The sequence below is a fragment of the Pseudomonas sp. SBB6 genome, from assembly GCF_024213215.1.
Lineage (GTDB): Bacteria > Pseudomonadota > Gammaproteobacteria > Pseudomonadales > Pseudomonadaceae > Aquipseudomonas > Aquipseudomonas donghuensis.
The window spans coordinates 1-57,671 of sequence record NZ_JANAVH010000009.1; the positions used below are offsets into that span (position 1 = coordinate 1).

Genomic DNA, 57,671 nt, shown 5'->3' on the forward strand with positions numbered 1-57,671 from the left:
TGTCGATCTTTCGATCGAAGCCCTTCCGGATGACCCTGGAACCGCTAACTCTTTGAAACTCAAGGAGTTTTCAGTTCAGACTGCGCCGGAAGTGGGGCGAATTATAGAGAGATTAAATCGCGCGTCAAGGACTTATTTAAGCTTTTGTTGCAGGAGCTGCTTTACGCGTTACCAGCCGCGGGATTCGCCGCTCCAATGCGGGAATACGCAAGGCCAGCAGAAACACGCCAATAGCAGCGTACACCGACCACTCCTTAAGGTCGGCGCGCACTACCCAGAGAAAGTGCAAAAGGCCCAGGCCCAGGATCGCATAGACCAGCTTGTGCAACTTCTTCCAACGCGCGCCCAGGCGGCGCTGACTATACCGATTGGAGGTCACCGCGAGTGCCAGCAAGCCCACAAAGCCCAGCATGCCGACGATGATGTAAGGCCGCTTGCTCAGCTCGATCCCCAACTGCCCCCAATCCAGGCCAAGCACGAAGAACATGTAGGCACTCAGGTGCAGCACTATATAAGCAAAGCACCACAAGCCCAGCTGGCGCCGCGAGACGATCCAGCCCGCCCAACCGGTAAGGCGCTGCAAGGGGGTCATGCTCAAGGTGATCAACAAGAAGACCAACGCGCCCAGGCCCAGGCGATCGACCAGGATCTTGCCCGGATCCGGCCCAAGGGCTTGCATGGCCGCTTCATACAACCACCACAGCGGCCAGATACTGGCCAGGATGAAGATGCCGAGTCGAAACAGTGGATAACGCATCAGTAGTTCTTCCGCAGGTCGAGGCCGCTGTACAGCCCTGCCACTTCTTCGGCATAGCCATTGAACATCTGCGTTGGCCGCACGTTGGGGCTGAACAGGCCGCTGGGCAGGCGCCGCTCACGCGCCTGGGTCCAGCGCGGGTGATCGACCTCAGGGTTTACGTTGGCGTAGAAGCCATACTCTTCCGGGGCAATCGCCTGCCAGGTGGTGCGCGGCTGCGCTTCGACCAGGCTGATGCGCACGATCGACTTGATGCTCTTGAAGCCGTACTTCCACGGCACCACCAAACGCAACGGTGCACCGTTCTGGTTGGGCAATTCGCGCCCGTACATGCCGACAGCGAGGATCGCCAGCGGGTTCATTGCCTCATCCAGGCGCAAGCCTTCTATATAAGGCCAGTCGATCAGGGCAAAGCTTGAGCGCTGGCCGGGCATGCTCTTCGGGTCTTGCAAGGTTTCGAAGCGAATGAAGCGTGCCTTGGACGTTGGCTCGACCTGCTTGAGCAGCGCCGACAACGGAAAGCCCAGCCAGGGAATGACCATCGACCAGGCCTCCACGCAGCGCAGCCGGTAGATGCGCTCTTCCAGTTGGTAGGGCTTCATGAAGTCTTCCAGGGCATAGCGCCCGGGCTTGCCGACCTCACCATCCACCACCACTGTCCATGGCTCGGTTTTCAGGCTGCCGGCATTGGCTGCCGGATCGCCCTTGTCGGCGCCGAACTCGTAGAAGTTGTTGTAGTGGGTGGCATCCTTGAACGGCGTGATGGCTTCGCCCGGCGCCGTCACGGCTTGCCACTTGGTAGCGGCGAGCTTGTCGCTGAACCAGCCCGGCGCCCTGCCCGCCTCGACATCGGCATAGCGCGACGCGTCGGCAGCACCGGCCCACCGCGGCAACGCAGTAGCGGCCAGGGCGGCCAGCGACCCGCCGAGCATGGCGCGGCGCGAGACATAAAGGGATTCGGGGGTGATTTCCGACTCTTTGCAATCGGAGGCTTTGGACAGCTTGATGAGCATGATGGCTCCGTAGAACTGGAGGACTGATGCACCAGTAGACTACGGAGCCCTAGCGAAATTACATCACTCGATGTTTTTCCGCCGACGCATGCGCAACAGGTATTGCACAGGGCCGGAGGCCGCATAGCCGAGGAACACCAGCAGCAGGATGCGCGGTGGGTCACTGAAGACTACCGCGAACACCAGCACCACGGCGAGGATCGCTACGAACGGCACGCGCCCCTTGAGATCCAGCTCCTTGAAGCTGTTGTACTTGATGTTGCTGACCATCAGCATGCCGGCCGCAGCCACCAGCAGCGCCACCAGGAACGACAGCTTCGAACCCTGGATGCCATAGTCGCTGAAGGCCCAGACGGTACCGGCCACCACACCGGCCGCAGCCGGGCTGGCCAGGCCGATGAAGTAACGTTTGTCGGCCTTGCCGACCTGGGTGTTGAAGCGCGCCAGACGCAGCGCGGCACCGGCGACATAGATGAAGGCAACCATCCAGCCGACTTTACCCATGTCACCCAGGGCCCAGCCGAACGCGAGCAATGCCGGGGCGACACCGAAGGCGACCATGTCCGACAACGAGTCGTACTCGGCACCGAAGGCGCTCTGGGTATTGGTCATGCGTGCCACGCGGCCGTCCAGGCCATCGAGGACCATGGCGACGAAAATGGCGATGGCGGCGAAGGCGAAATACTTGCTCGCCTCGCGCGGATCACCCGCACTGAGGGCCGCCTGGGCGCTCATGGAGTTGATGATCGAATAGAAACCGGCGAACAGGTTCGCAGTGGTGAACAGGTTGGGCAGCAGATAGATGCCGCGATGCCGAACCTTGCGTCCTTCGGCGTCATGCCCTTCTTCAACATGCTCATCGATCGGTAGCAGGCTTTCGGCGTCAGAGGCCTTGTTCGGCTCTTCGGGACGTTCGCTCATGGACATTACCTTGCAACGGTGTGGAAAGTTTCGACAGACGTCTGCGACGAGGGTTCGCCGACAAACGATGAAGCTTTATACCAGAAGCTGACCGCCTAAACGAAAAAACGCGGCCGAAGCCGCGTTTTCATCGCATCAGGACAAGATCAGTTCTTGGCCTTGTCGACGATTTTGTTCGCCGCGATCCAAGGCATCATCGAGCGCAGTTGCTCGCCGATGACTTCGATGCCGTGGGCAGCGTTGTTACGACGCTTGGCGGTCATCGAAGGGTAGCCAGTGGCGCCTTCGCTGATGAACATCTTGGCGTATTCGCCGTCCTGGATGCGCTTCAGAGCGTTGCGCATGGCCTGGCGGGATTCGGCGTTGATGACTTCTGGGCCGGTCACGTACTCGCCGTATTCGGCGTTGTTGGAGATCGAGTAGTTCATGTTGGCGATACCGCCTTCGTACATGAGGTCAACGATCAGCTTCAGTTCGTGCAGGCACTCGAAGTAGGCCATTTCTGGCGCGTAGCCAGCTTCAACCAGGGTTTCGAAACCGGCTTTGACCAGCTCGACAGTACCGCCACACAGAACAGCCTGCTCGCCGAACAGGTCGGTTTCGGTCTCGTCCTTGAAGGTGGTTTCGATGATGCCGGTACGGCCGCCACCAACGCCAGCAGCGTAGGACAGGGCGACGTTCTTGGCATTGCCGGAAGCGTCCTGGTAGACCGCGATCAGGTCAGGGATGCCGCCGCCTTTGACGAACTCGGAACGTACGGTGTGACCTGGCGCTTTTGGCGCGATCATGATCACGTCCAGGTCGGCGCGTGGAACGACCTGGTTGTAGTGGATGGCGAAACCGTGGGAGAAGGCCAGGGTGGCGCCCTTCTTGATGTTCGGCTCGACTTCGTTCTTGTACAGTTGGGACTGGAACTCGTCCGGGGTCAGGATCATGACCAGGTCGGCAGCGGCAACAGCGGTCGCTACATCGGCAACTTTCAGGCCGTGAGCTTCGGCTTTGGCAACGGTGGCCGAACCTTTACGCAGACCGACAGTGACGTCCACACCGGAGTCTTTCAGGTTGCACGCCTGAGCGTGGCCCTGGGAGCCGTAACCGATGATGGCAACTTTCTTGCCCTGGATGATGGAAAGGTCACAGTCTTTGTCGTAATAAACTTTCATGAAAATACCCCTGTTATCTCGGCCCGTAAGGCCATCGCTAATTTTTTGAGTTAGATGCTGAGCACTTTGTCGCCACGGGCAATGCCGGTAACGCCGCTGCGCACTGTTTCGAGAATGGACGCGGTACCGATGGCCTGAATGAAGCTGTCAAGCTTGTCGCTGGCGCCAGTAAGCTGAACGGTATAGACGCTGCTGCTGACATCGACGATCTGCCCACGATAGATATCGGTGGTGCGCTTGATCTCGGCACGCTGGGCGCCCGTGGCCTTGATCTTGACCAGCATCAGTTCACGTTCGATGTGCGCGCTTTCCGAGAGGTCGACCAGCTTGACGACTTCAACCAGCTTGTTCAGGTTTTTGGTGATCTGCTCGATCACCTCATCATGACCGACCGTGGTCAACGTCAGACGCGACAGGGTCGGGTCTTCGGTTGGCGCCACCGTCAGGCTTTCGATGTTGTAGTTACGCTGCGAGAACAGACCGACCACGCGGGACAAGGCACCGGGTTCGTTTTCCAACAACAGGGAAATAATGTGCCGCATGATTAGGTACGCTCCGTCTTGCTCAGCCACATATCGCGCATCGAGCCGTCTTTGATCTGCATCGGGTAGACGTGCTCGCTGTTGTCGACCTGGATATCGATGAACACCAGGCGATCCTTCATGGCGAACGCCTCCTCGAGCTTGGGCTTGAGGTCTTTCAGGCTGGTGATGCGGATACCCACGTGACCATAGGCTTCGGCCAGCTTGACGAAGTCAGGCAGCGATTCCATGTAGGAGTGCGAGTGACGGCTGTTGTAGGCCATGTCCTGCCATTGGCGAACCATGCCCAATACGCCGTTGTTCAGGTTGACGATCTTCACCGGCAGGTCGTACTGCAGGCAGGTCGACAGCTCCTGGATGTTCATCTGGATACTGCCCTCGCCGGTCACGCAGGCAACGTCCTGGTCCGGGAAGTTCAGCTTGACGCCCATGGCCGCCGGGAAGCCGAAGCCCATGGTGCCCAGGCCACCGGAGTTGATCCAGCGGTTGGGTTTGTTAAAGCGGTAGTACTGCGCCGCGAACATCTGGTGCTGACCAACGTCGGAGGTCACAAAGGCATCGCCCTTGGTCACTTCGCAGAGGGTCTCGATCACGGTCTGCGGCTTGATCACGCTGCCGTCGCCCTTGTCGTAAGGGAACATGTCGCGACCGCCACGCCATTCTTCGATCTGCTTCCACCAGGCGTCCATGGCCGCCTTGTCCGGCTGCTCGCCGATTTCGCGCAAGGTCGCGACCATTTCGGTCAGTACGCTCTCGACCGGACCCACAATCGGCACGTCGGCCTTGATGGTCTTGGAGATCGACGCCGGGTCGATGTCGATGTGGATAACCTTGGCGTTCGGGCAGAACTTGGCCGGGCCGTTGACCACGCGGTCGTCGAAACGTGCACCGACGGCGAAGATCACGTCAGCGTGGTGCATGGCCAGGTTGGCGGTGTAGCTGCCGTGCATGCCGAGCATGCCGAGGAACTGGCGGTCGGTACCCGGATAGCCACCCAGGCCCATCAAGGTGTTGGTGACCGGCAGGTTGAGCATCTGCGCAACTTCGGTCAGCGCGGCAGAGCCGCCGCCGAGGATCACGCCGCCACCGGCATAGACCACTGGGCGCTTGGCGGCCAGGAGCATCTCGGCAGCCTTGCGGATCTGCCCCGAGTGACCACGAACAGCCGGGCTGTAGGAACGCATCTTGACCTTTTTGGGGTAGACGTATTCGAACTTTTCCGCCGGGTTGGTCATGTCTTTGGGGATATCGACCACGACCGGGCCCGGGCGACCGGACTGCGCCAGATAGAAGGCTTTTTTCAGGACTTCAGGGATTTCCGAGGCATGTTTGATCATGAAGCTGTGCTTCACGATCGGCCGGGAAATACCGATCATGTCGGTTTCCTGGAAGGCATCGGTACCGACCATGGTGCTGGGCACCTGACCGGAGAGGATGACCATCGGAATGGAGTCCATGTACGCGGTGGCAATACCGGTGATGGCATTGGTCGCGCCTGGACCAGAGGTCACCAGTACCACGCCGGCCTTGCCGGTGGCACGGGCGTAACCGTCCGCCATATGGGTCGCTGCCTGCTCGTGACGAACCAGGATGTGGCTTACTTCCGGTTCTTTGAACAGGGCATCGTAAACATGAAGGAGAGCACCACCAGGGTACCCGTAGATGTGCTTAACGCCTTCGTCACGCAAAAAGCGGACGACCATCTCAGCGCCAGATAAAAGCTCCACGTTGTTCACCTCTAAAACGCCAGAATACCGTCCACGCTGGACGGGTCTTAATAGGTTTACTGCCAAGCAGAGCATGAGCGACGGAATCGCCGACTACGTCAGCACTGACTGAGCAAGTATTGGGAGCGCCCCAAAGTGTTGCGGGGTTTTCCCACCCAGCGCGAGGTAACGCGTTGCGGGGTGTTACAGGTCGGCGCGGGTGTGCGCCTCATGATCTGCTTAGCGGGTCTGCTTCTGGCAGTCCCTCTACAGCGGAATCTGGATTCTTCTTTTTCGGCGCGCGCAAGTCAAGAAAAATTATTGCCAATTTCGCGCAAGGACGATCAACAGCCACCACTAATGCCAAAGACAGCAGCAGAAAAGCAAACAATACAAACAAAAAGAGCCACAATCTGTGGCTCCAAGGGTGAAAAGAGGGAAATTCAGGCAGAAGGACTGATCAATTGGTCAAACTCTGCTAGCAGCCTGCGTAGCTCGCGGCTTTGCTCCGGGCGGTCGACGTATACCGTTTCAGCCATGACCAGGATGCCGGAGGCATTTGGCAACGGCAGCCCTTTCTCGAGAATCACTTTCATCTTTGGCAGGAAAATCCACTGCAGCCACTGATCGAAGTCCATGCTGTCGACGGCAAAGGGCACGGTGCTGGCCAACGCCTGGGCGCTGGGTGACGTTTCACGCCACCAGCCCTGGACGCGCAGCTCATGCTCGATCAACAGCAGGTGATCGGCGATATCGAGAATGCGCTGGTCCATCACAAGTTGACCTGGGCTTTCTGCCGCGCCAGCGCTGCGCCAGCTGAATCACCCTGTTTCTCGCGGGCCTGGGCAATGATGTTCCACAGCCCGGCCTGCAGGTCGGGGCGGCCGTTGGCGTAGGTCAGTGCACGGCGCGCCAGTTGCTCGGACTGCGCGGCATCACCCTGGGCCAGGCGCACCTGGGCCAGACGGTAGAGCACCTGCGGCTCACGCGGGGCAATGCGCTGGGCACGCTCCAGGCTCGACGAAGCGCCGTTGTAGTCGCCGCCGCTCTGTTGTTGCTGGGCGGTGGTCAACAGCGCCAGCACCGGGCCGTCGAGTTGTTCGTCAGCCGACAGGCCGCCGCTGGCAGCACTGGCGCGCGGAATCCCGCTCGGCGCGCTCGGGGCGCTGCTGCTCGGCATGGTGTAGCTGCCGGCGTTGGTCGAGCTGCTGTCGAATGGCGCCGAGCTGCTCGGCCCCGGGGTAATGGGACCTGTGCTGATCGGTGCGGCGCCGGTGGATGCCGGGAACGTCTGAATCGGTGCGGCGCCGGCACCTTGCGGGACCATGACCATCACCCCGGAGTCCTGCGGCACGGCTTGCGCCTGGCGCGTACCGCTATAGATCTGCGCAGGCGCGCCACGGTTGGCCGTGACCCGCTCACTGTTGGACACCCGGGTACTGGAATCGACCACGGGAATGGAGCCGCGCGGATTGCTGGCGCAGCCATTGAGCAAAGCCAGCGCCGTCAAGGCTGGAAACCACCACTTGTTCACTTCACACCCTCTTTAGGCTAGTGCTTAATTCATCCAACCCTTGACCCAGTCCATGACGGACTCGGCAGGGTCCGGCTCACCGCCACAGGCAGCTCCGGCCGGCGGTTCACTCCCACGAATATACGGCATCTGCACGGCGCCCGGGCAACTGGCGTCCGAGCCCTGGCCACTGTGCGGATCGACCCAGGCCTGAACCACGTTGTCGGGCTGCGGCATGTCCAGCGGCAGCGGGTCGGCCTTGCGCATGAAGCTGGTCCAGACCTGCAAGGCACCCGTGGCGCCGGTGAACGGTGTTTTACCGTTATCGTCACGGCCCAGCCACACCACCGCCAGCAGGTCCTGGCTGAAGCCTGCGAACCAGCTGTCACGGGAATCGTTACTGGTACCGGTCTTGCCCGCCAGGTTCAACGAGCCTGGCAGCACACTGTAGACCGAACGCCCGGTACCTTCGCGCATCACCCGCTGCATAGCGTTCTGCACCAGATAAATGGCGCCCGGGTCGAAGGTTTGCTGGATCTGGAACGGATAACGCTTGAGCGGCTCGCCTTCGGCGGTGAGCACGCTGCGAATGCCGCGCATCGGCGTATTGAAGCCGCCATTGGCCAGGGTCTGGTACATGGTCGCAACCTGCATCGGCGACATCCCGCCGGCGCCCAACAGCATCGACGGGAAGGCCGGCCAGTCAACGTTCACGCCCAGCCGGCCGATGGTGTTGAGCACGTTCGGCACCCCCAACTCCAGGCCAAGCTTGGCCGTCGACAGGTTGTAGGAGTTGGCCAGGCCCTGATACAGATAGATGGTGCCGTGGGAACGCCGATCGTAGTTCTGCGGTTTCCACACCTGGCCATCGGCGCCTTTGACCGAAAACGGCTCGTCCTGCAGCCAACTGGTCAGGGTGTACTTGCTCGGTTTTTCCAGGGCGGTCAGGTACACCGCTGGCTTGACCAGCGAGCCGATTGGCCGCACCGCGTCGATGGCCCGGTTGAAGCCGGCAAATCCAGCCTGGCGGCTACCGATCAGGGCCTGGACTTCACCGGTTTCCGGGTTGGTCACCACCATTGCCGCTTCGACTTCATCAGCGCCCTTGCGCCCGGCCAGACGCTTGAAGGTCTCGCCCATGGCCGCTTCGGACTTCATCTGCAGGATCGGGTCGAAACTGGTGAAGATGCGCAGGCCTTCTTCGGTCAAGTCCTCGTCGCGATAGTCCTGGCGCAGCTGGCGTTTGACCAGGTCGAGGAAGCCCGGGTACGAGCTGTCGGCCAGGCTGCCGCGCTTGGTCACGCCCAATGGCATCTTCTTGGCCGCCTCCACCGCTTCCGGGGTCGCCACGCCCTGCTCGGCCAGCAGGTCGAGCACCAGGTTACGCCGTACCGTCGCCCGTTCCGGGTAACGCCGCGGGTTGTAATAGGAAGGCCCCTTGACCATACCGACCAGCAAGGCGACCTGATGCAGCTTGAGCTCCGACAGCGGCTGGCTGAAGAAGAACTGACTGGCCAGGCCAAAGCCGTGCACGGCGCGCTGGCCGTCCTGGCCGACAAACACCTCGTTGAGGTAGGCCTCAAGGATTTCCCGCTTGTCGTAATGCAGTTCGAGCAACAACGCCATCATCGCTTCATTGAGCTTGCGGCTGAGGCTGCGTTCGTTGGTCAGGTAGAAGTTCTTCACCAACTGCTGGGTCAGGGTACTGCCGCCCTGGCGCATGGCGCCGGATGACGTGTTGACCCACACCGCCCGGGCAATCGACTTGGGCGATACGCCGAAGTGGTGATAGAAGTCGCGGTCTTCCACCGCCACCAGGGTTTCCAGCAAGTAAGGCGGCACCTGGTCGATCTTGATCAGGATGCGGTCTTCGAGGTTTTTCGGGTACAGGCCGCCGATCAGCAGCGGCTCCAGACGCACCACGTCGAGCTTCGAGCCGTTGGCGCCACTCAGGCCGGCAACGTAGTCGCCGGAAAAACGCACGCGCACGCCTTGCGCCGGCTCCATGCCTTCATAGAACTGGAAGCCACGGGTGTTCAGATCGACGGTATTACCGTTGACCGCCGCCGCACCCGGGCCATTGGCGACGCTTTCGCGGCGATAGCCGAGGGCATCGAGCTCGATAAGGAAATCAGCCTTGCTCAGCTTCTGGCCGACGAACAGCTCCAGCGGCCGGGCGTAAACCTTGGCCGGAATCGTCCAGCGCTTGCCGGAGAATTTCTCCTGGACCACGGCGTCGAGGTAAATGGCATAGCCCGCCACCAGCACAAGGCCGACCAGGCTGAGCTTCAGGGCCCAGCCCAGCCAGGCACGCGAGCGGCCAGACGGACGTTTTTTAGCGGTACGGGGGGATCGGGATCGAGTCATGGCGGCGGATTATACGCACTTTATCAATCATCGACAGGCGCCCTCCGGCGGTTTGCACCAGCCCCGCTTGCGGCCATAATGGCCGATTCGAATCTCCTGACCCAGAAGGATCGCCCGTGAGCCAAGCCTTGATCACAGCACTGCAGAATCCCGCCCTGTTCCCTCACCCGGTGAAGGCATTTCAGGTCATCGAGACGCATATCTCCTGGGTGCTGCTCACCGGTGACTATGCCTACAAGATCAAGAAGCCGATGAACTTCGGTTTCCTCGACTTCACCCAGTTGTCCCAGCGCGCGCACTTCTGCGCCGAAGAGCTGCGCCTGAACCAACGCCTGACCGAAGGCCTGTACCTGGAAGTGCTGCCGATCACCGGCAGCGCCGAAGCACCGCAACTGGGCGGCGAAGGCGAGCCGATCGAATACGCGCTGAAAATGCGCCAGTTCCCTCAGAGCCAGATGCTCAGCACGCTGCAGGCCAATAGCGAACTGAGCGCCGCGCACATCGACCAGATGGCCGAACAGATCGCCCGCTTCCACCTGGCGGCGCCGAAGGTGGCCGTGGAGCATCCGCTGGGCACCCCGGACAGCGTCATGGCCCCGGTCGAGCAGAACTTCGAACAGATTCGCCCGTTCCTGTCCGACAAGGCCGACCTGCAACAACTGGATGCCCTGCAGGCCTGGGCCCAGGACAGCTTCAAGCGCCTGCACGGCCTGCTCGAGCAGCGTAAGGCCGAAGGTTTCATTCGCGAATGCCACGGTGACATCCACCTGGGCAACGCCACCCTGATCGACGGCAAGGTGGTGATTTTCGACTGCATCGAGTTCAACGAGCCGTTCCGCCTGACCGACGTCTACGCCGACGCCGCGTTCCTGGCCATGGACCTTGAAGACCGCGGCCTGAAATCGCTGTCGCGGCGCTTCATCAGCCAGTACCTGGAGCTGACCGGCGATTACGCCGGCCTGGAGTTGCTGAACTTCTACAAGGCCTACCGCGCGCTGGTGCGGGCCAAGGTCGCCCTGTTCAGCATGCCGGCCAACGCCGATGCCGTGCAGCGCGCCACCACCCTGCGTACCTACCGCAACTACGCCAACCTGGCGGAAAGCTACAGCGCCATTCCGTCGCGCTTTTTGGCCATCACCCACGGTGTTTCCGCCGTCGGCAAGAGCCACGTGGCCATGCGCCTGGTCGATGCCCTGGGCGCCATCCGCCTGCGTTCGGACGTCGAGCGCAAGCGCCTGTTCGGTGAACAAGCCAGCGCCAATGCCGGCCAGTTGCAAGCCGGCATTTATAGTGCAGACGCCAGCCAGGCCACCTACCAGCGCCTGCATCAACTGGCCGAAAGCATCCTGCGCGCCGGCTTCCCGGTGGTCATCGACGCCACTTACCTCAAGCACGACCAGCGTCAGGCCGCAGCCGGCGTTGCCAGCGAAACCGGTGTGCCGTTCCTGATCCTCGACTGCAATGCACCGGATGCGGTGATTGCCAGTTGGCTGGCCCAGCGTCAGGCCGATCAGAACGATCCGTCGGACGCCACCCTCGAGGTGGTCAAGGCTCAGCAGGCCAGCCGTGACCCGCTCAGCGCCGAAGAGCTGCTGCAGAGCAAGCGGGTGGAAACCAACGAAAGCGGCAGCCTCGACCTGCTGGTCAAACAGATCCGCCAGCGCCTGCCTGGGCTGTAATGCACCCCGAGACGTGAAGCAGTCGACACTTCACGCCTGATTCCGGGCACCTCCGCAATGGTGGCACTATAGTGCCACCATAAGCTCAAACAAGGAGGTGTCTCATGAGTCAGCCACGGCAACTGGACAGCGCGCTGTATGCATTGGTGCATGACGAACAGATCACCAGCTTCAACCGCGAGAAGCCCAGGGACGGCACCGTCGACTTTCGCGGCGGTGATTTCCGTGGGCTCGACCTGCGCGACCTGGACACCACCGGCATCGACTTCACCGATGCCTACTTCCGCGCCTCCGACCTGCGCGGCCTGGACCTGCGGCACAACGGCCTGGAAGGCGCCAGCCTTGCCCATGCGCAGATTTCCGGCACCTACTTTCCCAGCGAACTGAGCGCCGACGAGATCCTCATGTCGGTCAATTTCGGCACCCGCTTGCGCTACCGTACACGCTGATACCAACGAGCGAAACGCCCGCCGGCTGCGGCCTTGCGGGCGGTTTTCGGCTACCCGTCGGCACGCGGATGGCAAAACGCCGCGTATTTCCCAAGTGCCGCTACACTCCTCATTGACCTGCCGCGATTCCTCAATCAAGACCCGTTCAGCCGTCGCAAGGAGGCTTGATGAACGATGAACTCCAGCATCTGAAAAACCTTGGCAAGACTTCTGCGCAGTGGCTGCATGCGGTCGGCATCCACAGCGCTTCGGACCTACGCCGGCTGGGTGCGGTCAATGCCTACAAGGCCGTGCGCACCCGAGGCTTCCGGGCCTCGAAGGTGCTGCTCTATGCAATCGAAGGCGCCTTGCTCGATGTGCACTGGAATGACATTCCGGCCGAACGCAAGGAAGCCTTGAACCAGCAACTGGACGGTAAAGCGGGTGTACAGAAAAATAATCGAGAATATTAAGCCACGGTGCTTGACTCCGTAATGAGAATCGTTATGATTATCACAACTGGTCGCGAGACTGGTTGGGTAACCTGAAAGCCCCTGGTTCGGACTCTCAGATTATCTCCTCATCAGGCTAATCACGGTTATTGACCCGGCACTTTGCCGGGTCTTTTTTTGCCTGGTGTTTTTCCTCGCGTTGACGTCCGGGGCGCCCTAGCGGGCGATGATCAGCGGGTGCCCGCGCTCGGGATGGGGTTGCACCAATACGTCGATGCCGAACACAGCCTTGAGTGAGTCCGGGCGCAATACCTGCTGCGGGGTATCCAGGGCGTGGGCGCGGCCCTGCTCGAGCAGCAGGATGCGGTCACAGTAGCGCGCGGCAAGGTTCAGGTCATGCAGGATGACCAGCACTGCAGCGCCGCGATCGGCGAACGCGCGCACCGCTTGCAAGGTGGTGTGCTGGTGCAACGGATCGAGCATCGACGTCGGCTCGTCGAGCAACAGGATTCGGCCCTCCTCCCCTGGCCACAGCTGCGCCAGCACCCGGGCCAGGTGCACGCGTTGGCGTTCGCCCCCGGAGAGCGCCAGGTAACTGCGCCCGATCAGATGGCTGGCATCGGCGGCCTGCAAGGCCAGGTCGATGATCTGCTGGTCGCGTTCAAGGCCGCTGTTGTGTGGCAAGCGCCCCATACCCACCACCTCTTCGACCTTGAAGGCAAAACCCAGGCTGGACACCTGCGGCAATACTGCCAAACGCTGGGCGCGCTGCTGACCGGGCCAGTCACACAGACCTCGCTCATCCAGGGTCACTCGCCCTTCGCTGGCACTGAGCTCACCACACATCACCCCCAGCAGGCTGCTTTTACCCGCGCCGTTAGGGCCCAACACACCCAGCACCTGGCCGGCTTCCAGCACCAGGCTGATATCGCTCAGCACCAGGTTTGAGCCCCGGCGCAGCGACAGATTCTCGACTCGCAACATCAGGCACGTCCTCGCAGCAGCAGGTAGAGGAAGAACGGTGCGCCGATAAACGCGGTGACAATACCGATGGGCAGCTCCGCAGGCGCCAGCGCCAAGCGGGCGACCAGGTCGGCAAACAACAACAGCGAAGCGCCGGCCAACAGCGATGCCGGTAGCAGCACGCGGTGATCAGGCCCCGCCAGTAGACGTACCAGATGCGGCACCACCAGGCCAATAAAGCCGACCAGCCCCGCCGCCGCCACCGCCGCGCCCACCCCCAAAGCGGTGCAGAACACCAGTTCGCGCTTGAGCTTCTCGACCTCGATGCCCAGGTGCCGGGCTTCGGACTCGCCCAGCAACAGGGCATTCAAGGCCTGGGCCCGCCGCGGCAGCCACAGCGAAACGACGATGGCGACCAGCACCAGCGGCCACAGGCGCTGATAACTGGCGCCGTTGAGGCTGCCCAGGTTCCAGAACGTCAAGGTGCGCAAGGTGGCGTCATCGGCCAGATAAGTGAACAGCCCGACCGCCGCACCGGCCAAGGCGGTCAAGGCGATGCCGGCCAGCAACATGGTGGCGACATTGGTCTGGCCATCGCGCCGGCCGAGGCGATACACCAGCGCGGTCACCGCCAAGCCGCCAAGAAAGGCGCACAGCGATAACAGATAGGGGCCGAACACCTCAGGAATGCCACCGACCCACGCGCCGCCGACAATCGCCACCGCCGCACCAAGCGCGGCGCCAGCGGAGACCCCGACCAGGCCGGGGTCCGCCAGCGGATTGCGAAACAGCCCCTGCATCGCCACCCCGGTCAGCGCCAGCACCGCGCCCACGGCCACCCCCAGCAGGGTACGTGGCAGGCGAATCTGGCCGAGGATCAACTCGGCCTGCTCCAGCCCTTCTCCGGCCACCGGCAACCCGACCAGCCGCGCCCCGGCCCGCAGGGTATCGAGCAATGGCAGGCTGACCGGCCCCAGCGCCAGCGACAACCAGATCGCCAGCAGACACAACAGTGCCAGGGTAACGAACAGCGTGCGCGGTTTGACCAGCCGGTTCATCGGGCGGTCGGATAGAAGGCTGTGGACAGGTTCTGCAAGGTGGTCGGCAGACGCGGACCGAGCCCGCCGACCAGCAGGGTCGGGTCCAACTCGATCAGGCGATTGCTGCGTGCGGCGCGCGAGGCGTTCAGGGCCGGATTTTCCTTGAGCAATGCCTGCAAGGCCTGCTCGCCGCTGAGGCTACGGTCGGCAAACACCAGTACATCGGGATCGAGCGCCGCCAGTGCTTCAACCGAGAAGTTCTTGTAGCCTTCGTTATCGGCCAGGTTGCGCGCACCTGCCTGTTTGAGCAGCCAATCACCGGCGGTACCCTTGCCGGCGATCATGGGTTTGGCGCCGGCATGACCGACCAGCAGGATCACCCCAGGGACGGCCTGACGGGTTTGCAGTTGTTTGATCTTGCCCTGCAAGGCATCCAGTTGCTGGCGGTAGTCGGCGAACAACTGCCGGGCCTGGTTCTCGTTGCCGAGCAAGCGCCCCAGTTGCTGCAGGTTGGTTTCGACTGCCCCCAGATCAGCCTTGCTCGAAAGCAGTTCGACCTTGACCCCGGCGCCACGGATTTGCGCCAGCACTGGCGGCGGCCCCATTTCCTCGGTCCCCACCAGCACATCCGGGCGCAGGCTCAACACACCTTCGGCAGACAACTGGCGCTGGTAGCCGATGCTCGGCAAGGCCTTGAGCGACTCAGGATGCTGGCTGGTGGTATCGACCCCAACCAGTTTCTGCTCCCCTCCCAGCGCTGCAACCCACTCACTCAAAGCCCCACCGGCGCTGACCCAGCGCTGCGGCAAGGCTTCAGCCTGGGCCAGGCTGTTGAACACAAGACCGGCACACAGGGCGATCAGGCGGGCACTTGGGCGCATAACAGGCTTCCTTGAATGAGGAGGAGCGGCAATCCGGGTGGATAATGCCGGGGACGCACGGTATAAAGCGTCCGATACGGCTGATGCAGGCAATTTGATAATTATTTGCATTTGCACGTCAAGCCGTCACTGTGACTTCAGGTAAACCCTCACCATGCAGTTTCTTTGTCGTTCCGAACAACTGAGCGAAGGCCAGAGCCGCGGCTTCAGTGTCGATGACCTCGGGATATTCGCGGTTCGACGTGCGGGCACCGTCTACCTGTACCGCAATTACTGCCCCCATCGCGGTATCCCCCTGAACTGGGAGCCTGACGCCTTTCTCGACAGCAGCGCCAGCCTGATTGCCTGCGGGCGCCATGGCGCGCTGTTTCTGATCGAATCCGGCGAATGCGTGGCGGGCCCCTGCGAGGGCGAGCAACTGACGGCCCTGGGCTGCCGCGAAGACAGCCAGGGCATCTGGCTTATCGACTGAGCAACACCGGCAACGGCCGATCGATATAGACCTGCTCGCCATCGATCCGCGTGCCGTAGGCAAGCACCTCGACGCCGTCGGCCACCGCGGCGCGTAGCGCATCGGCATAGGCCCTGTCGATCTCGTCGGCCGGGCGTACGGCTTCGACACCGCTCAGGTTCACGCAATACAGCTGCACCGCACGCACACCCTGGCGAGCCAAGGTTGCCAGTTCACGCAGGTGCTTGGCGCCGCGCTGGGTCACCGCATCGGGGAAGGCGGCCACGCTGCAATCATCGAAGCCCAGGGTCACGCTCTTGACCTCGACGTAGGCCGGCCCCTCGGCGAACTCCAGGCGAAAGTCCACCCGGCTGTTCTCCTCGCCATAGGCCACCTCGCGCTTGAGCCCGGTAAACCCTGCCAGTTCACTGATAACCCCGGCGCGCAAGGCTTCTTCAACCAGGGTGTTGGCCCGCCCGGTGTTCACACAGGCCAGGCGCCCCTGCGGGGTTTCACTGATTTCCCAGGTGCCGGGCAGCTTGCGCTTGGGGTCGTTGGAACGGCTGAACCAGACCTGGCCGCCCTCGACCATGCAATTGAACATCGAGCCGGTGTTGGGGCAATGGATGGTCATCTGCTCGCCGTTGGCCAGTTCGATATCGGCCAGGAAGCGCTTGTAGCGGCGCAGCAAACGTGCGGTTTCGAGTGTGGGTGAAAAACGCATCAGCCTTGCCAGCTCCGCAGTCCACGGGCAATCCGCTCAACCGCTTGCTGCAAGCGCGGCAAGCTCTGGGTGTAGGCAAAGCGTACATGGTGCCCGGCCTGGTGGCGGCCGAAGTCCAGGCCCGGGGTGAAGGCCACATGCTCGGTTTCAAGGAAGTGCTGGCAGAAGGCAAAGGCATCACCGCCAAAGGCGCTGATGTCGGCGTACAGGTAGAACGCGCCCTGAGGCTCGACGGCAATCCTGAAGCCCAGTTCACGCAAGGCCGGCAAGAGAAAGTCGCGACGGCGGGCAAATTCCGCCCGCCGTTCTTCGAGGATGGCCAGGGTCCCGGGCTGGAAACATGCCAGTGCCGCATGCTGGGCCATGCTCGGTGCGCTGATGTAGAGGTTCTGCGCCAGTTTCTCCAGGTCAGCCACTGCCGCCGGTGGCGCCACCAGCCAACCCAGGCGCCAGCCGGTCATGCCGAAATACTTGGAAAAACTATTAAGGACGAAGGCTTCGTCGTCGACTTCCAGCACACTCGGTGCATCCATGCCGTAGGTCAGCCCGTGGTAGATCTCATCCACCACCAGGTGACCCTTGCGCGCACGGGTAGCGGCCGACAGGCCGGCCAGTTCGTCGCGATCAAGCACCGTGCCGGTCGGGTTGGCCGGCGACGCCACCAGGGCGCCGACGGTGTCCTGGTCCCAGTAGCGCTCGACCAGATCGGCGGTCAATTGATAATTCACCTCTGGCTCCACCGGCACCAGTTGCGCAGCACCTTCGACCAGGCGCAGGAAGTGCCGGTTGCACGGGTAGCCCGGGTCGGCCAGCAGCCAGTGCTTGCCCGGATCGACCAGCAGGCTGGCAGCCAGCAGCAAGGCGCCGGAACCGCCCGGGGTAATGAGGATGCGTTGCGGGTCGATGCTCAGCCCGTAACGCTGCTGGTAGAAGGTGGCAATGGCCTCACGCAGCGCCGGCAGCCCACGGGCGGCGGTATAACGGGTATGCCCCTGGGCCAGCGCGGCCTGGCCGGCCTCAATGATAGGCGCGGCGGTGGTGAAGTCCGGTTCGCCGATTTCCAGGTGGATCACGTCGCAACCGCTCGCCTGCAGCTCGTTGGCACGGGCCAGCAGGGCCATCACGTGGAAAGGTTCGATGGCGCGGCTGCGCGCACTGTAGGGCTGGGCCATTAGCCTTCTCTCAAAAGGGTCTAGAATATTGATTCTACCCATGCGCTGGGTCGAACGTGTGGCAAAAGCTGCGGTCCACTGCAAAGATCGTCAAGGCCTGGCGCAGTTGCCCTGGCCTTGACAACCGGGAGTAGCGTACCCCGATTCGATCTGGTAAGTTCGGCGGCTCGCAGTCGCAGGGCCGGCGGGCGCCGGAGATGGAGCAGCCTGCGCAATGGATTAGAAAAGTGAGAGGCGGTCTATTCATGTCCACCCAAGAAAAGCAAAAAAATCAGACCATGTACGGTGTCGAACCCTATCAGGAAACCAAGGGTGAAGAGTACATGGGCGATCCCATGCGCAAGCACTTCATCAAGCTTCTTGGTGCCTGGAAGCAGGAGCTGATGAACAGTGTGGACCGGACTGTGGACCACATGAAGGACGAGGCGGCCAACTTCCCGGACCCCGCCGATCGCGCCAGCCAGGAAGAAGAGTTTGCCCTTGAACTGCGCAACCGTGATCGCGAGCGCAAGCTGATCAAGAAAATCGACAAGACCCTGCAGAAAATCCAGGACGAAGAGTACGGCTGGTGCGAAGCCTGCGGCGTTGAAATCGGCCTTCGCCGACTGGAAGCCCGCCCGACCGCCGACCTGTGTTTTGACTGCAAAGAGTTGGCCGAGAAAAAGGAAAAGCAAGTCGGCAAGGCGTGATGCCAGCAACTTGCAACGCAACGGGGCGCTCAAAGCGCCCCGTTTGATTTACAGGCTCCACACCCCATGAACGACTCCAGCTATATCGGGCGCTTCGCCCCTACCCCCAGTGGTTACCTGCACTTCGGCTCGCTGGTCGCGGCCCTGGCCTCGTGGCTGGACGCCCGTGCGGTCGGCGGCACCTGGCTGGTGCGCATGGAAGACATCGACCCGCCCCGCGAAGCCCCCGGTGCCCAGGCAGCAATCCTGCAGACCCTGGAAAGCTACGGCCTGGAATGGGACGGCGAGGTGGTGTACCAAAGCCTGCGTCACGACGCCTATGCCGAAGTGCTCGAGCGCCTGTTCCGTCAGGGCCTGGCCTACGCCTGCACCTGTTCGCGCAAGCAGCTCGAAAGTTACAACGGCGTTTACCCAGGCCTGTGCCGCAACGCCGGGCATAACCGCGAGAATGCTGCCATCCGCCTGCGGGTGCCGGAGCTTGTCTACCATTTCGATGACAGGGTCCAGGGCCATTTCCAGCAGCACCTGGGGCGCGAAGTCGGTGATTTCGTCATTCGCCGCCGTGATGGCCTGTACGCCTATCAACTGGCCGTGGTGCTGGATGACGCCTGGCAGGGGGTGACCGATATCGTCCGCGGCGCCGATCTGCTCGACAACACCCCGCGCCAGCTGTATCTGCAGGAACTGCTGGGGCTGGCGCAACCGCGCTACCTGCATGTGCCGCTGATCGTACAGCCGGACGGGCACAAACTGGGCAAGTCCTACCGCTCGCCGCCCCTGGCCGCCGACCAGGCCACTGCGCTGCTGCTGCGGGCCCTGCGCGCGCTGGGCCAGGCGACCGAAGCTGGCATGGAGCAAGGCACTCCGGCCGAAGTACTGGCCCATGCCGCGTTGCACTGGAACCCCGACGCCCTGCCCCGGCGCCTGAGCGTGCCCGAGGCCGACCTGCACTGACTCTTGCAGGATTCGACTTGCCCCGCGTTGAGGCCAGTCCGTGCTAGATCGGGGGGCAAGCCCGCTCCCACAGGCCATGCAGAAAGCCCAGTAAATTCAATTCTTTGGCAAAAACGCACAAGCCCGTTACCATCGCCGCAGCCATTTGCGCCAATAATAAGTCCAAGCCGCAGCGTCCTTACCTTTGAGGCCAGCATGTATATCTATCGTTTGGTCCTGCTTCTGGTCGTGGGGATCTACCTGTTCTCCCCGGCCATCATGGACTGGTGGATCGAGCCAACCGGTGCCTGGTATCGCCCTTACCTGCTCTGGCTGATCCTGATCGTCGTGACCTTTATCCTGCAGAGCCAACGTGATGCCGATGAGCTTTAGCCTGACCCAGATGATCCTGATCAGCGCCGCCTACCTGCTGGTGCTGTTCGGCGTGGCCTGGGTCAGCGAACGCGGAATGATCCCGCGCTCGATCATCCGCCACCCGCTGACCTACACCCTGTCGCTGGGCGTCTATGCCAGTGCCTGGGCCTTCTATGGCTCGGTGGGCCTGGCCTACCAGTATGGTTACGGCTTTCTCGCCTGTTACCTGGGAGTGTCCGGCGCTTTCTTGCTGGCGCCGGTACTGCTCTATCCGATCCTGAAGATTACCCGCACCTACCAGCTGTCATCGCTGGCCGACCTGATCGCCTTTCGCTTTCGCAGCACCTGGGCTGGGGCGCTGACCACCGTATTCATGCTGATCGGCGTGCTGCCGTTGCTGGCGCTGCAGATCCAGGCGGTAGCCGACTCAATCAGTATCCTCACGGGCGAGCCCGTCAAGGCGCGGGTGGCCTTTGCCTTTTGTGCCCTGATCACCCTGTTCACCATCTTCTTCGGCTCCAGGCACATCGCCACGCGGGAGAAACACGAAGGCCTGGTGTTTGCCATTGCCTTCGAGTCGGTGATCAAGCTGCTGGCCCTGGGCGGCATCGGCCTCTATGCGCTGTATGGTGTGTTTGGCGGACCGCATCAACTGGAAGTCTGGCTGCTGCAGAACCAGACTGCCCTCGCCGCGCTGCACACGCCGTTGCAGGAAGGCCCCTGGCGTACCCTGTTGCTGGTGTTCTTCGCCTCGGCGATCGTGATGCCGCACATGTACCACATGGCCTTTACCGAAAACCTCAACCCGCGCTCACTGGTGAGTGCCAGCTGGGGCCTGCCGCTGTTCCTGCTGCTGATGAGCCTGGCGGTACCGCTGATTCTCTGGGCCGGCCTGAAGATGGGCGCCAGCACCAGCCCGGAGTACTTCACCCTGGGCCTGGGCATCGCCGCCAACAACCAGGCGCTGGCGTTGCTGGCGTACATCGGCGGGCTATCGGCCTCCAGCGGGCTGATCATCGTCACCACCCTGGCACTCTCGGGCATGGCCCTCAACCACCTGGTGCTGCCGCTGTACCAGCCACCGGCCGAGGGCAACATCTACCGTTGGCTGAAGTGGACCCGACGGGCGCTGATCGTCGCCATCATCGCCGCCGGTTTTGGCTTCTACCTGACCCTGGGCAGCCAGCAGGACCTGGCCAATCTCGGTATCGTCGCCTTTGTCGCCACCTTGCAGTTCCTGCCGGGCGTACTCTCGGTACTGTACTGGCCCACCGCCAACCGCCGCGGCTTCATCGCCGGCTTGCTGGCCGGCATCCTGGTGTGGATGGTGACCATGCTGTTGCCGCTGGTGGGCAACCTGCAGGGCTTCTACATCCCGCTGCTGAACATGATCTATGTGCTCGACGACACCAGTTGGCACATGGCCGCGATCGCCTCGCTGGCGGCCAACGTGCTGCTGTTCACCCTGATCTCGCTGTTCACCAACGCCAGCAGCGAAGAAGTCAGTGCCGCCGAGGCCTGTGCGGTGGATAACGTCCGTCGCCCGCAGCGCCGTGAGCTGCACGCCGCTTCGCCGCAGGAGTTCGCCACCCAGCTGGCCAAGCCCCTGGGCGCCAAGGCTGCGCAGAAGGAAGTCGAGCAGGCCCTGCGCGACCTCTACCTGCCGTTCGACGAGCGCCGCCCGTATGCCCTGCGCCGCCTGCGCGACCGCATCGAAGCCAACCTGTCGGGCCTGATGGGCCCAAGCGTGGCCCAGGACATGGTCGAGACCTTCCTGCCCTACAAGTCTGGCAACGAAAATTACGTTACCGAAGACATCCACTTCATCGAGAGCCGCCTGGAAGACTACCACTCGCGCCTGACCGGCCTTGCCGCCGAGCTCGACGCCCTGCGCCGCTACCACCGCCAGACCCTGCAGGAACTGCCAATGGGCGTCTGCTCGCTGGCCAAGGACCAGGAAATCCTGATGTGGAACAAGGCCATGGAAGAGCTCACCGGTATCCCCGCCAAGCGCGTGGTCGGCTCGCGCCTGGCGACCATTGCCGAGCCTTGGCGCGGCCTGCTGCTGGGCTTCATCAACGTGCCTGACGAACACCTGCATAAACAGCGCCTGGGCCTGGACGGTCAGACCCGCTGGCTGAACCTGCACAAGGCGGCCATCGACGAGCCGCTGGCACCGGGCAACAGCGGCCTGGTGTTGTTGGTCGAGGACCTCACCGAGACCCAGGCCCTGGAAGACAAGCTGGTGCACTCCGAGCGCCTGGCCAGCATCGGCCGCCTGGCCGCCGGGGTTGCCCATGAGATCGGCAACCCGGTTACTGGCATCGCTTGCCTGGCACAGAACCTGCGCGAAGAGCGCGAAGAGGACGGCGAGATCACCGAGTTGAGCAGCCAGATCCTGGAGCAGACCAAACGCATCTCGCGCATCGTCCAGTCGCTGATGAGCTTCGCCCATGCCGGCAGCCACCAGCACAGCGACGAGCCGGTGTGCCTGGCCGAAGTGGCCCAGGATGCCATCGGTCTGCTGGCCTTGAACCGGCGCAATTTCGAAGTACAGTTCTTCAACCTGTGCGACCCCGATCACTGGGTCGAGGGCGACCCGCAACGCCTGGCCCAGGTGCTGATCAACCTGCTGTCCAACGCCCGCGACGCCTCCCCGCCCGGCAGCGCCGTGCGGGTCAAGAGCGAAGCCAGCGAGCATACCGTCGACCTGATCGTCGAGGACGAAGGCAGCGGTATCCCGAAAAACATCATGGATCGTCTGTTCGAACCCTTCTTCACTACCAAGGACCCGGGCGAAGGCACCGGACTGGGGCTTGCTCTGGTCTATTCCATCGTTGAAGAGCATTATGGACAAATCACCATCGACAGCCCGGCCGATAGCCAGAGCCAACGCGGCACCCGGATCCGAGTGACCCTGCCGCGCCATGTCGTAGCGACGTCCGCTGTGAACTGAGACCGTCGAGAGAATTGAATCAATGCCGCATATTCTGATCGTCGAAGACGAAACCATCATCCGCTCGGCGCTACGCCGATTGCTTGAGCGTAACCAGTACCAGGTCAGCGAGGCCGGCTCGGTGCAGGAGGCCCAGGAACGCTTCAGCATTGCGACCTTCGACCTGATTGTCAGCGACCTGCGCCTGCCAGGCGCGCCCGGTACCGAACTGATCAAGCTCGGCCAGGGCACCCCGGTACTGATCATGACCAGCTACGCGAGCCTGCGTTCTGCCGTCGACTCGATGAAAATGGGTGCGGTGGACTACATCGCCAAGCCATTCGATCACGACGAAATGCTCCAGGCCGTTGCGCGCATCCTGCGTGACCGGCAGAACGCGCCGGCCGTTGCGACTGAACGTGGCAACGGCAAGACCGCGCCTGGCGACAAGGCGGCGGCCAGCACTGCGGCCAATGGCGAGATCGGCATCATCGGTTCGTGCCCGCCGATGCAAGACCTGTACGGCAAGATCCGCAAGGTCGCGCCAACAGACTCCAATGTACTGATCCAGGGCGAGTCGGGTACCGGTAAAGAGCTGGTGGCCCGCGCGCTGCACAACCTGTCGCGGCGAGCCAAGGCACCGATGATCTCGGTGAACTGCGCGGCGATTCCAGAGACCCTGATCGAATCGGAACTGTTCGGCCATGAGAAAGGCGCCTTTACCGGCGCCAGCGCCGGGCGTGCCGGCCTGGTCGAAGCCGCCGATGGTGGCACGCTGTTTCTCGACGAGATCGGCGAACTGCCACTCGAAGCCCAGGCACGCCTGTTGCGCGTCCTGCAGGAAGGTGAAATTCGTCGGGTCGGCTCGGTGCAATCACAAAAAGTCGATGTGCGCCTGATCGCCGCCACCCACCGCGACCTGAAGAACCTGGCCAAGGTCGGCCAGTTCCGTGAAGACCTTTATTACCGCCTGCACGTCATTGCCCTCAAACTGCCGGCCCTGCGCGAGCGCGGCGCCGACGTCAACGAAATCGCCAACGCCTTCCTCGCCCGCCAAAGTGCGCGGGTCGGGCGTAACGACCTGCGTTTCGGCCACGACGCTGAACAGGCGATTCGGCATTACTCTTGGCCAGGTAACGTGCGCGAGCTGGAAAACGCTGTGGAGCGCGCAGTGATCCTGTGCGAGAGCCCGGAGATTTCCGCCGACCTGTTGGGTATCGACATCGAGCTCAGCGATCTCGAAGACGACGAGCCGTTCGCCGGCCTGTCGGGCGCCAGCAGCAGTGCCAACAACACCAGCCACGAGCCGACAGAAGACCTGTCGCTGGAAGACTACTTCCAGCATTTCGTCCTTGAGCATCAGGATCACATGACCGAGACCGAGCTTGCGCGCAAGCTTGGGGTCAGCCGCAAGTGCCTGTGGGAACGGCGCCAGCGCCTGGGCATCCCGCGGCGCAAGAGCGGTGCCACCAGCGAGGGCTGAGCCGTTTCAGCGCTGTGCGCGGGTGGGCACAGGTAACACCGCTACCTTGCGACAAACTGTTACCGCACCACAAAGTCGTAACAAAAACCGGGGCTTACGGTAACGAAGCCGCGGTTTTTTTTCGCCTTGCGAACCGCTCAAAACCGCTCCAACCCCTTGTTTTGCTGGGCTTTGAAAAAGTTGGCACGGCACCTGCTATATGTTTGGTACAAGAACAATAACAAGCACTGCAAAAGACAATAAAAATAAGACGAATCGGCTCACGCACAATAAGAACAAGACGGCGGAGGCGCAGCTAACTGATTCTTTTGGAGAGGAGTTGTATTTGGGGCTTGCCCCACAACCAGGCAGAGAACAATAAAAACTGCACTCAAGCAGGGCCTGAACTGGTTGGATCGCATGATCATTGCAACCTCAGCGACCAAAGCAATCCGTTTGCTCTTGATCCCGATTAGGGAGACCGCCCACAAGCTTTTTTTGTGGGCAGGGCACTCAACAAAAACAAAAAGCCCGGCAAAAAAACAATAAGAGCACGCAACTACTTCTTGGGGAGCTTCGGCTCCCCTTGTAGTTTCTGCCCGCCCCAGCCCGCCTGTGCGTCGTCCGACGCGACCGCCTACACCATCCTCCGAGTAAATGCTAGAATCCCCGCCCATCATGCGGCCATTCTTCGTTTTTGGCCGAACATTCCTTCAAACAGTGCATCCCATGCTGAAGAAGCTGTTCCAGTCGTTCCGTCCTCCCGTACGTGGCACGCACCACAAGCGCACCACGCCTGAAGTGATCAATAGCGGTCAACATTCGCTGCAACGTGGCCAGTTCAGTCGTCATGCGGTGAGTATCGTCGAGCGCCTGCAAAATGCTGGCTACCAGGCCTATCTGGTCGGTGGCTGCGTGCGCGACCAACTCCTGGGCATCACCCCCAAGGATTTCGACGTTGCCACCAGCGCCACCCCTGAACAGGTCCGCGCCGAATTTCGCAACGCCCGCATCATCGGTCGCCGTTTCAAACTGGTTCACATCCATTTCGGGCGTGAAATCATCGAAGTCGCCACCTTCCGCGCCAACCACCCGGAAAGCGAAGAAGAGAACAGCCACACCTCGTCGCGTAACGAGAGTGGGCGGATTCTGCGCGACAACGTCTATGGCACCCTGGAAGAAGACGCGCAACGCCGCGACTTCACCATCAACGCCCTGTACTACGACCCGGTCAGCGAGCGCATCCTCGATTACGCCAACGGCGTGCACGACATTCGCAACCGCCTGATCCGCCTGATCGGCGACCCGACCCAGCGCTACCAGGAAGACCCGGTACGCATGCTGCGAGCCGTGCGCTTCGCCGCCAAGCTCAACTTCGGCATCGAAAAGCACACCGTGCAGCCGATTCGCCAGCTGGCGCCAATGCTGCGCGAGATTCCGGCGGCTCGCCTGTTCGAAGAGTCGCTCAAGCTGTTCCTTTCCGGACAGGCGGCCGACACCTTCGAAATGCTCGTTGACCTGGAGCTGTTCAACCCGCTGTTCCCAGCCAGTGCCGAGGCGCTGGAAGAGCACCCGACCTACACCCACACCCTGATCAGCCAGGCGTTGATCAACACCGACCTGCGCGTCAAGCAAGGCAAGCCGGTAACCCCGGCCTTCCTGTTCGCCGCCATGCTCTGGCCAGCGCTGCCCGGCCGTGCCCTGCGCCTGCAGAGCCGTGGCATGCCACCGATTCCGGCCATGAACGAAGCGGCCCACGAACTGATTGCCGAACAGTGCCAGCGCATCGCAATCCCCAAGCGTTTCACCATGCCGATCCGCGAAATCTGGGACATGCAGGAACGCCTGCCGCGGCGCAGTGGCAAACGTGCCGACCTGTTGCTCGACAACCCGCGCTTTCGCGCCGGTTACGACTTCCTGTTGCTGCGTGAAAGTGCGGGTGAAGAAACCGACGGCCTGGGCCAATGGTGGACCGACTATCAGGACTGCAACGACAGCGAGCGCCGCGACATGATCCGCGAGTTGGGCAGCCGTGATGAAGGTGCCGGTGCCGGCCCGCGCAAACGCAAGCGCAGCCCGAGCAAGCGCAAGCGCGCCGACAGCGCTGCAGGCGAGTAACAGATGATCCGCGCCTTTATTGGCCTGGGCAGCAACCTGGCCGATCCCGAACAGCAACTGCGCAGCGCCGTCGAGGCGCTGGGGCAGTTGCGTGACAGTGCCCTGGCCGCGGTTTCGGCCTTCTACAGCAGCGACTCGCTGTCACCGGGCCAGCCGCGCTACACCAACGCCGTGGCGGCGCTGGATACCGCCGTTGCACCGCTGGACCTGCTCGATGCGCTGCAAGCCATCGAGGCCGATCAGGGCCGCGAACGCAAGGAACGCTGGGGCCCACGCACCCTCGACCTGGACATTCTGCTGTACGGCGACCAGGTCATCGATGTGCCGCGCCTGAAAGTGCCGCATTACCACATGCAGGCACGACCGTTCGTCCTCTACCCCCTGGCCGAACTGGTCCCTGAAGACTTCTGCCTGGCCGATCAACGGCCCCTGTCCCAATTACTGGCAGATTGCCCGTTCGTCGGTCTGGAACGCCTGTAGCCGGGCGTTCCCCCAGCCGGTAACGCCCGTAACAGCGCATTAGTAACAATGCGGTAACAGGGTAATTGACTTCAGCCCCCTCGCTCACGACTATAGGCGTCCCGTGGCGCCCCGAGCGCCGCAAAAAGGCGTATATAGGCCTGGAACAGGTCGTAATTCAAACACCACGATCGATGATGTGCTGTTCCAGAAGATGAATACACGCGTTGTACGCAGTCGTTTTTCACAGCGCCTGAACGAGGATTCCTTTTCATGCCAGAAGTAACCCTGACCACCCTGCAGAGCCTCAAGGCCAAGGGTGAGAAAATAACCATGCTGACCTGCTACGACGCGACCTTTGCCCAGGCCGCCAGCCGTGCCGGCGTGGAAGTATTGCTGGTGGGTGACTCCCTGGGCATGGTCCTGCAGGGCCATGACAGCACCTTGCCGGTAACCAATGCCGAGATGGCCTACCACACCGCCTGCGTCAAACGCGGCAACGAAGGTGCGTTGATTCTTGCCGACCTGCCGTTCATGGCCTGCGCCACCACCGAGCAGGCGTTCGCCAACAGCGGCGCGCTGATGCAGGCCGGCGCGCACATGGTCAAGGTCGAAGGCGCCGCCTGGCTGGCGGAAACCATCCGCCTGCTGGCCGAGCGTGGCGTACCGGTGTGCGCCCATATGGGCCTGACCCCGCAGACGGTGAACATCCTCGGTGGTTACAAGGTTCAGGGCCGCCAGGAAAACCAGGCACGGCAAATGCGCGCCGACGCCATCGCCCTGGAGCAGGCGGGCGCAGCCATGCTGCTGCTCGAATGCGTACCCACCGAGCTGGCTGCGGAAATTACCCAGGCGGTGAGCATCCCGGTCATCGGCATCGGTGCCGGCAGCGCCACCGACGGCCAGGTGCTGGTATTGCATGACATGCTCGGTCTGTCGCTGACTGGCCGGGTACCGAAGTTCGTGAAGAACTTCATGGCCGGCCAGAGCGATATTCAAGGCGCGCTCAAGGCTTACGTAACCGCCGTCAAGGATGTCAGCTTCCCCGGCAGCGAACACGGGTTCAGTGCATGAATACAGTCAAGACCGTCCGTGAACTGCGCGCCGCCGTGGCGCGCGCGCGCAGCGAAGGCAAACGCATCGGTTTCGTGCCGACCATGGGCAACCTGCACAGCGGCCATGCCGCACTGGTGACCAAGGCCGCACAACGGGTCGATTTCGTCGTCGCCAGCATCTTCGTCAACCCCCTGCAGTTCGGCCCCAGCGAGGACCTCGACAAGTACCCGCGGACCCTCGCCGCTGACCAGGAAAAACTGCTCCAGGCCGGCTGCCATCTGCTGTTCGCCCCGACCGTCGAAGAGATGTACCCCGACGGCATGGCCGGGCAGACCCGCGTCAGCGTCCCGCAACTGTCCGACGGGCTGTGCGGTGCCAGCCGCCCAGGCCATTTCGAAGGCGTGGCGACGGTGGTCAGCAAGCTGTTCAACATGGTCCAGCCGGACCTGGCGGTGTTTGGCCAGAAAGACTTCCAGCAACTGGCGGTGATCCGTGCGCTGGTGCGCGACCTGAACATGCCGATCCAGATCATCGGCGAGCCAACCGTGCGCGCCGAAGACGGCCTGGCGCTGTCTTCGCGCAACGGTTACCTGAGCGACGAACAGCGCGCCACGGCGCCTGCGCTGTATCGGGTGCTGAGCCAGATGGCCGCGGCTATCGAACAGGGCGAATGCGACTATCCGGCGCTGATCGCCAACGGTCAGCAGCAACTGACCGCGGCAGGCTTTCGCCCGGACTACCTGGAAATTCGCCAGGCCCTGAGCCTGCGCCCGGCAGCGGCGGAAGACCGTGACCTGGTGATCCTGGTAGCAGCCGTCCTGGGTGCCACCCGCCTGATCGACAACCTGCACCTGACTCTCGACGACAAGTAAACAGGTCGCTTGCTGGAGCCTCTCCCTGTAACGCAGGTTGCATGCCTATAATTGGCATCAGCCTGCAAACAAGGCGCTGTTTCCAGTGTCCAAGGCAGTCCACGCAATAAGGAAACCTGCAGCGATGGCGTATTACCGCACCCCCCATGATGTTACTGCCCTGCCCGCCTGGCAGGCGCTCCAGCAGCACCGCGAAGCCATGCAGGACTTCAGCATGCGCGACGCATTCAATGCCGAGCCCAAACGCTTCGAGCAGTTTTCCCTGAGCACCTGCGGGCTGTTCCTCGATTATTCGAAAAACCTGATCAACGGCCAGACCCGCGACCTGCTGGTCAACCTGGCCAACGAAGTAGGCCTGCAAGAGGCGATCAAGGCACTGTTCGCAGGCGAGATCCTCAACGCCTCCGAAGGCCGTCCGGCCCTGCATACCGCCCTGCGCCGCCCGGTGGGCGACAAGTTGAGCGTCAACGGCGTCAACGTGATGCCTGAGGTGCACAAGGTCCTCAACCAGGTCACCGAACTGGTTGGCCGCATCCATGATGGCCTGTGGCGCGGTTACAGCGAAAAGCCGATCACCGACGTGGTCAACATCGGCATCGGCGGCTCGTTCCTCGGCCCGGAGCTGGTCTCCGAAGCCCTGCTGCCTTACGCCCAGCGTGGCGTGCGCTGCCATTACCTGGCAAACATCGACGGCAGCGAGTTCCATGAGCTGTCGGCCAAGCTGCGCGCCGAAACCACGCTGTTCATTGTTTCGTCCAAGTCGTTCAACACCCTGGAAACCCTGAAGAACGCCCAGGCCGCACGCGCCTGGTACCTGGCCCAGGGTGGCTCGGAAGCCGAGCTGTACAAGCACTTCATCGCCGTCTCCAGCAACAAGGCTGCCGCCGTGGCCTTCGGCATTCGCGAAGAGAACATCTTCCCGATGTGGGACTGGGTAGGCGGGCGTTACTCGCTGTGGTCGGCCATCGGCCTGCCGATTGCCCTGGCCATTGGCACGGCCAACTTCAAGGAACTGCTGTCCGGTGCCTACACCATGGACCAGCACTTCCAGAACGCGCCGTTCGAACAGAACATGCCGGTGCTGCTGGCCTTGCTCGGCGTGTGGTATGGCAACTTCTGGGGCGCGCAGAGCCATGCGATCCTGCCGTACGACCACTACCTGCGCAACATCACCAAGCACCTGCAACAGCTGGACATGGAATCCAACGGCAAGAGCGTTCGCCAGGACGGCACGCCGGTCAACCACGACACCGGCCCGGTCATCTGGGGTGGCGTGGGTTGTAACGGTCAGCACGCCTATCACCAGTTGCTGCACCAGGGCACCCAGCTGATTCCGGCCGACTTCATCGTCCCGGTGGTCAGCTTCAACCCGGTCGCCGACCATCATCAGTGGCTGTACGCCAACTGCCTGTCGCAGAGCCAGGCACTGATGCTGGGCAAGACCCGCAGCGAAGCCGAAGCCGAGTTGCGCGACAAAGGCATGGCCGAAGCTGAAGTCCAGAAGCTGGCGCCACACAAGGTGATCCCGGGCAACCGCCCGAGCAATACCCTGGTGGTCGAGCGCATCAGCCCGCGTCGTCTTGGCGCGCTGGTGGCGATGTATGAACACAAGGTGTTCGTGCAGAGCGTCATCTGGGGCATCAATGCCTTCGACCAGTGGGGCGTGGAGCTGGGCAAGGAGCTGGGCAAGGGCGTTTACCAACGCCTGACCGGCGGTATCGAAGAGCCTGCCGAAGACGCCTCGACCCAGGGCCTGATCAACTTCTTCCGCAGCCGTCACCGCGGTTGATCGCCCGCGCTGCCCCTGGCCGAACGAACACGGCCAGGGGTAGCGGCTACACTGTCCTGACAAAAACAATCCGTCAGAACAGGACCCGCCATGTTCGATATCAGCGACTTTCCCCAAGCCGATGCCGTCAGCAAAGCGGCGCAACTGAGCCAGGCCGATTACCAGCGCCTGTACCGCCAGTCCATCGACACCCCCGATGCCTTCTGGACCGAACAGGCCAGGGCCCTGGACTGGATCAAGCCCTGGAGCCAAATCCAGCAGAGCGACATGAACACCGGCCAGGCTGCCTGGTTCAAGGGCGCGCAACTGAACGTCAGCTACAACTGCATCGACCGCCACCTGGCCACCCGCGGCGATCAGCCGGCGATCATTCGTGAGGGCGACAACCCTGCCGATGCCAGCGTCATCACCTACCGCGAACTGCACCGGCAGGTCTGCCGCCTGGCCAATGTGCTCAAGCAACGCGGGGTGAAAAAAGGCGACCGGGTGTGCATCTACATGCCCATGGTTCCGCAGGCGGCCTACGCCATGCTCGCCTGCAGCCGCATCGGCGCCATCCACTCGGTGGTGTTCGGTGGTTTCTCGCCGGATGCCCTGCGCGACCGTATTCTCGACGCTGATTGCCGTACGCTGATCACCGCCGATGAAGGCATTCGTGGCGGCAAGACCGTGCCGCTGAAGAACAACGTCGACAAGGCCCTGCTCAGTTGCCCGGACGTCAGTACGGTGGTGGTGATCAAACGTACCGGCGGTGAGATCGCCTGGAGTGAAGGTCGCGATCTCTGGTACCACGACGCAATCAAGCAGGTCAGTGATGATTGCCCACCCGAGCCAATGGACGCCGAAGACCCGCTGTTCATCCTCTACACCTCCGGCAGTACCGGCAAGCCCAAGGGCGTGCTGCACACCACCGCGGGTTACCTGCTGCAGGCAGCGCTGACCTTCAGGAGCGTGTTCGATTATCGCGATGGCGAGGTGTTCTGGTGCACCGCCGACGTCGGCTGGGTGACGGGCCACAGCTATATCGTTTACGGCCCCCTGGCCAACGGCGCGATCACCCTGATGTTCGAAGGCGTGCCCAATTACCCCGATGCCTCGCGCTTCTGGCAGGTGGTCGACAAGCACCAGGTGAACATCTTCTACACCGCACCCACCGCCCTTCGCGCACTGATGCGCGAAGGCCAGGGCCCGCTGGCGAGCACCTCGCGCAAGAGCCTGCGCGTGCTCGGCAGCGTGGGTGAGCCGATCAACCCGGAAGCCTGGGAATGGTACTTCGAGGCCGTCGGCGAAAAACGCTGCCCCATCGTCGACACCTGGTGGCAGACCGAAACCGGCGGCATCATGATCAGCCCGCTGGTGGGCACCCGGCGGGTCAAGCCCGGCTGCGCCACTCAACCGATGTTCGGCGTGCAGCCGGTGTTACTGGACGACAAGGGCACGCTGATCGAAGGCCCCGGCAGCGGCCTGCTGGCAATCAAGGCCAGCTGGCCAGGGCAGATCCGCAGCGTGTACGGCGACCCGCAGCGAATGATCGACACCTACTTCAAGCCGCTGCCGGGTTACTACTTCACCGGTGACGGCGCGCGCCGCGACGAGGACGGCGACCTGTGGATCACCGGGCGCATCGATGACGTGATCAACGTCTCCGGACACCGCATCGGCACCGCGGAGGTCGAAAGCGCCCTGGTGCTGCACGACAGCATCGCCGAAGCCGCCGTTGTCGGGTACCCTCACGATCTCAAGGGGCAAGGCATCTATGCCTTTGTCACGCCCATGAATGGCGTGACCCCGGACGACAGGCTCAAGCAGGAGCTGCTGGCCCTGGTCAGCAAAGAGATCGGCAGCTTCGCCAAACCCGAGCTGATCCAGTGGGCGCCGGCACTGCCCAAGACCCGCTCAGGCAAGATCATGCGGCGCATCCTGCGCAAGATCGCCTGCAACGAGCTCGACAACCTCGGCGACACGTCGACCCTGGCCGACCCCAGCGTGGTCCAGGGCCTGATCGACAAACGCCTGAACATTTAAGCGGCAGCGCTGTTTGGCTGCCTTGCAGACAAGGTAGCCATGGAAGCGATTCGCCGCCGTATCGAAACCCAGGTGATGAGCCTGACCGGTTTGTCCCTGGGCCAACTTGACCTGGAAAACCCCAAGGGTGACCCCGGGCTGTTCGGCCCGGGCAGCCTCAGCTGGCGCGTGCATGGCGACTTCCCAAGCATGTTGATCGGCGGCATCAGTGCCCTGCTCCTGCAACTGCTGCACCCGCTGGCGCTGGCCGGCGTGTGGGATCACTCCAACTTTCGCCAGGACCTGCTTGGCCGCCTGCGTCGCACCAGCCAGTTCATCTCCGGCACCACCTTCGGCTCGACTCAAGATGCCAACTGGCTGATCGAAAAAGTGCGCACCATTCATTTGCAGGTGGTCGGTAGCGCCGCCGATGGCCGGCCTTATGCTGCCAGCGATCCAGACTTGCTGACCTGGGTGCATGTCGCCGAGGTCAGCAGCTTCCTGGCCGCCCATAGGCGCTATCGCAACCCGCACCTGCCGATCGCCGAACAGGATGCCTACTACGCCGAGATCGCCCTGATCGCCGAACGCCTGGGCGCCCGTAACGTGCCGCGCTCGCGCCAGCAAATTGCCGACTACCTGCAGGCCATGCGCCCACAACTGATCTGCGACGCCCGCAGCCATGAAGTGGTGCAGGTACTGCTCGACGCACCGGCGCCTAGCCGCCTGGCCCAACCGGTGGGCACCCTGATGCTGCGTGCCGGGATCGACCTGCTGCCCGACTGGGCCAGCGCAATGCTCGAACTGAGCCAGAACCCGCTGCAACGCCGGCTGATCCGCCTGGGCATCAACAGCACCGCACCGGTCCTGCGCTGGGCCATGCGCGATGGTTCGGCCCATCGTGCCCGGCGGCGCATGGGTATCGCCTGAACGGTGCGCCAATAGCCCTCGCCCGGCCATCTATGCCACCATGCAGGTCTAGCCAGGCCCTGGGGCCTGAACCGTTCTGACGCCAAATCCAATAAGAGTGAGGACCCGCACCATGCAAGATGTCGTTATCGTTGCCGCCACCCGTACCGCTGTCGGTAGCTACCAGGGGGCGCTGGCCAACATTCCCGCCGTCGACCTGGGCGCTGCGGTGATTCGCCAGTTGCTGACCCAGACCGGCATCGATGGCGAACTGGTCGATGAAGTGATCCTCGGCCAGGTACTGACCGCCGGTGCCGGGCAGAACCCGGCGCGCCAGGCCGCGATCAAGGCCGGCCTGCCTCACGCGGTGCCAGCCATGACCCTGAACAAGGTCTGCGGCTCGGGCCTCAAGGCCCTGCACCTGGCAACCCAGGCGATCCGCTGCGGCGATGCCGACGTAATCATCGCCGGCGGCCAGGAGAACATGAGCCTGGCCAACTACGTCATGCCCGGGGCCCGTACCGGCCTGCGCATGGGCCACAGCAGCCTGATCGACAGCATGATCAGCGATGGCCTGTGGGATGCGTTCAACGACTACCACATGGGCATCACTGCCGAAAACCTGGTGGAAAAATACGGCATCAGCCGTGAGGAGCAGGACGCCTTCGCTGCCGCTTCGCAGCAAAAGGCAACCGCAGCCATCGAAGCCCGGCGCTTCGTCGATGAAATCACCCCGATCCTGATCCCGCAGCGCAAAGGGGATCCGCTTGCGTTTGCCACCGACGAGCAACCGCGCGCCGGCACCACCGCCGAATCGCTGGGCAAGCTCAAGCCGGCATTCAAGAAAGACGGCACGGTAACCGCCGGTAATGCCTCGTCGCTCAATGACGGCGCAGCCGCAGTGCTGCTGATGAGTGCCGCCAAGGCGCAGCAACTGGGCCTGCCGATCCTGGCGCGCATCAAGGCCTATGCCAATGCCGGGGTCGATCCGGCGATCATGGGCATCGGCCCGGTCAGCGCCACCCGCCGCTGCCTGGAAAAGGCCGGCTGGGACCTGGCGGACCTGGACCTGATCGAAGCCAACGAAGCCTTTGCCGCCCAGGCCCTGTCAGTAGGCAAGGAGCTGGGCTGGGACGCCAGCAAGGTCAACGTCAATGGCGGCGCCATTGCCCTGGGCCATCCGATCGGCGCCTCGGGTTGCCGGGTGCTGGTAACCCTGCTGCACGAAATGATCAAGCGTGATGTCAGCAAGGGCCTGGCCACCCTGTGCATCGGCGGTGGTCAGGGCGTGGCCCTGGCAATCGAACGCTGATCAGCGCGGGAGGGGCCGCAACGGCCCCTCCCCTGGCTTGAACTGGTAAACTGCACGTCCGCAAACCAAGGCCACGTGCATGTCCCTCTTGAATCAGGCGCTGCGCGCCGCCCTCGACGCCCGCCTGGGCCTTCTCGCCGAACTGCATGCCCAGGGCACCGACTGCTATCGCCTGTTCCATGGCAGCCAGGAAGGCGCCAGCGGCCTGACCATCGACCGCTACGGCCCGCAGTTGCTGGTGCAGAGTTTCCACCACAGCCTCGAGACCAGCGCCTTGCTGGAGCTGCACGCCGCTGTCGAAGCGCACCTGGGCCTTGAGCTGCTGCTGGTCTACAACGACCGCTCCCAGGGCAACAGCCGCATCGACCGCCGCGACCCGGTGTACCAGGCCAGCGAGGCCGCGCTGGCCGATCACGTCGGCCACGAATGGGGCCTGAACTACCGGGTGCGTGGTCGCCATGCCGGGCAGGACCCACTGCTGTTTCTTGACCTGCGCAATGCCCGTGGCTGGGTCAAGCAGCACAGTGCCGGCAAAAGCGTGCTGAACCTGTTCGCCTATACCTGCGGTGTCGGCCTCAGCGCGGCAGCGGGCGGCGCCCGCGAGGTGTGCAACCTGGACTTTGCCGAAGGCAACCTGGCCGTCGGCAAGGAAAACGGCGCGCTCAACCCGCAACTGCTGCCGATGAGTTTCATCCAGTCCGATTACTTCCCGGCGATCCGCCAGTTCGCCGGCCTGCCGGTCAGCCAGCGCCGCGGCCACACGCTGCCGTCGTACCCACGCCTGCAACAACGCCAGTTCGATCTGGTGTTTCTCGACCCGCCGGCCTGGGCCAAGAGCGCCTTCGGCACCGTCGACCTGCTGCGCGACTACCAGAGCCTGCTCAAGCCGGCACTGTTGAGCACCGCCGAGGACGGCGTACTGATCTGCTGTAACAACCTGGCCAAGGTCAATGTCGACGACTGGCGCGAGCAAGTGCTGCGCTGCGCCGACAAGGCCGGGCGACCGGTACGCGACTGGCAGGTGCTCAAACCCGCCGGCGATTTTCCGTCGCAGGACGGTCAGCCCCCATTGAAGACCTTGATTCTTCAGCTCTGAAACAAAAAATCGTTAATTTTCGGGGTATCTTCGGAACCGATTTTACGTGCCATACTCCAACCACTCCCGTTCGAGACAGACGACGCCACACATGCCCAAAGGATTGAAACGCGCCCTCGGCGCCATGCTGGCCGCAGTGGCCCTGTACAGCCTGCTAGGCTTTCTGATTCTCCCAGGGGTTGCCCTGCGTATCGTCAACCAGCAACTGGCCAATTACGCTACGGTGCCTGCGCACCTGCAGCGGATCGAGCTCAACCCGTTCAGCCTCGAACTGACCCTCTGGGGCCTGCAGATCGGCGAGCCGGGCAAGGAGCAGGTCGGTTTCGAACGCCTGTACGCCAACCTGCAGCTCGACAGCCTGTGGAGCGGCGCCCTGCACCTGGACGGGGTCGAACTGGACAAGGCGCGTACCGAGCTGCTGTTCGCCAAGGACGGCAGCCTCAACCTCACCCAGTTGTTCAAGCTGCCAGCGAGCGAGCCCAAGCCTGAAGAACCGGCCAGCGATCCATTCCCGCTGCGGATCGGCAGCATCAAGCTCAGCGAAGGCTACCTGCACTTCCAGGACCTGCGCCCGAGCGAGCCGATCGAGTTCCTCTACGACTCGATGAACCTGGAGCTGAAGAACCTCAGCACCCTGCCTGACGACAGTACCGAGATGACCCTGGTCGCCAATGGCCCGGCAGGCGGGCGCATCGACTGGTCCGGCAACTTCAGCCTGGTACCGATCGCCTCCGAAGGCACCCTGAAGGTCACCGACGGCAAGATGAAAGCCTTCTGGCCCTATGTCCGAGATGCCGTGCCGCTGGTGCTGGAAGAAGGCGTGGTCAGCCTCGATACCCACTACAAGCTGAATCTGTCCAAGGAAACCGAGCTGCTGCTGGACAACGCCTCGGTGAGCATCGCGCCCTTTGCCATCAAGGCCCCGGATGGCCGTCCGCTGGCGCGCCTGGCGCGTCTGGATGTCAGCGAAACCTCGATCGACCTGGCCAAGCAGCTGGTCACCGTCGGCAAGATCCGCAGCGACAAGCTCGAAACCTGGGCGGCGCTGGAGTCCGACGGCCAGCTCGACTGGCAAAAGCTGTTCGCCAGCCAGCCGGCCAAAGCCACGCCAAAAGAGCAAGCCGAACCCGCTGCCGCCGAGCCGGATGCCAAGGACAAAGCCGCAGCTGAAGCGCCGAGCAAGCCATGGCAGGTACTGCTCAAGGACGTGCAACTGCGCAATTACCAGGTGCACCTGGCCGACCGCTCGCAGAAAGAGCCGGTGGCTCTGGACGTTGGCCCGCTGAACCTTGACCTGCACAATTTCGACAGCCTCAATCAGTCGCCCTTTACCCTCAAGCTCGATACCGGCGTCGGTAAACAAGGCAAGCTGCAGGCTGCCGGTGAGGTGAACCTGGCGCCCGTCACCGCCAAGCTCAAGGTCAACACCCAGGACATCGACCTGCGCGTCGCCCAGGCTTATATCAGCCCCTACATCCGCCTCGAACTGCGCAGCGGCATGCTCGGCAGCGACCTCGATGTCGACCTCAAGAGCACCGCACCGCTGGCCTTCAGCATCGACGGCAAGGCCCAGGTCAACCAGTTGCACACCCTGGACACCATCAAGGACCGCGACTTCGTCAAATGGCAGCAACTGAACCTCGACGGTGTGTCGTACCGCCACGGTGATGCCCTGACCATTGGCAAGGTGACCCTGAAGCAGCCTTACGCGCGCTTCATGATCAATGAAGACCGCACCACCAACGTCGATGACCTGCTGATCCCGCAGCCGGCCACCGCGCAATCCAAAGCGCCAAGCAAAGCCAAGGCCCCGGCCGAGAAGCCACTGGGTATCCGCATCGGTGAAATCGACATCAACGACGGCTCGGCCAACTTCGCCGACTTCAGCCTGACGCCAAACTTCGCCACGGCCATCCAGCAGCTCAATGGCCAGATCGGCACCATCGACAACCGTCAGCCGAAGCCTGCCAACGTCGATATCAAGGGCAAGGTCGATCGCTATGCGCCAGTGACCATCAAAGGCTCACTGAACCCCTTCGACCCGATGGCCGCCCTGGACATCGCCACCAGCTTCAAACGCGTCGAGCTGACCACGTTGACGCCGTACTCGGGCAAGTTCGCCGGTTTCCGTATCCGCAAAGGGCGGCTGAACATCGACCTGCATTACGTGATCACCCAGGGCAAGCTCCAGGCCGAGAACAAGGTGGTGGTCGAGCAACTGCAACTGGGTGAGAAGGTCGACAGCCCGGACGCGGTCGATTTGCCGATTCGTCTGGCGGTGGCCCTGCTCAAGGACACCGACGGCAAGATCTCCATCGAGCTGCCGGTGAGCGGCGACCTCAACGACCCGCAGTTCAGCGTCATGCCGATTGTCTGGCAGACCCTGCGCAACCTGGTGCTGCGTGCGGCCCAGGCGCCCTTCAAGTTCATTGGTGGGCTGGTCAGCGGCGGCGATTCCCAGGACCTGGGTAGCGTGGCCTTTGCCGCCGGCTCCAGTGACCTGAGCCCTGATGCGCAAGGCGCCCTGGACAAGCTGGCGACGGCGCTCAAGGAACGCCCTGCCCTGCGCCTGGAAATCGAAGGCACCAGCGCCCAGAGCAGCGACGGCCCGCTGATTGCCCAGCAGCGACTGGAGCGTGAGTATCAGAGTACTTACTACAAGATCCTCCAGCGTCGCGGTGACAAGGTGCCAGCCCAGGCTTCCGACCTGAAGGTGCCCGATGGCGACAAACCGGCGATGCTCGAAGGCATCTACCGCGCCCGCATGAAGCAGCAGCCACCGACCGAATGGGAACAGCTGGACCGTGAGCAGCGCACTACCCAGTTGCGTGACGCGGTGCTCAAGTCGTGGGGCGAAAGCCCGCTGCTACTGCGCCAGCTGGGGCAGGCCCGGGCCAGCAGCATCAAGGACTACCTGGTGGACAAGGGCCAATTGGCGGATGACCGGGTGTATTTCGTAGACGCCAGCCTGGGCCAGGCCGAGGCGGATGGCCGGGTGATTTCGCCGCTGCACCTGGACGCGGAGTGAAGTAATCCCGATCGCGGGGCAAGCCCGCTCCTACAAATCCCCCCCAAAAAAGAAGCCCCGGCAACCAGTGCCGGGGCTTTGAGTGACCAAGTCCTTTTGGTCTTTCGCATGAACCTGCAAGGGTCAGCGAGTCGGGAGCAACTACTCAGTTGGTTTTCAGGCCATCAGCCGAGACGGCTTGAACGCCTTTGATCTTCTTGGCAATGGCGACCGCCATCTCTTTCTGCGAATCGGTCAAGGCCACATCGGAAGACAGGGAGACCACGCCTTTGTTGGTTTCGACCTTGATGTCGGTGCCCGGGACGCCTTTCTCGGTTACCAGGTCAGCTTTGACCTTGGTGGTGATCCAGGTGTCCGAGGTCGCTTCTTTTACTTTGGTCACTTCACCGGCAGCAACGGTCAGCGGAGCCTGGGAAGGCTGTTGGGCAAACGCCGCGTTAGCCATGGTCAGGGTCAGGGCGGTGGCAGTAGCGGCAGCAATAGCGAACTTCTTCATACGAGACACTCCTGTTTTTCGAAAAGTCTGCGCCGTCAGTCCTGGCAGCAGGGTATGAGAACTATTGCAGGGCTTGTGCCAGCTATTGCCATTAATTTTTTACTTATAAATCAGCCGGTTACATATAAAGCTGAAATCCCGAATCGTGCAATTTGCACGCAGTGGCAAAATCCTGCATGCAAGATGCAAGTCCGCAAGACAATGCCTACAGGCATAAAAAAAGGACCCCGAAGGGTCCTTCTTCTTACGCTACGTTCTTAGACGCCGGATGCCTTGGCAGCGGCAACGTCCTTGATCGACAGCTTGATACGGCCGCGGTTGTCCACGTCCAGTACCAGTACTTCAACTTCCTGACCTTCTTTGAGGATGTCGGTCACTTTCTCAACACGAGCATCGCTCAGCATGGAGATGTGAACCAGACCGTCCTTGCCAGGCAGGATGTTGACGAAGGCACCGAAGTCGACGATGCGCTCGACCTTACCGACGTAGATCTTGCCGATCTCGGCCTCGGCAGTGATGCTCAGAACACGCTGACGAGCAGCTTCAGCAGCGTCTTTGGTCTCACCGAAGATCTTGATCGAGCCGTCGTCTTCGATATCGATCGAAGCCTTGGTTTCTTCGCAGATGGCACGGATGGTCGCGCCGCCTTTACCGATGACGTCACGGATCTTGTCGGTGTCGATCTTCATGGCGATCATGGTCGGAGCGTTTTCCGACAGTTCGCTACGGGACTGACCAATGATCTGGTTCATCTGGCCGAGGATGTTCAGGCGCGCTTCCAGGGCCTGGCCCAGGGCGATTTCCATGATCTCTTCGGTGATGCCGTTGATCTTGATGTCCATCTGCAGCGCGGTAACACCTTTGGCGGTACCGGCTACCTTGAAGTCCATGTCGCCCAGGTGGTCTTCGTCACCGAGGATGTCGGTCAGGACGGCGAATTTCTCGCCTTCTTTAACCAGACCCATGGCGATACCGGCAACCGGTGCCTTCATCGGTACACCAGCGTCCATCAGGGCCAGGGAAGCACCACAGACCGAAGCCATGGAGCTCGAACCGTTGGATTCGGTGATTTCCGATACGACGCGGATGGTGTACGGGAACACGTCGGCGGCAGGCAGCATGGCCTGAACCGAACGACGGGCCAGACGGCCGTGACCGATTTCGCGACGGCCAGCACCGCCCATGCGACCACACTCGCCCACCGAGAACGGCGGGAAGTTGTAGTGCAGCATGAAGGGGTCTTTCTTCTCGCCTTCGAGGGTGTCCAGCAGTTGCGCGTCACGGGCAGTACCCAGGGTCGCAACGACCAGGGCCTGGGTTTCGCCACGGGTGAACAGCGCCGAACCGTGGGTCTTTGGCAGTACACCGACTTCGATGTTCAGCGGACGTACGGTCTTGGTGTCACGGCCGTCGATACGCGGCTTGCCGTTAACGATGTTTTCGCGAACGGTGCGGTATTCGATTTCGCCGAAGATTTCTTTGACTTCGGAAGCCGAAGGTTGACCTTCTTCACCGGAGAACTTGGCGATCACTTGCTCGCGCAGTTCGCCCAGGCGAGCGTAACGGTCAGCCTTGACGGTGATGGTGTAGGCGTCGGAAACCGCAGCACCGAATTCACCACGGATGGCGTTCAGCAGTTCGGTGTTGGCAGCGGCTGGTTTCCAGTCCCAGGTCGGCTTGGCAGCTTCGGCGGCCAGCTCTTTGACGGCCTGGATCACTGCCTGGAATTCATCGTGGGCGAACAGTACAGCGCCCAGCATCTGGTCTTCGGTCAGCTCTTTGGCTTCCGATTCAACCATCAGCACGGCGTCGGAGGTACCGGCAACGACCATGTCCAGGCTCGAGGCAGCCAGTTGCTCGTAGGTCGGGTTCAGCAGGTAGCCGGTGCTTTCGTGGAAAGCTACGCGGGCGGCGCCGATCGGGCCTTCGAACGGAATGCCGGAGATGGCCAGGGCAGCCGAGGTACCGATCATCGCAGCGATGTCCGGATCGGTCTTCTTGCTGGTGGAAACGACGGTGCAGACAACCTGCACTTCGTTCATGAAGCCTTCTGGGAACAGCGGACGGATCGGACGGTCGATCAGACGCGAGGTCAGGGTTTCTTTCTCGGAAGGACGGCCTTCACGCTTGAAGAAACCACCAGGGATCTTGCCGGCGGCGTAGGTCTTTTCCTGATAGTGAACGGACAGGGGGAAGAAGCCTTTGCCTGGATCGGCCTGTTTGGCACCGACCACGGTCACCAGTACGGTGACATCGTTGTCGACGGTGACCAATACGGCGCCGGACGCTTGACGAGCAATACGGCCCGTCTCGAGGGTAACGGTCGATTGACCGAACTGGAATTTCTTGATTACCGGGTTCACGGTTTCCTACCTTTTTCAGTGGCTCTGGGGGAACTGGTTCTTGCGAATTCTTGGGCAGCACAGGGAATCGGCCCTGTTGGCAGTCCAGATAAAACTAGAGGTTGGGAGCCTGCCCTGCCCTTGCGGTAAACCGCTCAGGCGAGACAGACAGCCAACCTCATAGATACGCAAGGCGTGCTCACCAGCACGGGGGCCAAAGGCTCCGCCTGGTGACTGCAGCACGCCGTGCACACCACTGGCCAGGCCGCTATTAGCGACGCAGACCCAGACGACCGATCAGGGCGCTGTAACGAGTGGTGTCCTTGCCTTTCAGGTAGTCCAGCAGCTTACGACGCTGGTTAACCATGCGGATCAGACCACGACGGGAGTGGTGGTCTTTGCCGTTGGCCTTGAAGTGGCCTTGCAGCTTGTTGATGTTGGCGGTCAGCAGTGCAACTTGCACTTCCGGGCTACCGGTGTCACCGGCGGCTTGCTGGTATTCGCCAACGATCTTTGCTTTTTCTTCAACGCTGAGTGCCATCTGGCTTCTCCAAATCAAGGGAAACCGAACAAACGGTTTCCAATAGGCCAGGGACTGCTCCCTGTATTCATAAAGTGAGGCGTGACCGTGCCTATTAACAGCCATCCTCTTTACCACCAGTACCAGGCCTGAACCTGACACTGAAGGTTTCGATCATTCTGACCGAATCAATCGACGTGGCGCGATGCGCCCGTCTTCGCTCACTTCACCGATACCGATGAAACGACCGTTGTGATCTTGTACCCGGACCATGCCGAACTTCGGCGCGTCGGGGGCTCTGACCGGCTGACCATTGAGCCAGTAGAACGCACTGTGCTCGGAGAACTGCAACAGTGGCCAGTCCTGCAGACCGCTGTCCGATGGCATCAGGAAGCGATCGACCGCTTCGTTGCCACCTTCGGCGTGGACCGCTTCGAGCTCTTCGAGGGTCACGGTCTGGGCCAGCTCGAAAGGACCGGCGTGAGTACGGCGCAGTTCAGCGACATAGGCTCCGCAACCGAGCACCTCGCCGATATCCTCGACCAGGGTGCGGATGTAGGTGCCTTTGCTGCAGCCGACCGACAACCGGACACGGGTGCCTTCGCACTCGAGCAATTCCAAGCGGTTAATAGTAACAGAACGCGCCTCGCGCTCCACTACTTCACCTGCACGGGCAAGCTTGTACAGCGGCTGGCCGTCACGCTTGAGGGCCGAGTACATCGGCGGTATCTGACTGATTTGACCACGAAATTGTGGCAAAACCGCTTCGATATCGGCGCGACCAACGGTCACGTCACGGGTTTTCAGCACTTCACCTTCGGCGTCGCCCGTGGTGGTGGTCTGACCCAGTTGCATGACCGTCTCGTAGCCCTTGTCGGAATCGAGCAGGTATTGCGAAAACTTGGTCGCCTCGCCGAAGCACAGTGGCAGCACGCCGCTGGCCAGTGGATCGAGGCTACCGGTGTGCCCGGCCTTTTCGGCGTTGAGCAGCCAGCGGACCTTCTGCAGGGCGGCGTTGGAGGTGAACCCCAACGGCTTGTCGAGCAGGATGATGCCGCTGACGTTACGACGGATACGCTTGACCTGAGCCACCGCTTACTCCTTGGTGTCCGGGGGCGTGTCGGAAGCCTGGTGCAGCTTGTCTTCGGCGACGGCGCGCTCGATCAGGGCCGACAGGTGGGCACCGCGACTGATGCTTTCGTCATAGTGGAAATGCAGTTGCGGCACGCTGCGCAGTTGCATTTCCTTGCCCAGGTGCACGCGCAGGAAACTGGCCGCACCGTTGAGCACCTTGAGGGTCTGCTTGATGTCTTCCGCGCCTTCCTGGCCCATGGAGGTGATGAACACCTTGGCATGGCCGACATCGCGGCTGACATCCACAGCGGTAATGGTGACCACGCCGACACGCGGGTCTTTGACTTCACGACGGATCAACTGGGCCAGCTCGCGCTGGATCTGATCGCCAATGCGTTGGGTACGGCTATATTCTTTTGCCATTTTTGCTACCTGTAACTAAAGCGGCAAACGCCCGGCCAGGCTAGAGCCGGACCGGGCGTTGCGTTCAGAGCCGCCAAGCGGCGCCCTGGGGCGGGCGATTGGCGGTTCCCATGCTCGCGGCTTAGAGCGTACGAGCCACTTGGACTTTCTCGAAGACTTCGATCTTGTCGCCGACCTTGACGTCGTTGTAGCTCTTGACGCCGATACCGCATTCAATGCCGGCACGTACTTCGGACGCATCGTCCTTGAAGCGACGCAGCGATTCCAGCTCGCCTTCGAAGATCACCACGTCCTCGCGCAGTACGCGGATCGGACGGTTGCGGTAGACCACACCCTCGACGACCATACAGCCGGCGATGGCGCCGAACTTCGGCGAACGGAACACGTCACGCACTTCGGCGATACCCAGGATGTTCTCGCGAACATCGCTGCCGAGCATACCGGTCAGGGCTTTCTTGACGTCTTCAATGATGTCGTAGATCACGTTGTAGTAACGCATATCCAGACCTTCCTGCTCGACGATCTTGCGCGCGCCGGCATCGGCACGCACGTTGAAGCCGAACAGTACTGCATTGGAAGCCAGGGCCAGGTTGGCGTCGCTCTCGGTGATACCACCGACACCGCCGCCGATCACGCGAACCTGTACTTCGTCGTTGCCCAGGCCGCTCAGGGAGCCCTGCAGGGCCTCGAGAGAACCACGAACATCGGACTTGAGCACGATGTTGAGGGTCTTCTTCTCTTCCTGGCCCATGTTCTCGAAGATGTTCTCGAGTTTGCCAGCGTGAGCGCGAGCCAGTTTGACCTCGCGGAACTTGCCTTGACGGAACAGGGCAACTTCACGGGCTTTCTTCTCGTCAGCCACTACCGACAGCTCGTCACCGGCGTCCGGGGTGCCATCCAGGCCGAGGATCTCGACCGGGATCGACGGGCCGGCTTCTTTAACAGTCTTGCCGTTTTCGTCGAGCATGGCCCGTACACGGCCGTAGTTCGAACCGCACAGGACCATGTCGCCCTGACGCAGGGTACCGTCCTGAACCAGCACGGTAGCCACCGGGCCGCGGCCCTTGTCCAGACGCGACTCGACCACCACACCACGACCCGGGGCCGATGGAGTGGCCTTGAGCTCGAGGATCTCGGCTTGCAGCAGGACGGCTTCGAGCAGTTCGTCGACACCGGTACCCATCTTCGCCGACACCTTGACGAACGGCGTGTCTCCACCCCAGTCCTCGGAAGTGACGCCTTCGACGGCCAGTTCGTTACGGATGCGATCGAGGTCAGCACCCGGCTTGTCGATCTTGTTCACCGCAACGACCAGCGGAACACCGGCAGCCTTGGCGTGCTGGACCGCTTCGCGGGTTTGCGGCATCACGCCGTCGTCCGCTGCAACCACCAGGATCACGATGTCGGTCGCCTTGGCACCACGGGCACGCATGGCGGTAAACGCGGCGTGACCAGGGGTGTCGAGGAAGGTGACCATGCCGCGGTCGGTTTCCACGTGGTAGGCACCGATGTGCTGGGTAATACCACCGGCTTCGCCAGCAGCAACCTTGGCACGACGGATGTAGTCGAGCAGCGAGGTCTTACCGTGGTCAACGTGGCCCATTACGGTCACGACTGGTGCACGGGAGAAGGTCTCGCCTTCGAACTTCAACGACTCAGCCAGGGAATCTTCCAGGGCGGTGTCGCTGACCAGGGTGACCTTGTGGCCCAGCTCTTCGGCGATCAGCTGAGCTGTCTCCTGGTCGAGCACCTGGTTGATGGTCACCGGAGTGCCCAGTTTGAACATGAACTTGACCACTTCAGCGCCCTTGACGGACATCTGGTTGGCCAGGTCGGAAACCGTGATGGTCTCGCCGATCTGCACGTCGCGGATAACCGGACCGGTCGGGTTCTGGAAGCCATGGGCGTTGCGCTTCTTCGGCTTGCCCTTGCCACGGCCACCACGACGGAAGCCATCGCTTTCTTCGTCGGTGGTACGCGGAGCGGCACGCGGGGTAGGCGCCTTTTCCTTTTCCTTGACCTTGACCGAAACGCGCGGCGCTTCGTTACGGCGCTCGCCGCCACGACGCTCGTCGTCACGCGACTTGTCGCTGCGACGGACGTCGTCTTTCTTGCGCTCGGCAACCGGTGCCGGAGCGGCGTCGGCGGCGTCGATCACAGGTGCTGCAGCCGGAGCCGGGGCAGCAGCGGCAGCAGCCGGTGCGGCGTTCGCAGCGGCTGGCTGGCGACGGGCTTCGTCCTCGGCACGCTGACGTGCTTCGGCATCGGCTTTTTCACGGGCAGCGTTTTCCGCTGCACGGCGCTCTTCCAGCTCGCGCTTCTGCTCGGCCTGGATTTCTTCCGGGCTGCGCTGAACGAATACTTTCTTCTTGCGTACTTCTACGCTGATGCTCTTGCTACCGGCGACACGCAGGGTGCTGGTGGTTTTGCGCTGCAAGGTGATCTTGCGCGGCTCTTCCACTTTTGCCTTGTGGCTGCTTTTCAAATGAGCCAGCAATGCCTGCTTCTCATTGTCGGTCACTACCTGACCGGCGTCGGTGTGCGGCAGACCTGCCTCACGCATCTGCTGCAGCAGGCGCTCTACCGGTGCAGCGACCTCTTGGGCCAATTCTTTCACCGTGACTTGCGTCATGCACTTCTCTCCTCAGGCCGCGCCTAATTACTCGAACCAGTGGGCTCGGGCGGCCATGATCAACTTGCCGGCACGCTCTTGGTCGATGCCGTCGATGTCGAGCAGGTCGTCAATCGACTGCTCGGCCAGGTCTTCGCGGGTAACTACGCCGCGCACCGCCAGTTCCATCGCCAAATCCTTGTCCATACCCTCAAGCGAGAGCAGGTCTTCGGCCGGATGGGCGTCTGCCAGCTTTTCCTCAGTAGCGATGGCTTTGGTCAACAGGCGATCCTTGGCGCGAGCACGAAGCTCGTTGACGATGTCCTCGTCAAAGCCGTCGATGTTGAGCATTTCTTCCAGCGGTACGTAGGCAATCTCTTCCAGGCTGGTGAAGCCTTCATCGACCAGCACCTGTGCCAGCTCTTCGTCGACTTCCAGCTCGTCGATGAAGTTGCGCAGGATGTCACCGGTTTCAGCTTGCTGCTTGGCCTGGATGTCCGATTCGGTCATCACGTTCAGGGTCCAGCCGGTCAACTGACTGGCCAGGCGCACGTTCTGGCCACCACGGCCAATCGCCTGGGCCAGGTTGTCGGCACCCACGGCGATGTCCATGGCGTGGGCATCTTCATCGACGATGATCGCCGCGACTTCAGCCGGCGACATGGCGTTGATGACGAATTGTGCAGGGTTGTCGTCCCAGAGGACGATATCCACACGCTCACCACCGAGTTCGCCGGACACTGCCTGGACACGCGAACCGCGCATGCCGATACAGGCACCTTGCGGGTCGATGCGTTTGTCCTTGGAGCGCACGGCGATCTTGGCGCGCGAACCCGGATCACGGGACGCGGCCATGACTTCGATCAGGCCCTCGGCGATTTCCGGCACTTCGATGCGGAACAGTTCGATCAGCATCTGTGGCGCGGTACGCGACAGGATCAACTGCGGGCCGCGGTTCTCGGTGCGGATTTCCTTGAGCAGTGCACGCAGGCGCACGCCAACACGGAAAGTCTCGCGGGAGATGATGTCTTCACGGGCCAGCAACGCTTCGGCGTTGTTGCCCAGGTCAACGATGACGTTGTCACGGGTGACCTTCTTGACGGTACCGGAGATGATCTCGCCCAGACGCTCGCGGTAGGCATCTACCACCTGAGCGCGCTCGGCTTCACGGACCTTCTGGACGATGACTTGCTTGGCGGTCTGGGCGGCAATGCGGCCGAATTCGATCGACTCGATCTTCTCTTCGATCACGTCACCGACTTTAGCTTCAGGATGGGTGTCCTGAATCTTCGCTGGCCACACTTCGATCGCCGGATCGTCCAGATCCTTTTCTTCGACGACAGTCCAGCGACGGAAGGTTTCGTAGCTACCGGTGTGGCGGTTGATTTCCACACGCAGGTCGACTTCGTCGTCAAAACGTTTTTTGGTTGCAGTGGCCAGAGCCACTTCCAGCGCTTCAAAAATTACGCTGGCCGGTACGCCCTTTTCGTTGGATACCGACTCAACAACCAGCAGTACTTCTTTGCTCATCGTACGCCTCGCCTTTCGCAAGCCATTGGATCCGCGCGGTCCGCGGGATCCGGCACGTCTCAGTCAAAACTGGGAATAATGTTGGCCTTGTCGATCGAATCGATCGGCAACAGGAATTCGTTGTTGTCTACCTGGACCACAACATCCTGATCCTCCACGCCACGGAGAAGGCCCTGAAAGTTACGACGACCTTCAAAGGGCGTACGCAGCTTGATCTTCACTTGTTCGCCGGCATGCGAAGCAAACTGTTCCAAGGTGAACAGCGGGCGATCCATGCCAGGAGAGGACACTTCAAGGGTATATTCGGACGTAATCGGGTCTTCGACATCGAGGATCGCACTGGCCTGGTGACTGACTTTTGCGCAGTCATCAACCAGCACGCCATCTTCTTTATCGATATAAATCCGCAGGACCGAATGTTTGCCTTGAGAGATGAATTCGATCCCCCAGCATTGATAGCCAAGAGCCTCGACCACCGGGGCCAACAAGGCCTGCAACTGTTCTAGCTTGCTCGACACCTGAACCCCCTCGTGCATGCTATGCAAATAAAAAATGGGCAAAGCGCCCATCCCTGATACGCCGTTGAATACCGGCGCTATGACTGTTCAGCCAAGAAAAAGCCCCTGCAAAAGGGGCTCCGCTGAAACTGGTTGCGGGGGCTGGATTTGAACCAACGACCTTCGGGTTATGAGCCCGACGAGCTACCAGACTGCTCCACCCCGCGACAAAGCTGGGGCGAAAGTATACGACCGAACCCCGACAGGGTCAATCTAACCTCCACCTACAAGAAAGCCCGCTGTAGCGGGCTGTCTTGTTTCAATTGGTACCGAGAAGGGGACTCGAACCCCTACACCCTATGGGCACAACCACCTCAAGGTTGCGTGTCTACCAATTCCACCACCTCGGCAATACTACTTTGAAACCCGTTACTTCTGCTCTTGAGCCGGAGGAACATCGCCAGTCTTAGTGGCTTCGCTCTTCTGCTCCTGGAGCACCGGTACATCATCTGTTGCCGGCTTTTGCTGCTTCACTTCCAAGACCGCTGGATCTGGCAACCCTACTTGAGTCAGCTCTTGAGCTTTCTCCTTAGCAAAGTATCCTAACCCAAGAGCAGTTAAGAAGAAAGAGGCAGCTAGTATAGCAGTAAACTTACTCAGAAAGGTAGCAGAACCTTGGCTTCCGAACACAGTATTTGAAGCACCTGCGCCGAAAGATGCACCCGCTTCCGCACCTTTACCCTGTTGCAGCAACACCAGCACTACCAAACCCAGCGCGCCCAACAGATGCAAAACAACGATCACTGTTTCCAGCATTTTTCAGTTTCCTGCGGCGCGACAAATTGCACCGAATTCGTCTGCGTTCAGGGAAGCCCCACCAATCAGGCCCCCATCGATATCCGGCATGCCGAACAGTTCAGCCGCATTGGCCGCCTTCACGCTGCCGCCGTATAGAAGCCGCACACTCGCTGCGACTTCCGGGTTCTTTGCCGCCAACTGCTCGCGAATGGCCTTATGCACATCCTGAGCCTGCTGTGGCGAGGCTGTCAGCCCTGTACCGATGGCCCATACAGGCTCATAGGCAATCACCGCACTGGCGAAGACTTCGACACCGAACGCTTCGATGACGCTGTCCAGCTGACGCCCGACAATCTCAAGCGTTTTACCCGCTTCGCGCTCTTCGAGGGTTTCCCCTACACAGAGCACTGGCTTCAAACCACAAGCCTGTGCCGCAGCGAACTTGCGATTGAGGACTTCGTCGTTCTCGCCAATGATCTGGCGGCGCTCGGAGTGCCCAATCAGTACCAGCTCGCAACCTGCCTCGACCAGTTGACTCGGTGCAATTTCACCGGTCAGTGCGCCTTGCTCAGGCTGTACCGCAGAATTCTGAGCGCCGACGGCGATCGCCTTGCCTTGTACGCCATCAATTACCTGATTGATGTACAGGGCGGGGGGAAACACCGCGACCTCGACACCGCTCGGCAGGGCGAGATTACTCAAGCCCTTGATCAGCTCAGCGACGCTGGCGCGGGTACCGTGCATCTTCCAGTTACCAGCTACCATAGGGCGACGCATGCTGTACCTCGTCGGTCAAAGAGGGCGCAGATGTTACCCAACCCGATCAGCTCTGGCAAGCGTAATTCAAACGCAAACTTCACTTACCAGTTTTGCCAGGGCTTCGGCGTGGCCGCGGACCTGATTTTCATCCTCGCCTTCGACCATTACCCGCACCAGAGGCTCTGTCCCGGACTTGCGCAGCAGCACACGACCACGGCCGGCCAGCGCTTCGGTAACCTTGGCACTGGCATCCTTGACCGCCGGATGTTCCAGCGGGTCGACCTTGCTCGCACCAAAGCGCACGTTGATCAGCACCTGCGGGCACTTGCGCAGGGCCTGACGGGCCTGGGCCAGGGTCTCTTCGCGGCGTTTGAGGGCCATCAGCACCTGCAACGCGGCGATGATCGCATCACCGGTGGTGGTGTGGTTGCAGCACACCACGTGCCCGGAGTTCTCGCCACCGATGACCCAGTCGCGCTCCAGCAGCTCGGCCATCACGTAGCGGTCACCGACCTTGGCGCGCACGAACGGGATGTCGAGGTCCTTCAGGGCCAGCTCCAGCCCCAGGTTGCTCATCAGGGTGCCCACCACCCCGCCCTGCAGCTTGCCGCGCTCATGCAGGTCACGGGCGATGATGAACAGCAGCTCGTCGCCATCGACGATGGCGCCGGTGTGATCAACCATCAGCACCCGGTCGCCGTCGCCATCGAAGGCGATGCCGAGATCGGCATGGCCCACCAGCACCGCTGCCTGCAGCGACTCGATGTGGGTCGAACCGCAGTTCTCGTTGATGTTCAGGCCATCAGGCTGCGCTGACAGCACGGTGACATCGGCACCCAATTCGCGAAACACGCTCGGCGCGACCTTGTAGGTAGCACCGTGGGCGCAGTCGACCACGAGCTTGAGGCCGGCAAAATCAGTGCTGCTCGGTACGCTGCTCTTGCAGAATTCGATGTAACGCCCGGCCGCATCGTTGATGCGCGAGACCTTGCCCAGCTTGCTCGATTCGACCACGGTCATCGGCTGGTCGAGCAGTTCCTCGATCATCAGCTCGACTTCGTCCGGCAGCTTGGTGCCCTGCCCGGAGAAGAACTTGATGCCGTTGTCGTCATGGGGATTGTGCGAAGCACTGATAACGATGCCCGCTTCGGCATGGAAGGTACGGGTCAGGTAGGCGATGGCCGGGGTCGGCATCGGCCCGAGCAGCATTACATCGGCGCCCGCCGCTGACAGCCCGGCTTCAAGCGCCGACTCGAACATGTAACCGGAAATTCGCGTGTCTTTACCGACCAGTACCCGGCAGGCACCCTGCTTGCGAAAGGCCATGCCCGCCGCCCAGCCGAGCTTGAGCATGAAGTCAGGGGTGATGGGGTATTCGCCGACACGGCCACGAATACCGTCGGTACCAAAATATTTTCTGCTCATAGATGCTCCATCACTCTTATTCGGCGGCTTGCACCGCAGCAATCATCCGCACTACATCGGCGGTTTCGGCGACATCGTGAACGCGCAATATGCTCGCGCCCTTGGTCATCGCCAGCGCAGCCAGGGCAAGGCTGCCATAGAGCCGTTCTCCAACCGGACGGCCCAGGGCCAGGCCGATCATGCTTTTGCGCGAAACACCTACCAGCAAGGGACGCCCCAACCGGTAAAGTGCTTCCATGTGCTTGAACAGGCTGAGGTTGTGCGCCAGGGTCTTGGCGAAGCCGAAGCCTGGATCGAGGATGATCCGCCCGGCCTCGATGCCGACTGCCGCACACGCTGCCATACGCTGTTCAAGATAGTTCGCCACCTCGGCGGTGACATCCTCGTAATGCGGATTGTCCTGCATGTCGCCCGGCTCGCCACGCATATGCATCAGGCACACCGGCAAACCGGTGGCTGCTGCGGCATCCAGGGCACCATCACGGCTGAGCGAGCGCACATCGTTGATCAGTCCGGCACCGAGCCTGGCCGATTCGCGGATAACCGCTGGCGTCGAGGTATCGACCGAGATGATCACATCCAGCTCGCGATTGATCGCTTCGACGATCGGCGCGACGCGCTCCAGCTCTTCAAGCGCCGACACCGCACGTGCACCGGGGCGAGTGGACTCGCCACCGACATCGACCAGGGTCGCACCGGCAGCCACCATCGCTTCGGCGTGGCGCAAGGCTGCGTCACGCTGGGTGAAGCGGCCGCCATCGGAGAAGGAATCGGGGGTGATATTGAGGATACCCATGACATGGGTACGGGACAAATCAAGAACCCGGTTGCCGCAAGGCAACCGGGTCGGGTACTGCTGTGAAGTCATATGTGCCCTTAGACTTGCGCCGCTGGACCGCCGATCGGCGACTCAGGGCGATCGCTCTGCGGAGCAGAGGCGCCTGGAGTGCCCGATCCACCTTCCCAGTCACGCGGTTCGCGCGGCTCGCGACCGGCCATGATGTCGTCGATCTGCTCGGCATCGATGGTCTCGTACTTCATCAGCGCATCGGCCATGGCGTCGAGTTTGTCGCGGTTTTCGGTGAGGATCTGCTTGGCCGTGGCGTAGCACTGGTCAATGATGCTGCGTACTTCCGAGTCGATCAGCTTGGCGGTCTCACCGGAGACACTGGCGTGCTGGGAACCGGCACTGCGGCCCAGGAACACCTCACCCTCTTCTTCGGCATACATCAGCGGACCGAGTTTTTCCGACAGACCCCACTTGGTGACCATGTTACGGGCAATCTGGCTGGCTCGCATGATGTCGTTGGAAGCACCGGTGGTGACGCCATCGAAGCCCAGGGTCATCTCTTCGGCGATACGGCCACCGTACAGCGAACAGATCTGGCTGATCAGCGCGCGCTTGGACAGGCTGTAGCGGTCTTCCTCAGGCAGGAACATGGTGACACCCAGTGCCCGGCCGCGCGGAATGATCGATACCTTGTAGACCGGATCATGCTCGGGCACGACGCGACCGACAATGGCGTGACCAGCCTCGTGATAAGCGGTGTTCTGCTTCTCTTTCTCGGACATGACCATGCTCTTGCGCTCGGCGCCCATCATGATCTTGTCTTTGGCCAGCTCGAACTCTTTCATCTCGACGACGCGCTTGCCACCACGGGCAGCGAACAGCGACGCCTCGTTGACCAGGTTGGCCAGGTCGGCACCGGAGAAGCCTGGAGTACCACGGGCAATGACCGCTGGATTGACGTTCTCGCCAATCGGCACCTTGCGCATGTGCACCTTGAGGATCTGCTCACGGCCACGGATATCCGGCAAGCCTACGACGACCTGACGGTCGAAGCGGCCTGGACGCAGCAGCGCCGGGTCGAGGACGTCCGGACGGTTGGTCGCGGCGATGACGATGATACCGTCGTTCATTTCGAAGCCGTCCATCTCCACCAGCAACTGGTTGAGGGTCTGCTCGCGCTCGTCGTGACCGCCACCCATGCCGGCGCCACGATGGCGACCGACGGCGTCGATTTCGTCGATGAAGATGATGCACGGTGCGTGTTTCTTGGCCTGTTCGAACATATCGCGAACACGGCTGGCACCGACACCGACGAACATCTCGACGAAGTCGGAACCGGAGATAGTGAAGAACGGCACCTTGGCTTCGCCGGCAATAGCCTTCGCTATCAGGGTCTTACCGGTACCTGGCGGGCCAACCATGAGTACGCCGCGAGGAATACGACCGCCCAGGCGCTGGAACTTGCCCGGATCGCGCAGGAACTCGACCAGCTCGCCGACTTCTTCCTTGGCTTCGTCGCAGCCGGCAACGTCGGCCAGGGTGGTTTTCACCTGATCTTCAGACAGCAGGCGCGCCTTGCTCTTGCCGAAGCTCATCGGCCCGCCCTTGCCCCCGGCACCGCCTTGCATCTGGCGCATGAAGAACATGAATACAGCAATGATGACCAGGATCGGGAAGCTGGCGACCAGCAGTTGGGTCCAGATGCTCTGCTGCTCTGGCTGTTTGCCCTCGACCACGACGTGGTTGTCGACCAGGTCACCGATCAGGCCGTTGTCCTGAATGGCCGGACGGATGGTCTTGAAGCTGTCGCCATCGGTACGTTTACCGGTAATGACGTAGCCGTCGACCGCAACGCGCTCGACCTTGCCATCCTTGACCTGCTGAATGAAGTCGGAATAGTTGAGGGTCTGCGGCTCATTCGGGCTGGAGAAGTTGTTCATCACTGTCACCAGGACAGCCGCGATGATCAACCACAGGATCAAGTTCTTTGCCATATCGTTCAATTAGCTACCCTCTGAAGCCGGCTGACGGCGCAGCCGTGCCTCGCATGATATTCACCGGCTTAACTTACTACATAACCTACACATCTGCAGGCGCCGTCTGTAACCCTTTGTGAAACCTAGACTACACGATGTTCATCCAGGTCAGGCAGGAGAGCCGATTGGAAAAAACTATCGGATACCCTGAAAGCCGCCGGCCTGACGCCCTACTCGCCGCGATAACCCCTCGCCAGCAAGTACTGCTCGCGGGAGCGGTCCCGCGAAGAATCAGGCTTGAGCATCTGGACCTTGTCGAATTTCTGACGAGCGTCCTTGAGGTATACGTCAAACCCTTCGCCCTGGAAAATCTTGATCAGGAAATCACCACCCGGCTTGAGCACCCGGGTCGCCAGATCAAGGGCCAGCTCACAGAGAAACATGGCCTTGGGAATATCCACGGCAGGCGTACCACTCATATTGGGGGCCATATCGGAAATCACAAGGTCTACGTGCGAATTACCCACCGCTTCGAGGATCTGCGCCAGCACTTCGTCCTGGGTAAAGTCACCCTGGATGAAGGTAACGTCGGGAATGCTGTCCATTTCCAGGATGTCGGAAGCGATCAAACGCCCCTGACCACCAATCAGACGACTGGTCACCTGCGACCAGCCACCCGGGGCCGCGCCCAGGTCGACGACGCTCATACCGGGGCGGATAATCCGGTACTTTTCCTGGATTTCCAGCAATTTGTAGCTCGCACGCGAGCGATAACCGTCCTTTTGCGCCTTTTTAACGTAAGGATCGTTGAAGTGTTCTTTCAGCCAGCCAAGGCTTGTCTTGGAACGCGCCATTGGGCACCTCGATGATAAGGGTCGTGATTAACTGGGCGGATCCACGGGCCCTCGGGTAAAATGGCCGCCATTTTTACAGAATCAGACAAAGGGTCAGATTATGCCGCTCAATAACGAGCAGAAGAAACAGTACAAATCCATTGGCCACGACCTGAAACCAGTTCTGATTGTGGCAGGCAATGGGCTGACTGAAGGGGTTATCGCCGAACTCGAACGCGCCCTGGTCGATCACGAACTGATCAAGGTCGAGATTCGCTCCGAAGACCGCGAAGAGCGTGCCGCCGCAATTGCCGCGCTGTGCAAGGCCGGCCGCGCCGAACTGGTACAGACCATCGGCAAGAAGGCGCTGATCTATCGCCGCAATCCGCAACCGAACAAGCAGTTGTCGAACATCCACCGTTACAAGTGATGTTCGCCCCGGTCAGTGGCGCGCCTTGCGCGCCCTGCCCGGCACGGGTTGCATGACCAGCAGCAAGCCGGTCAGGCCCAGCACCAGGTAACAGAACAACTGCCAGCGCAGTTCCCCCGGCATGCCCACGCGCAACGCGAAATACACCACGCACGCCAGCATCACCATCGACAACAACTGCCCCCGCATGTCCCGCCACAGACTGGCCAGGCCCTGCGCCTGAATCAGCACCAGCGTCTGCACGCCCGCGCAAAACGCCGCAAACGCCACCAGCAACGATGCCATCAGGCTACCGATATCCTCGATCAACAGCGGCGCCAGGCCAATCTGACCCAACGCCGGCAACAGACCGAAATGCAGCATCCACAGGCCGCCAACCCAGAGTACCTGGGTCAGCTGCCAGATTGCCGGGGCGGCAGCAAAGCCCCGGCGACGGTCAGATGTGTTTGACTTCGACAATCTCGTACTCGACCGTACCGCTTGGCGTCTTGATCACCACGGCATCACCCTCTTCCTTGCCAATGATGGCACGGGCAATCGGAGCACCGACCGAGAGCTTGCCCTGCTTGACGTCAGCTTCGTCCTCACCAACGATCTGGTAAGTCACCTGCTCGCCGGTCTCGGTGTTTTCCAGGTCCACGGTGGTGCCGAAGATCACCTTGCCGGTGTGGGCAATGGTGGTGACGTCGATCACGACCGAGTTCTGCAGACGGCCTTCGATATCGCGAATACGCGCCTCGACCATCCCCTGCTCTTCGCGGGCAGCGTGGTACTCGGCGTTTTCCTTGAGATCGCCCAGCTCGCGAGCCTCACCAATGGCCTGGCTCAGGCGCGGACGCTCGGTCTTGCTCAGGAACAGGTGCTCTTCCTCCAGGGCGCGAGCGCCCTGGACGGTCATCGGGTATTTGGTAATGCTCATGCTTTGAGTCCTGCATGCAGATCCTGCAAGCGGCGAACGGTCTTTTCAGGACCAAACTTCAGCGCTTCGCAGATGGCTTCACCGGCCGCAATGGTGGTGGTGCAGTAAATCTTGTGCTGCAACGCATTGCGACGAATCGAGTAGGAGTCAGCGATCGACTGGCGACCTTCGGTGGTGTTGATGATCAACGACACTTCGTCGTTCTTGATCATGTCGACCACGTGCGGACGACCTTCGGTCACCTTGTTCACGCGACGCACTTTCAAGCCAGCCGCTTCGATGACCTTGGCGGTACCGACGGTGGCGACCACTTCGAAGCCCAGGGCGATCAGGTCGCGGGCAACGCCAGCCACTTGTGGCTTGTCGTCGTCACGCACACTGATGAACGCGGTACCGCCAGTCGGCAGCACTTCGCTGGCACCCATCTGGGCCTTGGCAAACGCTTCACCGAAGCTGTCGCCGACACCCATGACTTCACCGGTGGATTTCATCTCAGGGCCGAGGATCGGGTCAACACCCGGGAACTTGGCGAACGGGAACACCGCTTCCTTGACGCTGTAGAAGTTAGGAATGATTTCCTTGGTGAAGCCGATTTCCTTGAGGCTCTTGCCGGCCATGACCCGCGCGGCAATCATCGCCAGCGAAGTGCCGATGCACTTGGAGACGAACGGCACGGTGCGCGAGGCGCGCGGGTTGACTTCGATCACGTAGATCTTGTCGCCCTGCAGGGCCAGCTGCACGTTCATCAGGCCGACAACGCCCAGCTCCAGGGCCATTTTCTTGACCTGTTCGCGGACTTCGTCCTGAACATGGGCCGGCAGCGAGTACGGTGGCAGCGAGCACGCCGAGTCACCGGAGTGAACACCGGCCTGTTCGATGTGCTGCATGATTGCGCCGATCACCACGTCGGTGCCGTCGCAGACCGCATCCACGTCCATCTCGATGGCGCAGTTGAGGAAGTGGTCGAGCAGCACCGGGCTGTCGTTGGACACTTGCACCGCTTCACGCAGGTAACGCTTGAGCTCGTCCAGTTCGTAGACGATCTCCATCGCGCGGCCGCCCAGCACGTAGGACGGGCGCACAACCAGCGGGTAGCCGATGATACCGGCGGCGCGGATGGCTTCGTCTTCGCTGCGCACGGTGGCGTTTGGCGGCTGCAGCAGGTTCAGGCGCTGAACCATCTGCTGGAAACGCTCGCGGTCTTCGGCGCGGTCGATGGCGTCCGGGCTGGTACCGATGATCGGCACGCCGGCTTCTTCCAGGGCACGAGCCAGTTTCAGCGGGGTCTGGCCGCCGTAGTGGACGATCACGCCTTTCGGCTTCTCGACACGAACCACTTCCAGCACGTCTTCCAGGGTCAGCGGCTCGAAGTACAGGCGGTCGGAGGTGTCGTAGTCGGTGGAGACGGTTTCCGGGTTGCAGTTGACCATGATGGTCTC

General features: G+C 61.7%; 51 protein-coding genes and 2 tRNA genes (1 of these 53 running past the window's edge). 20 read left to right on the plus strand and 33 right to left on the minus strand.

The features are described from left to right. Positions 1-136: 136 nt before the first annotated feature. From msrQ to mrcB, 9 genes are all read right to left on the minus strand, one after another. Entirely contained in the window at positions 137-757 is a 621-nt protein-coding gene (gene msrQ / locus NLX68_RS17855) for a protein-methionine-sulfoxide reductase heme-binding subunit MsrQ (protein WP_254285081.1), read from the minus strand. After that, a complete protein-coding gene (gene msrP / locus NLX68_RS17860) occupies positions 757-1,770 on the minus strand; it encodes a protein-methionine-sulfoxide reductase catalytic subunit MsrP (protein WP_254285082.1) in 1,014 nt (337 codons plus the stop codon). The genes msrQ and msrP overlap by 1 nt, the downstream gene beginning before the upstream one ends. 63 nt (positions 1,771-1,833) lie before the next feature. Then, on the minus strand, positions 1,834-2,691 hold the full coding sequence (gene pssA, locus NLX68_RS17865) for a CDP-diacylglycerol--serine O-phosphatidyltransferase (protein WP_010223018.1): 858 nt from the start codon (positions 2,689-2,691) through the stop codon (positions 1,834-1,836). A 146-nt stretch (positions 2,692-2,837) separates the two neighbouring features. Continuing rightward, complete coding sequence (gene ilvC / locus NLX68_RS17870) at positions 2,838-3,854, minus strand: ketol-acid reductoisomerase (RefSeq protein WP_010223017.1); 1,017 nt, start codon at positions 3,852-3,854, stop codon at positions 2,838-2,840. Between the two features lie 50 nt (positions 3,855-3,904). After that, complete coding sequence (gene ilvN, locus NLX68_RS17875) at positions 3,905-4,396, minus strand: acetolactate synthase small subunit (RefSeq protein WP_010223016.1); 492 nt, start codon at positions 4,394-4,396, stop codon at positions 3,905-3,907. Positions 4,397-4,398: 2 nt separating this feature from the next. Next, positions 4,399-6,123: an acetolactate synthase 3 large subunit gene (locus NLX68_RS17880; RefSeq protein ID WP_010223015.1), complete on the minus strand. Its 1,725-nt coding sequence runs from the start codon at positions 6,121-6,123 to the stop codon at positions 4,399-4,401. Between the two features lie 422 nt (positions 6,124-6,545). After that, positions 6,546-6,878, minus strand: coding sequence for a YqcC family protein (locus NLX68_RS17885; RefSeq protein WP_254285083.1), 333 nt, complete (start codon positions 6,876-6,878; stop codon positions 6,546-6,548). Beyond that, complete coding sequence (locus NLX68_RS17890) at positions 6,875-7,636, minus strand: lipoprotein (protein ID WP_036996908.1); 762 nt, start codon at positions 7,634-7,636, stop codon at positions 6,875-6,877. The genes NLX68_RS17885 and NLX68_RS17890 overlap by 4 nt, the downstream gene beginning before the upstream one ends. A 24-nt stretch (positions 7,637-7,660) precedes the next feature. Further along, a complete protein-coding gene (gene mrcB / locus NLX68_RS17895; protein WP_254285084.1) occupies positions 7,661-9,982 on the minus strand; it encodes a penicillin-binding protein 1B in 2,322 nt (773 codons plus the stop codon). Positions 9,983-10,098: 116 nt separating this feature from the next. Here mrcB and NLX68_RS17900 point away from each other — a divergent pair, with 116 nt between their 5' ends. The 3 genes from NLX68_RS17900 to NLX68_RS17910 all read left to right on the plus strand — a co-directional run bounded on the left by NLX68_RS17900 (position 10,099) and on the right by NLX68_RS17910 (position 12,562). Continuing rightward, on the plus strand, positions 10,099-11,661 hold the full coding sequence (locus NLX68_RS17900; protein ID WP_254285085.1) for a bifunctional aminoglycoside phosphotransferase/ATP-binding protein: 1,563 nt from the start codon (positions 10,099-10,101) through the stop codon (positions 11,659-11,661). Between the two features lie 104 nt (positions 11,662-11,765). Further along, entirely contained in the window at positions 11,766-12,110 is a 345-nt protein-coding gene (locus NLX68_RS17905) for a pentapeptide repeat-containing protein (RefSeq protein WP_254285086.1), read from the plus strand. 167 nt (positions 12,111-12,277) lie between these two features. After that, positions 12,278-12,562, plus strand: a complete 285-nt coding sequence (locus tag NLX68_RS17910; RefSeq protein ID WP_010223009.1) for a TfoX/Sxy family protein — start codon at positions 12,278-12,280, stop codon at positions 12,560-12,562. A 195-nt stretch (positions 12,563-12,757) separates the two neighbouring features. On the opposite strand, the gene NLX68_RS17915 is transcribed toward NLX68_RS17910, so the two are convergent. Genes NLX68_RS17915 through NLX68_RS17925 form a run of 3 tightly spaced genes read right to left on the minus strand, consistent with a single transcriptional unit; the run spans position 12,758 to position 15,425 of the window. Then, on the minus strand, positions 12,758-13,525 hold the full coding sequence (locus NLX68_RS17915; protein ID WP_254285087.1) for a heme ABC transporter ATP-binding protein: 768 nt from the start codon (positions 13,523-13,525) through the stop codon (positions 12,758-12,760). Next, positions 13,525-14,508, minus strand: a complete 984-nt coding sequence (locus NLX68_RS17920) for an iron ABC transporter permease (protein WP_162471130.1) — start codon at positions 14,506-14,508, stop codon at positions 13,525-13,527. Before NLX68_RS17920 ends, NLX68_RS17915 begins: the two co-directional genes overlap by 1 nt. Before the next feature lie 50 nt (positions 14,509-14,558). Next, a complete protein-coding gene (locus NLX68_RS17925) occupies positions 14,559-15,425 on the minus strand; it encodes a hemin ABC transporter substrate-binding protein (protein ID WP_254285088.1) in 867 nt (288 codons plus the stop codon). 154 nt (positions 15,426-15,579) lie between these two features. Here NLX68_RS17925 and NLX68_RS17930 point away from each other — a divergent pair, with 154 nt between their 5' ends. Then, positions 15,580-15,897 carry a Rieske (2Fe-2S) protein gene (locus tag NLX68_RS17930; protein ID WP_254285089.1) on the plus strand — a complete coding sequence of 106 codons (318 nt, stop codon included), beginning with the start codon at positions 15,580-15,582 and terminating at the stop codon, positions 15,895-15,897. Here the strand turns inward: NLX68_RS17930 and sfsA are convergent. Together sfsA and NLX68_RS17940 are read right to left on the minus strand one after the other, a co-directional pair. Further along, entirely contained in the window at positions 15,887-16,600 is a 714-nt protein-coding gene (gene sfsA / locus NLX68_RS17935) for a DNA/RNA nuclease SfsA (RefSeq protein ID WP_254285090.1), read from the minus strand. The two genes, NLX68_RS17930 and sfsA, sit on opposite strands and share 11 nt — an antisense overlap. Continuing rightward, a complete protein-coding gene (locus NLX68_RS17940) occupies positions 16,600-17,772 on the minus strand; it encodes a pyridoxal phosphate-dependent aminotransferase (RefSeq protein WP_254285091.1) in 1,173 nt (390 codons plus the stop codon). Before NLX68_RS17940 ends, sfsA begins: the two co-directional genes overlap by 1 nt. Positions 17,773-18,017: 245 nt before the next feature. Between NLX68_RS17940 and dksA the strand changes: the two genes are divergently transcribed. The 15 genes from dksA to NLX68_RS18015 all read left to right on the plus strand — a co-directional run bounded on the left by dksA (position 18,018) and on the right by NLX68_RS18015 (position 38,809). Then, complete coding sequence (gene dksA / locus NLX68_RS17945; RefSeq protein WP_254285236.1) at positions 18,018-18,461, plus strand: RNA polymerase-binding protein DksA; 444 nt, start codon at positions 18,018-18,020, stop codon at positions 18,459-18,461. A 66-nt stretch (positions 18,462-18,527) separates the two neighbouring features. Beyond that, positions 18,528-19,415: a tRNA glutamyl-Q(34) synthetase GluQRS gene (gene gluQRS, locus NLX68_RS17950; protein ID WP_254285092.1), complete on the plus strand. Its 888-nt coding sequence runs from the start codon at positions 18,528-18,530 to the stop codon at positions 19,413-19,415. Between the two features lie 195 nt (positions 19,416-19,610). Continuing rightward, complete coding sequence (locus NLX68_RS17955) at positions 19,611-19,787, plus strand: hypothetical protein (RefSeq protein ID WP_003250005.1); 177 nt, start codon at positions 19,611-19,613, stop codon at positions 19,785-19,787. After that, positions 19,771-22,725 carry a sensor histidine kinase gene (locus NLX68_RS17960; RefSeq protein WP_010223000.1) on the plus strand — a complete coding sequence of 985 codons (2,955 nt, stop codon included), beginning with the start codon at positions 19,771-19,773 and terminating at the stop codon, positions 22,723-22,725. The genes NLX68_RS17955 and NLX68_RS17960 overlap by 17 nt, the downstream gene beginning before the upstream one ends. A gap of 22 nt (positions 22,726-22,747) precedes the next feature. Further along, complete coding sequence (locus NLX68_RS17965) at positions 22,748-24,187, plus strand: sigma-54 dependent transcriptional regulator (protein ID WP_254285093.1); 1,440 nt, start codon at positions 22,748-22,750, stop codon at positions 24,185-24,187. A 708-nt stretch (positions 24,188-24,895) separates the two neighbouring features. Then, positions 24,896-26,284 (plus strand): polynucleotide adenylyltransferase PcnB, encoded by a 1,389-nt coding sequence (locus NLX68_RS17970; RefSeq protein ID WP_254285094.1) that lies wholly within the window; start codon positions 24,896-24,898, stop codon positions 26,282-26,284. 3 nt (positions 26,285-26,287) lie between these two features. Continuing rightward, positions 26,288-26,764 (plus strand): 2-amino-4-hydroxy-6-hydroxymethyldihydropteridine diphosphokinase, encoded by a 477-nt coding sequence (gene folK, locus NLX68_RS17975; protein WP_010222997.1) that lies wholly within the window; start codon positions 26,288-26,290, stop codon positions 26,762-26,764. A 252-nt stretch (positions 26,765-27,016) separates the two neighbouring features. Then, the gene (gene panB / locus NLX68_RS17980) at positions 27,017-27,817 is read left to right on the plus strand and encodes a 3-methyl-2-oxobutanoate hydroxymethyltransferase (RefSeq protein ID WP_010222996.1); all 801 of its coding nucleotides are present in this window, start codon (positions 27,017-27,019) and stop codon (positions 27,815-27,817) included. Beyond that, the gene (panC, locus tag NLX68_RS17985; RefSeq protein ID WP_254285095.1) at positions 27,814-28,671 is read left to right on the plus strand and encodes a pantoate--beta-alanine ligase; all 858 of its coding nucleotides are present in this window, start codon (positions 27,814-27,816) and stop codon (positions 28,669-28,671) included. Before panB ends, panC begins: the two co-directional genes overlap by 4 nt. A 124-nt stretch (positions 28,672-28,795) precedes the next feature. Continuing rightward, complete coding sequence (pgi, locus tag NLX68_RS17990; RefSeq protein ID WP_254285096.1) at positions 28,796-30,460, plus strand: glucose-6-phosphate isomerase; 1,665 nt, start codon at positions 28,796-28,798, stop codon at positions 30,458-30,460. A 90-nt stretch (positions 30,461-30,550) separates the two neighbouring features. Beyond that, complete coding sequence (gene acs / locus NLX68_RS17995; RefSeq protein ID WP_254285097.1) at positions 30,551-32,485, plus strand: acetate--CoA ligase; 1,935 nt, start codon at positions 30,551-30,553, stop codon at positions 32,483-32,485. A gap of 39 nt (positions 32,486-32,524) precedes the next feature. Next, positions 32,525-33,394 carry an oxygenase MpaB family protein gene (locus NLX68_RS18000; RefSeq protein WP_254285098.1) on the plus strand — a complete coding sequence of 290 codons (870 nt, stop codon included), beginning with the start codon at positions 32,525-32,527 and terminating at the stop codon, positions 33,392-33,394. 112 nt (positions 33,395-33,506) lie between these two features. Beyond that, on the plus strand, positions 33,507-34,685 hold the full coding sequence (locus NLX68_RS18005; protein WP_254285099.1) for an acetyl-CoA C-acetyltransferase: 1,179 nt from the start codon (positions 33,507-33,509) through the stop codon (positions 34,683-34,685). A gap of 79 nt (positions 34,686-34,764) precedes the next feature. After that, positions 34,765-35,781 (plus strand): class I SAM-dependent rRNA methyltransferase, encoded by a 1,017-nt coding sequence (locus tag NLX68_RS18010; RefSeq protein ID WP_010222989.1) that lies wholly within the window; start codon positions 34,765-34,767, stop codon positions 35,779-35,781. 91 nt (positions 35,782-35,872) lie between these two features. After that, positions 35,873-38,809 carry a DUF748 domain-containing protein gene (locus NLX68_RS18015; protein WP_254285100.1) on the plus strand — a complete coding sequence of 979 codons (2,937 nt, stop codon included), beginning with the start codon at positions 35,873-35,875 and terminating at the stop codon, positions 38,807-38,809. Positions 38,810-38,954: 145 nt separating this feature from the next. Here NLX68_RS18015 and NLX68_RS18020 read toward each other — a convergent pair whose 3' ends face one another. The 16 genes from NLX68_RS18020 to rlmE all read right to left on the minus strand — a co-directional run bounded on the left by NLX68_RS18020 (position 38,955) and on the right by rlmE (position 54,904). Continuing rightward, positions 38,955-39,305: a BON domain-containing protein gene (locus tag NLX68_RS18020; protein ID WP_254285101.1), complete on the minus strand. Its 351-nt coding sequence runs from the start codon at positions 39,303-39,305 to the stop codon at positions 38,955-38,957. Between the two features lie 257 nt (positions 39,306-39,562). Then, a complete protein-coding gene (gene pnp / locus NLX68_RS18025) occupies positions 39,563-41,668 on the minus strand; it encodes a polyribonucleotide nucleotidyltransferase (protein ID WP_010222986.1) in 2,106 nt (701 codons plus the stop codon). A 250-nt stretch (positions 41,669-41,918) separates the two neighbouring features. Then, positions 41,919-42,188: a 30S ribosomal protein S15 gene (gene rpsO / locus NLX68_RS18030; protein WP_010222985.1), complete on the minus strand. Its 270-nt coding sequence runs from the start codon at positions 42,186-42,188 to the stop codon at positions 41,919-41,921. Positions 42,189-42,341: 153 nt separating this feature from the next. After that, positions 42,342-43,259 (minus strand): tRNA pseudouridine(55) synthase TruB, encoded by a 918-nt coding sequence (gene truB / locus NLX68_RS18035; protein ID WP_254285102.1) that lies wholly within the window; start codon positions 43,257-43,259, stop codon positions 42,342-42,344. Between the two features lie 3 nt (positions 43,260-43,262). After that, positions 43,263-43,664 (minus strand): 30S ribosome-binding factor RbfA, encoded by a 402-nt coding sequence (rbfA, locus tag NLX68_RS18040; RefSeq protein ID WP_254285103.1) that lies wholly within the window; start codon positions 43,662-43,664, stop codon positions 43,263-43,265. 121 nt (positions 43,665-43,785) lie between these two features. Continuing rightward, the gene (gene infB / locus NLX68_RS18045) at positions 43,786-46,296 is read right to left on the minus strand and encodes a translation initiation factor IF-2 (RefSeq protein ID WP_254285104.1); all 2,511 of its coding nucleotides are present in this window, start codon (positions 46,294-46,296) and stop codon (positions 43,786-43,788) included. A 27-nt stretch (positions 46,297-46,323) separates the two neighbouring features. Next, on the minus strand, positions 46,324-47,805 hold the full coding sequence (gene nusA, locus NLX68_RS18050; protein ID WP_107026431.1) for a transcription termination factor NusA: 1,482 nt from the start codon (positions 47,803-47,805) through the stop codon (positions 46,324-46,326). 59 nt (positions 47,806-47,864) lie between these two features. Further along, positions 47,865-48,323: a ribosome maturation factor RimP gene (gene rimP, locus NLX68_RS18055; protein WP_010222980.1), complete on the minus strand. Its 459-nt coding sequence runs from the start codon at positions 48,321-48,323 to the stop codon at positions 47,865-47,867. 129 nt (positions 48,324-48,452) lie between these two features. Continuing rightward, positions 48,453-48,529, minus strand: a tRNA-Met gene (locus NLX68_RS18060). Positions 48,530-48,626: 97 nt separating this feature from the next. Then, positions 48,627-48,712: transfer RNA gene (locus tag NLX68_RS18065), tRNA-Leu, on the minus strand. A 19-nt stretch (positions 48,713-48,731) separates the two neighbouring features. Continuing rightward, positions 48,732-49,118 (minus strand): preprotein translocase subunit SecG, encoded by a 387-nt coding sequence (gene secG, locus NLX68_RS18070; RefSeq protein WP_010222979.1) that lies wholly within the window; start codon positions 49,116-49,118, stop codon positions 48,732-48,734. Between the two features lie 3 nt (positions 49,119-49,121). Then, complete coding sequence (tpiA, locus tag NLX68_RS18075; protein WP_254285105.1) at positions 49,122-49,877, minus strand: triose-phosphate isomerase; 756 nt, start codon at positions 49,875-49,877, stop codon at positions 49,122-49,124. A gap of 66 nt (positions 49,878-49,943) precedes the next feature. Beyond that, positions 49,944-51,284, minus strand: a complete 1,341-nt coding sequence (gene glmM, locus NLX68_RS18080) for a phosphoglucosamine mutase (RefSeq protein WP_254285106.1) — start codon at positions 51,282-51,284, stop codon at positions 49,944-49,946. A gap of 16 nt (positions 51,285-51,300) precedes the next feature. Then, positions 51,301-52,152: a dihydropteroate synthase gene (gene folP / locus NLX68_RS18085; RefSeq protein ID WP_254285107.1), complete on the minus strand. Its 852-nt coding sequence runs from the start codon at positions 52,150-52,152 to the stop codon at positions 51,301-51,303. Between the two features lie 8 nt (positions 52,153-52,160). Beyond that, on the minus strand, positions 52,161-54,068 hold the full coding sequence (gene ftsH / locus NLX68_RS18090) for an ATP-dependent zinc metalloprotease FtsH (protein ID WP_254285108.1): 1,908 nt from the start codon (positions 54,066-54,068) through the stop codon (positions 52,161-52,163). A 212-nt stretch (positions 54,069-54,280) separates the two neighbouring features. Next, positions 54,281-54,904: a 23S rRNA (uridine(2552)-2'-O)-methyltransferase RlmE gene (rlmE, locus tag NLX68_RS18095; protein ID WP_010222974.1), complete on the minus strand. Its 624-nt coding sequence runs from the start codon at positions 54,902-54,904 to the stop codon at positions 54,281-54,283. 100 nt (positions 54,905-55,004) lie between these two features. Here rlmE and yhbY point away from each other — a divergent pair, with 100 nt between their 5' ends. Further along, positions 55,005-55,313 (plus strand): ribosome assembly RNA-binding protein YhbY, encoded by a 309-nt coding sequence (yhbY, locus tag NLX68_RS18100; RefSeq protein WP_010222973.1) that lies wholly within the window; start codon positions 55,005-55,007, stop codon positions 55,311-55,313. 12 nt (positions 55,314-55,325) lie between these two features. On the opposite strand, the gene NLX68_RS18105 is transcribed toward yhbY, so the two are convergent. The 3 genes in view from NLX68_RS18105 to carB are tightly spaced (each overlapping or abutting the next) and all read right to left on the minus strand, a layout consistent with a single transcriptional unit that may run on beyond the window. Beyond that, on the minus strand, positions 55,326-55,772 hold the full coding sequence (locus NLX68_RS18105; RefSeq protein WP_254285109.1) for an MFS transporter: 447 nt from the start codon (positions 55,770-55,772) through the stop codon (positions 55,326-55,328). Continuing rightward, positions 55,750-56,232, minus strand: a complete 483-nt coding sequence (greA, locus tag NLX68_RS18110) for a transcription elongation factor GreA (RefSeq protein WP_010222971.1) — start codon at positions 56,230-56,232, stop codon at positions 55,750-55,752. The genes NLX68_RS18105 and greA overlap by 23 nt, the downstream gene beginning before the upstream one ends. Continuing rightward, a protein-coding gene (gene carB, locus NLX68_RS18115) for a carbamoyl-phosphate synthase large subunit (RefSeq protein WP_254285110.1) crosses the window boundary here: on the minus strand, positions 56,229-57,671 show its 3' portion. Its footprint extends 1,779 nt past the window's final position; the window shows 1,443 of its 3,222 coding nt (coding positions 1,780-3,222); its start codon lies beyond the right edge, outside the window — the gene reads right to left on this strand; its stop codon occupies positions 56,229-56,231. The genes greA and carB overlap by 4 nt, the downstream gene beginning before the upstream one ends.

Coding starts and splice junctions, on each gene's coding strand:
- tpiA (WP_254285105.1), bottom strand. CDS start 49,877: ATGCGTCGCCCTATGGTAGCTGGTAACTGGAAGATGCACGGTACCCGC.
- NLX68_RS18005 (WP_254285099.1), top strand. CDS start 33,507: ATGCAAGATGTCGTTATCGTTGCCGCCACCCGTACCGCTGTCGGTAGC.
- nusA (WP_107026431.1), bottom strand. CDS start 47,805: ATGAGCAAAGAAGTACTGCTGGTTGTTGAGTCGGTATCCAACGAAAAG.
- msrQ (WP_254285081.1), bottom strand. CDS start 757: ATGCGTTATCCACTGTTTCGACTCGGCATCTTCATCCTGGCCAGTATC.
- msrP (WP_254285082.1), bottom strand. CDS start 1,770: ATGCTCATCAAGCTGTCCAAAGCCTCCGATTGCAAAGAGTCGGAAATC.
- NLX68_RS18000 (WP_254285098.1), top strand. CDS start 32,525: ATGGAAGCGATTCGCCGCCGTATCGAAACCCAGGTGATGAGCCTGACC.
- folP (WP_254285107.1), bottom strand. CDS start 52,152: ATGACTTCACAGCAGTACCCGACCCGGTTGCCTTGCGGCAACCGGGTT.
- mrcB (WP_254285084.1), bottom strand. CDS start 9,982: ATGACTCGATCCCGATCCCCCCGTACCGCTAAAAAACGTCCGTCTGGC.
- rbfA (WP_254285103.1), bottom strand. CDS start 43,664: ATGGCAAAAGAATATAGCCGTACCCAACGCATTGGCGATCAGATCCAG.
- sfsA (WP_254285090.1), bottom strand. CDS start 16,600: ATGCGTTTTTCACCCACACTCGAAACCGCACGTTTGCTGCGCCGCTAC.
- folK (WP_010222997.1), top strand. CDS start 26,288: ATGATCCGCGCCTTTATTGGCCTGGGCAGCAACCTGGCCGATCCCGAA.
- rlmE (WP_010222974.1), bottom strand. CDS start 54,904: ATGGCGCGTTCCAAGACAAGCCTTGGCTGGCTGAAAGAACACTTCAAC.
- NLX68_RS17910 (WP_010223009.1), top strand. CDS start 12,278: ATGAACGATGAACTCCAGCATCTGAAAAACCTTGGCAAGACTTCTGCG.
- ilvN (WP_010223016.1), bottom strand. CDS start 4,396: ATGCGGCACATTATTTCCCTGTTGTTGGAAAACGAACCCGGTGCCTTG.
- NLX68_RS18010 (WP_010222989.1), top strand. CDS start 34,765: ATGTCCCTCTTGAATCAGGCGCTGCGCGCCGCCCTCGACGCCCGCCTG.
- NLX68_RS17955 (WP_003250005.1), top strand. CDS start 19,611: ATGTATATCTATCGTTTGGTCCTGCTTCTGGTCGTGGGGATCTACCTG.
- dksA (WP_254285236.1), top strand. CDS start 18,018: ATGTCCACCCAAGAAAAGCAAAAAAATCAGACCATGTACGGTGTCGAA.
- NLX68_RS17930 (WP_254285089.1), top strand. CDS start 15,580: ATGCAGTTTCTTTGTCGTTCCGAACAACTGAGCGAAGGCCAGAGCCGC.
- glmM (WP_254285106.1), bottom strand. CDS start 51,284: ATGAGCAGAAAATATTTTGGTACCGACGGTATTCGTGGCCGTGTCGGC.
- acs (WP_254285097.1), top strand. CDS start 30,551: ATGTTCGATATCAGCGACTTTCCCCAAGCCGATGCCGTCAGCAAAGCG.
- NLX68_RS17915 (WP_254285087.1), bottom strand. CDS start 13,525: ATGTTGCGAGTCGAGAATCTGTCGCTGCGCCGGGGCTCAAACCTGGTG.
- ilvC (WP_010223017.1), bottom strand. CDS start 3,854: ATGAAAGTTTATTACGACAAAGACTGTGACCTTTCCATCATCCAGGGC.
- panC (WP_254285095.1), top strand. CDS start 27,814: ATGAATACAGTCAAGACCGTCCGTGAACTGCGCGCCGCCGTGGCGCGC.
- yhbY (WP_010222973.1), top strand. CDS start 55,005: ATGCCGCTCAATAACGAGCAGAAGAAACAGTACAAATCCATTGGCCAC.
- ftsH (WP_254285108.1), bottom strand. CDS start 54,068: ATGGCAAAGAACTTGATCCTGTGGTTGATCATCGCGGCTGTCCTGGTG.
- NLX68_RS18015 (WP_254285100.1), top strand. CDS start 35,873: ATGCCCAAAGGATTGAAACGCGCCCTCGGCGCCATGCTGGCCGCAGTG.
- NLX68_RS17905 (WP_254285086.1), top strand. CDS start 11,766: ATGAGTCAGCCACGGCAACTGGACAGCGCGCTGTATGCATTGGTGCAT.
- rpsO (WP_010222985.1), bottom strand. CDS start 42,188: ATGGCACTCAGCGTTGAAGAAAAAGCAAAGATCGTTGGCGAATACCAG.
- NLX68_RS17925 (WP_254285088.1), bottom strand. CDS start 15,425: ATGCGCCCAAGTGCCCGCCTGATCGCCCTGTGTGCCGGTCTTGTGTTC.
- NLX68_RS17960 (WP_010223000.1), top strand. CDS start 19,771: ATGCCGATGAGCTTTAGCCTGACCCAGATGATCCTGATCAGCGCCGCC.
- NLX68_RS17965 (WP_254285093.1), top strand. CDS start 22,748: ATGCCGCATATTCTGATCGTCGAAGACGAAACCATCATCCGCTCGGCG.
- infB (WP_254285104.1), bottom strand. CDS start 46,296: ATGACGCAAGTCACGGTGAAAGAATTGGCCCAAGAGGTCGCTGCACCG.
- NLX68_RS17970 (WP_254285094.1), top strand. CDS start 24,896: ATGCTGAAGAAGCTGTTCCAGTCGTTCCGTCCTCCCGTACGTGGCACG.
- NLX68_RS17940 (WP_254285091.1), bottom strand. CDS start 17,772: ATGGCCCAGCCCTACAGTGCGCGCAGCCGCGCCATCGAACCTTTCCAC.
- secG (WP_010222979.1), bottom strand. CDS start 49,118: ATGCTGGAAACAGTGATCGTTGTTTTGCATCTGTTGGGCGCGCTGGGT.
- panB (WP_010222996.1), top strand. CDS start 27,017: ATGCCAGAAGTAACCCTGACCACCCTGCAGAGCCTCAAGGCCAAGGGT.
- pgi (WP_254285096.1), top strand. CDS start 28,796: ATGGCGTATTACCGCACCCCCCATGATGTTACTGCCCTGCCCGCCTGG.
- NLX68_RS18020 (WP_254285101.1), bottom strand. CDS start 39,305: ATGAAGAAGTTCGCTATTGCTGCCGCTACTGCCACCGCCCTGACCCTG.
- greA (WP_010222971.1), bottom strand. CDS start 56,232: ATGAGCATTACCAAATACCCGATGACCGTCCAGGGCGCTCGCGCCCTG.
- pssA (WP_010223018.1), bottom strand. CDS start 2,691: ATGAGCGAACGTCCCGAAGAGCCGAACAAGGCCTCTGACGCCGAAAGC.
- gluQRS (WP_254285092.1), top strand. CDS start 18,528: ATGAACGACTCCAGCTATATCGGGCGCTTCGCCCCTACCCCCAGTGGT.